This is a genomic window from Arthrobacter sp. K4-10C (assembly GCF_059090085.1).
In genome coordinates this window covers 56,645-114,171 of the sequence record NZ_JBNHFI010000013.1, presented here as the reverse complement: position 1 = coordinate 114,171, position 57,527 = coordinate 56,645, and the positions used below count along the sequence as shown (strand labels likewise).

The window sequence follows — 57,527 nt, the reverse complement described above, 5'->3', positions numbered from 1 at the left end:
GCCGGCGCGGCTCCGGACCTGGTGTTTTCCGCCAGTGATCTGGTTGCCGCCAGCGAATGTGAGTACCGCACGCTCCGGATCCTCGACGAAAAGCTGGACCGAGCCCCCAAAGCCGAATTTCCTCCAGACGAGATGCGCGTCCGGGCCGGTGAACTCGGCGACCGGCACGAGCAGACAGTCCTGGCCAGCCTGATCCGGAAATACGGCCAGTGGGACGCAAGCCGGGGCGCCGGCGTCTATTGCCTGGAACGCGGGCAGAACCTGCGCGGTGAACTTCAGGCCAAGCACGCGGAGACGGAGCTGGCACTCCGGTCGGGGGCCGACGTCGTTTTTCAGGCCACATTCTTCGACGGCGAGTTCCTCGGCTACGCGGACTTCCTGGTGAATGAGGCAGCAGGCACCGGAACCCCTGGCCGCTACGAGGTCTGGGACACCAAGCTCGCCCGGCACGCCAAAGTGGGCGCGTTGTTGCAGCTCGCCGCCTACGGCGACCAGCTTCTGGGCATGGGGCTTGAGCCCTCCCCTGTCGCCACCCTGGTGCTGGGCACCCGGGTGGGTGACGACTGGCTCCGCAGCAGCCATTCCCTTCCTGACCTGCTCCCCGTTTTCCGCGAACGACGACGGCGCTTCCGCCAGCTGACAGCCGGCCACCGGGCCGCCGACGTGCCGGTGGCGTGGGAGCAGCCCGGCATTGTGCACTGCGGCAGGTGCGATTACTGCGCGGAACAGGTGCAGCTTCACCGGGACCTGCTGATGGTTGCCGGGATGTCCGTGGTGCGGCGCCGGAAGCTCCGCGCCCAAGGCATCACCACCATCGACCAGCTGGCGGCGATGCCTGCGGACGAAGCACATGACCCAGTGGTCCGACTCCGGGCGCAGGCCAGGATGCAGCTGGGACTGGACCAGGCAGCCGGGTCGCGGACGTTCACCAGGGACGGACAGCCGCACACGGTTTCCTACACTGTCCTGCCGGACAACACCATCGGTTCTCTTCCCGCGCCCAGCCCGGGCGACATCTTCTTCGACTTTGAAGGTGATCCACTCTGGCAGGACCCGGCCACGGGCGTGTGGGGCATCGAGTACCTCTTCGGCGTGATCGAGGCCCCGGAGCCGGGTGCTGGAGGCGATCCTGTCTTCCGCCCGTTCTGGGCCCATTCACGGTCCGGCGAACGCCGCGCCTTCCTTGATTTCCTTGACTACGTGGAGGAGCGCCGGGCGCGCTACCCCGACATGCACGTCTACCACTACGCTCCGTACGAGAAGACGGCGCTGCGCAACCTGTCCCTTGTGCACCAGGCAGGTGAAGAGACGGTGGACGACTGGCTCCGGCAGGGCCTCCTCGTGGACCTCTATGCCACGGTCCGGCAGTCGCTGCGGATCTCGGAGGCGTCGTACTCCATCAAGAAGCTGGAACCGTTGTACATGGGTAGCAACCTGCGTTCCGGGGAGGTCAAGGACGCCGGCGCCTCCGTCGTCGCCTATGCGGCCTACTGTGCGGCCAGGGACGCGGGCCACCAGCAGGAGGCGGGCAAAATCCTTGCTTCCATCTCCGACTACAACCAGTACGACTGCCTATCCACCCTCCGGCTGCGGGACTGGCTCCTGGACGTCGGGGCGGAAGCCGGGAACAAAGCACAGGCCGGGGCTGAAACAACTGGTGAGCGCCGGCTGGCAGGCGAGCCGGCGGACCGCCCGGCCAGCAGGGAACGTCCGGATTCACCGGACGAGACCCCCGAGGAGTCCGTGCTCCGTGAGTACTTGGCGGTCCTGCCCGATAACCGGCCATGGACAGATGACGAGCGGGCCGTGGCCATGGTGGCAGCCGCCACCGGATACCACCGGCGCGAGCGCAAGCAGTTTTGGTGGCAGCATTTCGACCGGGTGGAAGCGCCCCTTGAACACTGGTCCGACCAGCGGAACGTGTTCGTGGTCCAGTCCGCAGAGGTTTCGTCGGACTGGGCGCTGGCCAAGCCCCGCGAACGGATGCGGACCCGGGTGCTGCGGCTGCGCGGCACCATGACGGAGGGCTCGGATTTCCGGACGGATTCCAACTGGTGCCGGCTGTACGACGCTCCCCCGCCCGAGGGCATGGCGGCGCCGGGTGCCGCCCCCGGGGCCAGGGCCTACACCTTTGGCACCAGGATCAGCGAGCTGTCTCCCGCGCCGGACAACCCGGAGCACACCATCATCACTATCTACGAGCGGGAGTCAAAAAAGGTCGCCGCCTACCCGCACCTGCCGATAGCCCTGACGGAGGACGAACCGTACTACACCGACAGCATTGAGGCCGCGATCGCTGAGATCGCGCGCAGCGTGGGCTCGTCCCTGCCCTCACTGCCCGCCCAGCCGGGGCTGGATATCCTCCGGAAGCAGCCGCCACGGTTCCGCTCCCTGCCCGGCCCGGTTGAGGTCCGGCATGCGCCGGACGGCTCGGCGGACTACGCGTCTGCCATGACGGAGTCGCTCCGGGACCTCGATCACTCTTACCTCGCCGTCCAAGGTCCTCCGGGCACGGGCAAGACCTACGTCGGCGCCCACGTGATCGGCCGGCTTGTGGCCGAGGGCTGGAAAATCGGCGTGGTGGCCCAGTCCCACAACGTGGTGGAGAACCTGCTGTGCCGGGCCATTGAGACCGGCGGGGTGGACCCCGCCGTCGTGGGCAAGAAGCTGGCGGCACCGCACGACGTGCCGTGGGCTGTGACGGGCGACGGCGGCGTGTCACGCCTGCTGTCCTCGTCCGGAGGGTGCCTGGTGGGCGGAACAGCCTGGACCATGACCGGCAAGGAAGTTCCGGCCGGGTCTTTGGATCTGCTGGTGGTCGATGAGGCAGGGCAGTTCTCGCTGGCCAACACGCTTGCCGTGTCCCGTGCCGCAAGCCGGCTGCTCCTTCTGGGCGACCCGCAACAGCTGCCGCAGGTGACGCAGGGCGCGCATCCCGAGCCTGTGGACGAGTCCGCGCTGGGCTGGCTTGCCGCCGGTCATGCCACCCTTCCGGCACAGTTGGGCTACTTCCTGGCGGACAGCTGGCGGATGCACCCGGAGCTGTGCCGGGCGGTGTCGCAGCTCAGCTACGAAGGCAAACTTCAGGCAGCTCCGGCTGCTTCGCTGCGCGAACTCGAGGGCCTTCCGCCCGGCGTGGAAACCGTATTCGTGGACCACACCGGCAACACGACCAGTTCGAAGGAGGAAGCCGCCGAGGTGGTCCGGCAGGCCCGGCGCCACCTGGGCCTGAAGTGGACCCCGGGACCGGACGCCGACGCGGGGCCACTGGACCAGCAGGACCTCCTGGTGGTGGCCGCGTACAACGCCCAGGTCCACTTGATCCGGAAATCCCTGGAAGAAGCTGGCCTGTCCAATGTGCGGGTAGGAACGGTCGACAAGTTCCAGGGCCAGGAGGCGCCGGTGGTGTTTGTCTCGATGGCGTGCAGTGCGGTGGCGGAAGCACCGCGCGGGGCGGAGTTCCTGCTGAACCGGAACCGCATCAACGTTGCAGTGTCCCGGGGGCAGTGGCGGGCGGTCATCATCCGCTCCCCCGAGCTCACCAGTTATATGCCGCATAAGCCGGCGGCGCTGGAAGAGCTCGGCGCTTTCATCGGCCTCAGCCCGCGCGGGGACTAACGGCACCACGAAGGCGGGGGTTCCAATCAGCCCGGGTCAACGTGCCCGGAAGCCGCGGAAGCTTCCCTCGGCTGCAGTGATGGATTCCTCCACCCGTTCCACCCGGCCGGGGGTTCGGTCGGAGTTGAGCCAGTCGAGGAGCTCGCGAACCTGCGGCTCGGGGCCTTCGGCAACCACGGCCACCGAACCGTCGTCGAGATTTTTTACCTCGCCGGTCAGGCCCAGCTCCTCTGCTTTGCCCATCGTCCAGAAGCGGAAGCCCACTCCTTGCACCACGCCGAACACGCGCGCACTCAACCGGACCGCGTCCGAGCCCGACCCAACGTGGCTGGCCATGGTGCTCCTCCTCAGGCACGCGCCCCAACCCAACTAGGCAGCAGTAAACGTCGTTATGAGCGCTCAAAACGACATCTACTGCTACCCAGTTGGGCGGGACCGGGCGTTAGTTGATGGTGATGTCGCGGGTGCGGTGGTCGTAGCGGATGGTCACAGTACCGCCGGCGTGATGCAGCTCGTGGTTAGGACCATCAAATGCGCCGAACGCGCCGTAGTTCTCGTCCCAGGACCGGTTCAGGGCGATCTTGAAGGTGTAGTACCCGGCGGGCAGCTCGGCGCTCTTCTTCCAGAGCTGGTCCAGGAAGTCGAACTCCATCTGCGCTTCGTCGTACTGCGGAGCCCAGTTTTCCGGTGCACCCAGGATGGTGTTGAAGTCGCCGGCAACAGCCACAGCCTCGGGCTGCGGGTGGGTCTCAACGTCCGGGCCCTCAAACGGCTCAGCAGCGGATTCCGCGGCAGCAGCCTTCGCCGGAGCCTTGCCCTTGCGCACGGCCTTCACCACCGGCTCCACGGCGTCTTCAAGCACCTTGGCTGCCTTGCCTACTGCGGCTGCGGCTTTCTTGGCGGGAGTCTTCTTGGCCGCTGCCTTCTTGGCCGGCGCCTCCCCGGCCACAGGCGCAACGGGGGCAGCGCTCACCGTACGGACGAATCCTTCGGGAGCGGTGGGAACCGGGGTGTCGGCCGGAACGGGAGTGCCGGCGTCGAGCGCGGTAGCGAAGGAAACAGGATCGGGGAAGGCCACCGTGGCACGCATGCCCTCTTCGGTGATGGTCCAGCCCGAGCGGCCCTTTACCAGCCAGCCGGCCTTGACCAGCTTGGCGGTGGCCGAGGTGAGGGTCTTGTGGCCGCGGGGGATGCCGCCGCTCAGCAGCTCGGCTTCGTGCTCGTTGAACGGCACGCGCGCAGTTGCCTCAGCGAGGACCTGGCCCGCGTTCAGTGCATCGCCTGACCACACGCCTTCGGTCAGGACATCCAGGACGGTCTTGAGTCGAAGGAAGGTGTTTTCTGCGGTGGACTTGGCCATGATTCCCCTTTTATGAAAGCGATCGGTCATAGGCATCTTGCCAACAGCCCGTAAAATCGCGCGACTTTAATTGGTTAACTCTGCGTGTCGTGACTGACTATGAAGCGGATACGCATCAAAGTGAGGCGAAGGTCTCGGGTAGGGGCTGCTGCATAACCCCCTTGGAACGCTGGCAATGGGTGCCGCCCTGCACTCCCCGGACACGCCTGCGGCACCCAGTTTAGCGGCACAACCAGGCAGCTGTTGTCGGGGACACAGGAGCGTCAGGACGTGGTTTCTCCGCTGTTCAGTTCCGCCAGCAGCTCGGCCTTCCGTTCCTCGGACGCGAAGGACGAGTGGATGGAGTTCGCGGCCAGGCGGGCCTTGTCGAAGTCTGACAGCTCGAAGACGGCCTTCAGCTGGGCAAAGTTGTCGTCAACATAGCCGCCAAAATAAGCGGGATCATCAGAGTTGACCGAGACGTTCAGCCCAGCGGCAAGCATGGCCGGAAGCGGATGGTCGGCCAGGGTGTCCACCGCGCGGAGCCGGACGTTGGACAACGGGCACACCGTCAGCGGGGTCCGCGCATCCACCAGGCGCTCCACGAGGTCCGGATCATCCATGCAGCGGATTCCGTGGTCAATACGTTCCACACCGAGGACATCCAGGGCTTCGGTGATGTACGACGCCGGGCCCTCCTCGCCTGCGTGCGCTGTCAGCCGCAGGCCTGCTTCGCGTGCCTTGGCATAGAGCCGTTCGAACTTGGCAGGAGGGTTGCCAACCTCCGCGGAGTCCAGCCCGATGGCACCGATGGGTGCCTCCATGCCCAGCAAACCGTCCAGGACCTCCAGGGCCGAGTCTTCCGGCAGGTCGCGCAGGAAGGCGGCGATCAGCATGGTGGAGATGCCGAAGTCCTCCTGGGATGTCGCCAGCACCGACGCCACGCCGTTGACGCAGGTTTCCAAAGAGATGCCGCGCGCGAGGTGCGCCTGCGGGTCCATCATGATCTCTGCGTGGCGTACGCCGGCGGCAGCTGCGCGCTCAAGGTAGGCGTGGGTCATGGCGGCGAAATCCTCTTCCGTCTGCAGCACAGCCATGTTGGCGTAGTACAGGTCCAGGAAGGACTGCAGGTCGGTGAACTCGTATTTTTCCCGCAGCTCGTCCAACCCGGAGTACGGCAGGGTGATACCGTTGCGCTCCGCCAGGGCAAAGATCAGCTCCGGCTGCAGGGTTCCCTCGATATGCAAGTGCAGTTCGGCTACGGGGAGGACCCGCACCGGGACGCCGCCCTCGGATTCATCAGTTTCAATTCCGGGCGCGGCGCTGCCGCCGGCAAAGTTATCCATCCGGTCAGGATAATGCCCCGGCGGAATTCCTGCCCGGCAGCCGCCGCCGACCTCGCCACACCAGCAAAGATCTCGATTTGATAACCCCACTGCTATGTCTTAGCGTGAAATGCGTACCCGCCAAAGCGGGGGAATGAATGCCCGGTGCTGCCTCCACCAGAACTGCCCAGCGGCAGCCACCGAAGTTGACCTCTATTCGTCAGGGGCGGGCAGTGGCGCGACGATCTCCGGGGACGGAAGCAGCGCCGGTGGCCTTCAGGAGCATCACCATCATGAAAAACACCACTTTCCGTACTGTCGCGCGCCGTGGAGCCACCGTGGCGGCAATTTCCGCAGCCGGCCTGGCACTCTCCACCACTGCAGCGAACGCGACCACGAGCGCATCCACCTGGGACGCCCTGGCGCAGTGTGAAAGCGGCGGCAACTGGGCCACCGACACCGGCAACGGCTACTCGGGCGGCCTGCAGTTCAGCTCGAGCACCTGGTCCGCGTACGGCGGCACCGGTTCACCGGCGGATGCCAGCCGCGAGCAGCAGATCGCCGTTGCAGAACAGGTCCAGGCTTCGCAGGGCTGGGGAGCGTGGCCGTCCTGTTCCGCCCAGCTCGGCCTGAGCGGCGGCGCCACCGGCACCGCACCTGTCCAGCAGGCACCGGCCCAGCAGGCACCGGTGCAGCAGGTTCCGGTCCAGGCGGGCCCCACCCAGAGTGCGCCCGTCCAGAGCGCACCCGTCCAGAGCGCGCCCGTACAGAGCGCAACGGCAGCGCAGCTTCCCGCGGCCAAGCACGCCACGGGAGTAGCCCTGAGCGGCGAGACTTACACACTCCAGGCCGGCGACACCCTGAGCATTGTTGCTGACAAACTAGGCATTCAGGGCGGCTGGCAGCACCTCGCGGACGCCAACCTGGACACCATCGCTGACCCTGACCTGGTCTTCGAGGGACAGGTCCTCCAGCTTCCCGCCTAGCAACTGCCCGGCAGCTTCACGGAGCTGCTCCTGGCCCTTCGGGGCCCTGCAAACAGGTCGGCGATAGACAAATTCCGTTGACCAAAAAGCGACGCCGGCACGCCCCCACGAGGGGAGTGCCGGCGTCGTACTTTAAGTCGGTAAGCCCGCGGTCAGCCGGCGGGCAGCTCGCGGACGATCCGCACCTTCCAGGCGGAATCATCGCTGGTGTCCAGCAGGGCCACAGTGCCATGGGCCAGGTTCAGCGCGACCCGCTTGACGGCAAGCAGCTCGAGGTAGAGATGCTCATTCATCCGGCTGGGGGTGTCGATCATGTACTTCACGGCGTCGCGGACCTTGCGGTAGTTCGCGCTGCGTTCGCGGTGCATGTGCAATTCCAGGGCGGACTTCTGCTTGAGCCGCGGTTCATGCCGGTTCAGCAGCGTGACGGCGGCATGGACGCCAACCACGAGGGCCAGCGAAACAACGTAGATCCACCAGCCGCTGGACAGCAGGAACAGCGGCAGGTTGCCGATGGCCACAATCGCGATCACCACGCGGAGGGCAGCGATGCGGCGCATGGTCTTGGCGACGGCGGCGATGCCGTCGCGGAAGCGGTGCTGCTCCTTGCGTGCGGCGTGCGGATCGATGGTGAACTCGTCGAGGACCAGGATGCCCTTTGCTTCCGGTCCCAGCATCTGCCCAAAACGGGGCACACTGGGGTAGGAGTTACCGGTGGTCTTTTCAGGTGTTGATGTCATGAGGGAGCTTCCAAAACGCTGGGGTGGTTGCGGAGATCTTAGTGGTTTTAACCTCAGCCCGTATGCATATGTCCACTATTTGGACACCGCAGGTGCTCTCCCTGTGGCCGGAGGCACTGCAATTGGAACATCCGGCAGGTGCCGTCAGACTGAAAGAATGCAAACCTTCCTCCCGTACCCTGACTTCCGGCAGAGCGCCGCAGCATTGGACACCGCGCGGCTCGGCAAACAACGGGTCGAGGCGCTCCAGACGCTCCGCGCCCTGGTGATTCCCGGATACGGCTGGCAGACCCACCCCGCTATCCGGATGTGGATGGGCCACGTGCCTGCCCTGACCATGTACGGGCTGGCGATGGTGGATGAATGGACCAAACGGGGACACCCGGACAACACCCGTGCGAACATCACCGAGTTCGCACCGCAGGCTGCCCATCCCGACTACGCCGAGAAGATTGCCAGGCCCCCGTGGCTCGGTGACCCCGCTGTCCACCTCAGCCACCGCTCCAAGCTGGTCCACAAGGAGCCGAAGTTCTACAGCCCAGTCTTCCCGGATGCGGTACCTGACATGGACTACGTCTGGCCGGAACCCAAGCACGAGTTCCTTCCACGGGAACCCGAAGGCGATATCCTCTGGATCCTCCGCGACCCTCATGACGACGCCGATCCCCAGTCACTCGACACAGTGGCGCTTCCGCCCGTGAACGGCAGCATCGAGGCCGTGTCCGGCGCCGACGGCTACTCCCCTGTCTATCTCGAGGAGACCTCCCGCCGCCCGTCACGGCAGCCGCGGAAGGCCCCGGCGAGGCCGCAGGCCAAGAAGCCCACGCGCAAACGCCTGGCGCAGGAGGAGGCCTTCTCCACCCTTCCTGGTAAGACACCGGTGGCGGTCCCGTTCGAACACGGACAAAAGTTCGCGGTGGGACAGGTGATGGGACGGCCCATCACCCTCGAGGACGGCCGGTTCGGCCGGCACTTCGAGGTGGTGGAGATTATCGACCGGTCCGCGTTCGCGTACCCGGCCCTCCTCCAGGATCCGCGCGTGTTCTTCGCCGTTGAGGCTCCGTAGCCCATGACAATCCTCCTGGCCGGCTGCGGCGACCTCGGAACGGAAGCGGGACTCCGGTTCGCCGCGCTGGGGCATCGGGTAGTCGGTTGGCGCCGCTCCGCGGCGAAACTGCCGCCGGGGATCGAAGGCGTAGCGGCTGACCTGAGCGCTCCCGGCCTGCCGTCCGTGCCGCCGGACACCGCCGCCGTCGTGATTGCTGTCGCTGCGGATTCGGCAACCGAGGACGCCTACCGGGCGGCGTACGTTGCGGGTGTCACCCACGTGCTTGCCGCCTTGGAGCGCGACGGCGTGCGCCCTGGGCGGGTGCTCTTCGTCTCCTCGACGGCGGTCTACGGCGATGCGGGCGGAGGCTGGGTTGACGAGGAGACGGTGCCGGCGCCCGGCGGATTCTCCGGTCGGGTCCTGCTGGAAGCCGAGGAACTGCTGCAGGCCAGGCTGGCCGGTACAGGCGCGGCCGCTGTCTCGTTGCGGCTGGGCGGCATCTATGGGCCGGGAAGGACGCGACTGATCGACCAGGTGCGCACCGGTTCGGCTGTTGTCCCGGCGGACATCCGCTACACCAACCGCATCCACCGTGATGATGCGGCGGCGGCGATCGTCCATCTCACCACGATGTCCGCTGAGCCCTCGCCTTTTTATGTGGGCGTGGACGACGATCCGGCCGACCTTGGCACCGTGTTGCGGTTCCTGGCCGCCGAAATGGAGGTGCCCCAGCCGCAGGTGGGTGACACCGGTCCGGCGCGCGGCGGCAACAAGCGCTGCCGCAACAGCCTGCTGCGGAGCACGGGTTTCAGCTTCACCTTCCCATCGTTCCGCGAGGGCTACCGGGACATCCTCGCCGGCAACGGCGTCCGTCATCCGTAAATGACGGCAGGGCGCGGGCCCGGCCTTTAGGCTGGCTGCTCAGGGATTCGGCGTCGAGCGGAACGGGAAACCATGGATTTTCGGCACATCATTGAGACGGTTGGGGAGTTCGTCGATTTCGCCGGAGTGGCGGTGATGGTCATCGGCGCCCTGCTGTCCATTCCCTTGGCGCTGCGCGGGTACCGACCGCGGAGGCTTCGCGGAGGCAACGAGGAACTAAGCTTTTACCGGCTGTACCGGCAACTGCTCGGAAGATCCATTCTGCTTGGCCTGGAACTGCTGGTGGCTGCCGACATCATTCGGACTGTAGCCGTCACTCCCACCTTCGAAAGCGTGGGCGTGCTGGCCGTCATCGTGCTGATCCGGACCTTCCTCAGTTTCTCGCTGGAACTTGAAATAACGGGCCGCTGGCCGTGGCAGAAGGAGCCGCGCGGGTCCGGCGACCCCGCGCAGGTTCCAGCGGGATAGTCGCCTGGGTAGCGATGTAACGCGGCAACTATCGAGGATGCGAGGACTTAGGCGTCGCGCCAGCCCTGCCCTTCGCTGAAGGTCGCCACCAGCGTGCCGGTTCCGGGCTGCAGGGAGTTGGACGGGTCGAAGTAAAGGGATGCCTCTGACGCACGGCTGTGCGTGATCAGCTGCTCCGCTTCAAACTTGGCTTCGGGCGCGGTTGCCCCAATGATGCCTGTACGGGCCGGCAGTTCGGTGGCGTGCACCACTTCGGCGTCAGTTTGGGTCAAGGGAACGGTGGTGCCGGAGTTGATCTCATCGTGGGGAAATTCAAACTCGGCATCGTCGGACGCGGCAGGAATGGTGTACTCCAGGAAATAGGTCATGAACCCACCTTTGCAGAAAGCCTTCACTGCCGAAAGGCTGCCGTGCACAGGGCAGCCAAAAACGTATTCCCACGTCAACGCCGCGCTCCTATACTTACCGCATGTTGATGTCGCTATGGTTCGGCGTCATAGCATCCAGTGCACTGATCCTGGGTGCCTTTATCGGTGTCCGGTTCCAGCTTCCCAAGCGCCTCCTCGCAATGTTGCTGGCCTTCGCCGCCGGCTCACTAATCACCGCCTTGACCTTCGAACTGTTCGAGGATGCCTACGAACACGGCGGAATCATCCGCGCTGCTATCGGCCTGATGGTCGGAGCCATCGTGTTCACCGTCCTCAGCGCACTGTTGGACCGGTGGGCCCAGGCAGGGGACATGAAGCAGGCCAAAGCAGCTGACGAGGTTGAGGGCAGCGCCAAGCTCGACACCGACGCTGCCGCCAGCGAAAAGCGCGCTACGTCCGCCTCAACGAAAGGGGCCGCCGGGATGGCGCTCCTCGCGGCAGTGACGCTGGACGGCGTGCCCGAAAACCTGGCGCTGGGCATCTCCCTAGGCGAAGGAACAGGCGGTCTGGCGCTGCTTGCGGCAATCTTTGTCTCCAACTTGCCCGAAGCCCTGGTGGGTTCGGCGTCCATGCGGAGCCAAGGCCGGTCGTCCGGCAGCGTCATCGGGCTCTGGCTGGCCTGCGCGGTCCTGCTGGTGGTCGCCGTGGTTATTGGGGCGGGACCGCTTAGCGGAACCGATCCCGAAGCGATCTCCCTGCCGCTCGCCTTCGCCGCCGGGGCCGTGATCGCGTCCCTGGCGGACACACTGATGCCGGAAGCCTACGAACACGGCGGCCCGGCGGTAGCCCTCAGCACGGCGGCCGGGTTCGTCCTCGCCTTCGTGCTGTCGCTCGCCTAAGCGGCAAAGGGCTATGGAAGCACGTCGGGAGGGACGTGCCCTACCAACACCGGGCAGCCTGCGGCTTCCAGAGATATTTGTCGAGGCCAGCCCTATTTACCCAGGCCGGCTTTGCGCAGCGCCTCCGCCATCGCCGTGTTCACGGGCGCCGGCTTCAGGGCCGAGCCGCGCCCGCCGCCAGCGCTGTTCGTGCCTCCTGACTTTTTCGGGTCTTGCCGCCGGGCACGCTCGGAGTCAGGCCGTCCCCCGCGCTCGGAGGGCTGCTGCCGTGCGCCCGAGCTTCCGGGACCGGGCCTGCCACCTCCCGCCCTGTCCGAACCCTGCTTGCCTGCACCGGCACCCCGGGCGCCCTTTCCGCCTGCGGAGGGGTCGTCGTCGAGCCTCAACGTCAGCGAGATCCGCTTACGCTCCGGGTCCGCCTCCAGAACCTTCACGCGGACCACCTGGCCGGACTTTACAACCTCCCGCGGATCGGACACGAACCGGTTGGCCAGAGCAGACACGTGGACCAAGCCGTCCTGATGGACACCGACATCCACGAAGGCACCAAAGGCCGCAACGTTGGTTACGGTCCCCTCCAGCACCATGCCCGGCTTCAGGTCGGAGATCTTTTCAATGCCCTCCGAGAAGGTGGCGGCGGCAAAGGCCGGGCGGGGGTCCCGGCCCGGCTTGTCCAGTTCGGCCAGAATGTCCGTGACGGTGGGCAGGCCGAACGTATCATCCACGAAGTCCTTCGCGTCCAATGAGGAAGCGGGCGCAGACCCAGCTGCAACCAGGATCTTTCGCGCCACTGCGTACGCCTCCGGGTGGACGCTGGAGGCATCCAGCGGCTCCGCTCCCCCGATGATCCGCAGGAAGCCGGCACACTGCTCAAACGCCTTGGCACCCAGACGGGGCACCTTCTTCAGGTCCGACCGGCGGGCGAACGGGCCGTGCTCGTTCCGGTAGGCGACGATGTTTTCGCTCAGCAGGGGCCCGACGCCGGCAACCCGGCTGAGGAGCGCGGGTGAAGCGGTGTTCACGTCCACGCCGACGGCGTTCACGCAATCCTCCACTACGGCATCCAGGCTGCGGTCCAGTTTGGACGCTGTCACGTCGTGCTGATACTGGCCAACGCCGATGGACTTCGGATCAATTTTCACCAATTCAGCGAGCGGATCCTGCAGCCGCCGGGCGATCGACACCGCACCGCGCAGCGAGACATCCATCCCGGGCAGCTCGGCGGCTGCGAGCGCGGACGCCGAGTACACGGACGCGCCGGCTTCGGACACCACGAGCTTCTGTGGCTTCCGGTCCACCTCCGGCAGCAGCTTGATGAGTTCGGCGGCGAGCTTGTCTGTCTCCCGGGACGCGGTGCCGTTGCCGATGGCCACGAGTTCGACGGAATGCTGACGCGCCAGCTTCACCAGCGTCGCCAAAGCTTCGTCCCACTTGCGCGCCGGTGCGTGCGGGTACACGGTGTCGGTTGCCACCACCTTGCCGGTGCCATCCACTACTGCCACCTTGACGCCGGTGCGCAGCCCTGGGTCAAGGCCAAGGGTGGCACGGTTTCCGGCGGGGGCGGCCAGCAGCACGTCACGCAGGTTGGCCGCGAACACACGGACCGCTTCGTCCTCCGCCTCCGCAAACATCCTGCCGCGAAGGTCTGCCGTCAGGCGTGCCAGGACCCGGGACCGCCATGCTACCTGCGCGGTCTGCATCAGCCACGCGTCGGCGGGGCGACCGCGGTCGGCGACCCCCAGGCACCTGGCCACAGCAGACTCGTAACGGGCGCGGGCGGCGGTAAGGGCGTCGTCGTCCGAGGGATCCGCCTCGGTAAGATCCAGTTCGAGGACGCCGTCCTTCTCACCGCGCAGCAGTGCGAGGACGCGGTGCGACGGCATGCCGGCAGGCGCCTGCGCGAACTCGAAATAGTCCGCGAACTTCTGGCCGTACGCTTCCTTGCCTTTCTTTACCCGCGACACCATGCGGCCCTGGGTCCACAGCCGCTCGCGGAGGGTGGCTGCGAGGTCAGGATCTTGCGCTACCCGCTCGACCAGGATGGCGCGCGCGCCGGCGAGCGCGGCGGCCGGGTCACCGATTGCGTGCTCGGTGTTGAGGTACTTTGCGGCTTCGTGTTCCGGGCTGAGGTCCGGCCGCTTGAGGAGGGCATCGGCCAGCGGTTCCAGGCCCGCTTCCCGGGCGATCTGCGCCTTGGTGCGGCGCTTTGATTTGAAGGGCAGATAGATGTCCTCGAGCCGCGACTTGGTGTCCGCCGCGAGGATGGCTTTCTTGAGTTCAGGGGTCAGCTGGCCTTGCGCCTCGACGGCTTCAAGGACCGTACGACGGCGGTCCGAGAGTTCGCGGAGGTAGCGCAGGCGCTCTTCCAAGTCGCGGAGCTGGGTGTCGTCCAGCGTCCCGGTGGCTTCCTTGCGGTACCGGGCGATGAACGGGACTGTGGATCCGCCGTCGAGCAGTTCCACTGCGGCCTTCACCTGCCATGCCTTGACGCCCAGCTCAGTGGCGATTTGGGCGAAGATGGCGTCGTCCGCCATTGGTGCTGCGGGAGTAACGGAAGAGGGTGCGTGCGGCAGTTGAGTCACCAGAACATCTTGCCTTACCTGGTTCCGCCGCTCCACTGCCGCCGGGTTAGCGGCCGGAACCGGGGCACTTTAATGCCTGGCAAGGGTATTCCGATCCCGTCCGCAAAGTGCTGTAGTGGAGGTGCCGTCACTGGCACCAAAGCTCGAGGAAGAGACAGCCATGCGGGAACTGCTGATTGTGTTTGAGGAGGGGTTCGAGGAAGCCAACATCACCGTGACGGTGAACGGTAAACAGGCGCGGCGGGACCTCGGTGTTTCCACCAACCCGATTCTCGGGATAGCGTCCGAGGTTTCTGTGGAATTGCCGGCGAAAGGCGCGCAAGTAGGCGTGGAGGTGACAAACCGGGGTCTTAAGGCGATCACGAAGGTATCCGGCAAGCCGAAAAGTGTGCTCGTTTCCATCGAGGACGGCCGGCTTGTGATGACGGAAGGAACTGGCCGGGAGGCACTTTTGTAGCCCGTGCTACCTGCCCGCCAAGTGGAGCATCCCGGGCCTAGTAAAAGTAAATTCGATGGAGTAGCATCTGATCACCGCCGGTTTCCAGAGGGGTCCGGCGGGCCAATTTGAATCGTCAGCGGGAAGTCGTCGGATGGCTTTCCGCTTCGCTGCCGGGACAGCACACCGCGCAGCCAACGACGGCGGCACCCAAAGCCGGGTGCCGCCGTCGCCGTATTTCCCGGGCTGCTTAGCCCTGGTAGACGGGGTAGTCCGTGTAGCCCTCAGCGCCTTCAGCGTAGAAGGTGGAGGGGTCCGGCTCGTTAAGGGGAAGTGCTTCCTTCCAGCGCCGGGCCAGGTCAGGGTTGGCGATGGCGGGGCGGCCCACCACCACTGCATCCGCATGGCCGTCGGCAATAAGGGTGACTGCTTCGTCCCGGGTGGTGACGACGCCAAAGCCCGTATTGACCAGGAAGGTGCCGCCGAACCGCGCGCGGAGGTCCTGGACCAGCTCGCCAGCCGGTTCGTTGTGCAGGATGCTCAGGTAGGCAAGGTTGAGCGGGGCGATGGTGTCCACCAGGACTTCATACGTGGCGCGCACGTCCCCCGCATCGGTCTCGGCGATGCCCTGCACGTTATGTTCAGGGGAAATCCGGATTCCCACGCGGTTGGCGCCGAGCGATGCCACCACAGCGTTGACCGTCTCGATGACGAAGCGGGCACGGTTTTCCGGAGAGCCGCCGTAGCTGTCGGTGCGGACATTGGAGTTGGGGGCCAGGAACTCATGCAGCAGGTAGCCGTTGGCAGAATGCAGCTCCACGCCGTCGAAGCCGGCTTCGATCGCGTTCAGCGAAGCGCTGACGATCTCCTGGATCAGCAGGGGCAGCTCGTCGGTGGTGAGGGCGCGCGGGACGGGGTAGGGCTGTTTCCCCGAAGGTGTGCGCACTTCCCCGTCAATGGCGACTGCGCTCGGCGCGACAAGCTGGTGGCCTCCGGTGATCTCCGGGTGCGAAACGCGGCCGCCATGCATGATCTGCGCGAACATCCGGCCGCCTTCTGCATGCACGGCGTCGGTGACCTTCTTCCAACCGGCCACCTGCTCCTCCGTGACAATGCCGGGCTGGCCCGGGTAAGAGCGGCCGGCCTGGCTGGGGTAAATGCCTTCGCTGACGATGAGCCCCAGCGAGGCTCGCTGGCGATAATGCTCCACGACGAGCGGACCGGGGACGCCTTCCTCACCCGAACGGAGCCGGGTCAATGGCGCCATGACCAGACGGTTGGGAAGTTCAAGCTCGCCGAGGGTGAGAGGGGAAAACAGCATGCGCAGTTCCTTTCGAAGGCTGAAGACGTACTGCTCGTGCCAACTGGGGCGCTCATGCAACTATTCCGGTTGCGACCGGAATCACGTCCGGGCAGGTACCGGGTTCGGGGCTGTGCTGTCAGCCGACCCGTTTCTTGCTAGTGGGCTGCCGCCGCACCGGGGCAGCCCTGGCCCTGGGGGTTGGTGTTGCAGTCGTCGGCGTAGTTGCGGGTCAGTGAACGCCAGACGCTGATGGTCTGTGGCGGCGCGCTGAACTGTCCCTGGCCGGGGATGGGCAGGGGCGGTCCGGCGTTGACGGAGTAAGTGCCTTGGAAGGACGTGGTCAAGACGACGTGGAAGTCACCGGTTTGGCCGTAGGCATGGCTGGTCCGGGTCTTTTCACCCCAGCGATCCTGCGGCAGCGGGCCTCCCATCGAGGCCTGAGGGCCCAGGACTGTGCCGTCGCCGTAGTTCCAGGTGTATTGCACGGGGGTCGCCACCACATGCACCGCCTGGCCGAACATGGAGATGTCGAACTGCTGCTCGACTGCCTCGGCGTAGAAGTTTGTCTCGGCTCCGCGGAGCGTGTGCGGGCTGGGTTGCGCTCTTACTGTCCCCGCGTTGACCGGCAGGTTCTGGAATTCCCGTTGGATTTCCGCGGCAATGCGGGGCAGCAGGTCCTCGGGCGCCGCCGCGTCGTAGAGGCAGGTTGGGCCGGAGTGGTGCGCCCAGACAGCACCGGGCACACCCCGGGGCCGCGACAGCCACATCACAGGGATGCCATCTTCACCGTCGGGACCATCTTTACATTCCAGCTGTCTGGCCAGGCAGGGAGTATCGAAGTCTCCCCCACCAAGGTGGCACTGAAGCTCGTACTTGTACTCGTTGGGGTCGGTGCTTGCAGAACCAGCTGGAGCGGGAATGACAGTACCGGTCACGGGATCAGATGTGAGGTCGTCAGCGCCCACTTGAACACCTGTGTCTACAAAGCCTGCTCCGATAGGTGGATTTGGTTGCGGACCCTCCAAGCCATAAACAGTCTGAGAGGCAAGTAATAGCGAAATCACGGCCCAAGAAATCGCGATTAGCGCCTTGCAACCTGTACGCATGATTACCGAATCAGACTTAGATCACTGACAGTCCAGCCGGTACCAGCGAAGGTAGCAGTCGCTCGACTTCCAGAGTTCGTGGCTGCCGTGGGCTCCTGATACCTGCTACCGTCCGAATTGTGGATTAGCAATTCCTTCTGCAGCACTTGCACAGTCACATAAGTAGGCCCTCCCGTGGGCACGTCTGCCGTCACTGCGGGGGTTTGAATTTGCCCTCCCGATATCCATTTTTTGTCACTCCAAGCCGCATGGATATTGTCGATAAGTCCTTGGCAGAAAACGCAATCAGGTCCGGATACCAGGGCCACGGGTTCGGTATCACCGGTCTCGTAACCGTAGCTCAGAAGCTCAAACCAGTACTTTGTGAACGCCTCGAGGCCTTCCTTTGTCTCCGTCTTCGCTACTTCGGGCAGGACCGGGACGGGGACATTCTGCGCCGGGCCGGACGCGTCGGCGGGCCTGTACGCCGCGCTCGGCGTCCCCGTGGGAGTCGGAGAGGCGCTGGTGGTGGCCAAATCAGTTGCCGCGGGAGCCGTCGTCCCGCCCTGTCCGGGTGACTCCCCGGAATTGCATCCCGCCAGCGCAACAGAAACAGCAATCACAAAGCCGATGGCACCCGTCCGGATACCACGCGACGTAACAACGTTGTTGACTAATGCCATGGGCCGCTATTCCCCCAGTAGTTTCAAGACGGCGTGTTCCGGACAGTGACTTAAGGGTAGCCCACGTCACAATCCCACGATCAAACTTATCCACAGGCACCTGGCTCCGGTTTTACCACCGGCTGCAACCCAGGAAAAAGTCATAGGGAAAGCCGGTGCCATTGAGGCACCGGCTTTCCCTCATCAAAACGAGCTGTTGATAACAACGGAACAATTACCGCTGGGCTGGAGTACCAACTCCCCGAATTTATCCGTGGACAGGCCGTGCGACGAGACGTATTGCGGCTTGCCGTCGGGCGCGTCATCTGCCGCGCGGACCATATCCGGGCGTTCGAACTCGGTAGCCGACACATGGCAGAGGAGCCTGGCGTGGCTCGGGTCCCATCGGTGTCGAACATGGGCAGGCCAATGCCGTCGTCCCTGCGCCGGAGGTAGTAGCGTCCCCGGGTGTCCTGAACCGGAGCTTCTCCAACCAGGAAACCTGTGGCGCATTTCTACTCCACGTAGAAGAATGGCTCCATGATGTTTGAACACACAGACGGAAACCCGGTCCTGGAACTCGACGATGAGCAGTCCTGGCGCCTCCTGGAGGGCACCCAACACGGCCGGCTGGTGGTCTCGGTGGCTGGGGACCCGGATATCTTCCCCGTGAACTACGTGACCTCGGACCGGAAGGTGTACCTGCGGACAGCGCCGGGCAACAAACTGGCCCAGCTGACCATCAATGACACGGTGCTGTTTGAAGCAGATGGCATACTGTCCGACGAAGCCTGGTCCGTAGTGCTCCGAGGCAAAGCCCGCGTGCTCAGCAACTCGGCCGAACTCGCAGTCGTCGAGGAACTGGGGCTGAAGTCGTGGGTGCCGACCCTGAAGGACTTCTACGTGGAGATCCATCCAGTCTCGGTCAGCGGACGGCACTTCCAGCTGGGTGAGCAGCCGGAACTTTGACCCGGGCCTGAGCTCCTAGACTTAACGAATGGCGGACAAGCTCACTCCCGAGCGACGCAGCTGGAACATGTCCCGCATCCGGGGCAAGAACACCAAGCCCGAACTGCTGGTGCGCAAGCTGCTCCATGCAAAGGGCTACCGCTACCGCCTGCACGGCAGGTCCGGCGCAGCCCGCCTGCCCGGCAACCCTGACCTGGTGTTCGCCGGCCGCCGCAAGGTCATCTTCGTCAACGGCTGCTTCTGGCATTTCCACGATTGCCGGGTAGGCCAGCACGCTCCCAAGGCAAACGCGGAATTCTGGGCAGCAAAGCGTTCAAAGACAAAAGATCGCGACGCCGGCCAGCGCCGCCAGCTCGAAGACGCCGGGTGGGAGGTGCTCACGGTCTGGGAGTGCGAACTAAAGGACGGTTCGGCGCTGGAGGCCCACCTGGTGGACTTCCTGGAGAGCGCCCAAGGCAGCACCGGATCTTGAGCCAATCTTTAGCCTTTGCCTTTCGCCTTCTTGATCCGGGCCCGGGAGGATGAGCGGGTTGTCCCGGTCGGCGGACACCGTCCAATAGTCCGGAGCAGTGTAATCCTTATTGCCAGCCCTACCCCGCAACGGCCAGTGGCGTACCGTGACCTAGCTTCGCATTGGTGGATCCCCACGAGGGAACGGTCGGCGACCACACCCGCTGCACATTGCTGGCTCCGGCGGCGGCCACCACGTTGTGGGCACGTTGCCAGGCCTGGACGTAGTCGCCCGATTGGTTTCCATTCACCCCTCCCATCCCCAGCCGACGGGCGGCCGCAGCCGCGGTGTTTGGATGCGGGATTCACTGGCTTAAGTATTGGCGGTAAAAGCCGCACACTCATCAAGAAACCCACAATTCTCCCCCGAAATCATGCCGCCGTCTGGCAACAGACCTAACCTGAAGACACAACAGGCCCCACCACCCCGCGACGTTCCCGTCAGTGGTGTTTCCCAGCTGGAAGGAGCGTCGTGAGCGCCTCAGATGATGCCCCCCGGCCGCTGGTAGACCAATCCGTACTCGACCGCCTCCGTGAAGAACTTGAGGAGGACGAAGGATACTGCAAGGTGTTCGTGGGAAACTTCATCGAATGCCTCCCACAGCGCATCGGCCGTCTCCGGCTGGCCCTGACCACCGGGGACCTGGAGGGGTCAGTGGACGCTGTCCTCAGCCTGAAGACATCCAGCCAAATGGTGGGGGCCGAACGGCTTGCCAACCTGGCCTTGGACCTGGAAGGCGAAATCCGGACGGAGGCACGCAAGTCCGATGCCGCCGTCGTCCTCCCCCAGTTGGCCGCAGCGTTCCTTCGCCCCATCAAGCATTGCAGTCGGCAAACAACGCACCGGCTGCAGGCTCAGTGCTCCCCGGGTGCCAGGCGGTAACCCACCCCGCGGACCGTCTGCAGCCAGCGGGGCTGCTGCGGCGAATCCCCCAGCTTCTTGCGCAAGTTACCCATGTGAACCTCGACGGACCGTTCGTCAGCCTCGCTGATGTAGCTTCCGACGTCGTAATCCTCGTCCCGCAGCCGGCGCACAAGGTCAGCCTTGGTGCGGACCGTCCGGCCGGCCTCCAGCAAGGCATGGAGGAGTTCGAACTCCGTGCGGGTCAGATTCATTTCCTTGCCATCAACCACCACTGTCCGGGACGCGTAGCTCAGCTCCAGGCCGTTGTGGCTGAAGTTTCCCCGCTCGGAATGCCCGTAGCCGTCACCCGCCGGCTCGACGGTCAGCGCGTCAGTGTCCGTAGAGGCCGCGGCTGAGCGGGGCCGGCGCATCATGGCGGCAATGCGGGCACGCAGCTCGCGCGGGCGGAACGGCTTGGTGAGGTAGTCGTCCGCGCCGGACTCCAGCCCGATGAGGGTGTCCAGTTCCTCCGTGCGTGCCGTGAGCATCACGATGTAGGCGTCCGAGAACTCGCGGATCTGCCGTGACACCTCAAAGCCGTCGATATCCGGCAGGCCGAGGTCCAGGGTGATGACATCGGGGTTCAGGGTTTTCGCGATGAGGACGCCCTCGGCGCCGCTGCTGGCCACCGTTACGTCAAAGCCGGCCTGGGTCAGCACCGTGCGGACCAGTTCCCGGATGTCGTGGTCATCCTCGATGACGAGCCCAACACGTGCATCACTCATAGTGCCCCCTCAGCAGCCAACGTCAGAAGTATATAGCTGGCTGCGGATATCCTGCTGGTATGCCCCTGCACACCCTCGCGCGAAAGTCTCCCCACCATGACTAACCCCGCAGGGTGGTCCTCGGGGCGGCCGTGGTTTTTCCGGCGTCCCTTCCACGAGTACAGCCTGCGGCACCGCGTGGCACTAAGCCAGATGCCGCTTTTCATCACCACGCTGCTGACGGTGTTCCTGGTGTGGTCCTTCTTCCCGGGCACGCTGGAAAACCCGCTGTTTGCCGCATTCGTCATCTCGCAGCTCGCCATCATGGGCCTGTGCTACGCGGTTCCCTGGGAGCGGCTGCCGTATACGAGCTTCCTGGTCCTTCCGCTCCTGGATTTCGTGTCCATCGGCCTGGGACGGGAGGGCGGCCAGGAGAGCCTGACCGGTATCAGCCTGCTGGCGGTGTTTCCGGTGATTTGGCTGTGCGCCTCCGGTTTCTACCCGCGGGCCGCGTTGTGGCTCTCCTTCCTGGCGCCGCTTGCCATCATCTGGGTGCCGCTGCTCCTGAAAGGCAACTTCACCGCCCAAGACCTCACGCGGTCCCTGCTCCTGCCCGTGATGATGCTCGGCATCGGGGTTTCGGTGAGCGTGCTGACCCTGAGCATGATGCGCCAGCAGCGGGAGCTGGAAGAGAAGGACGCCCAGCTGCAGGCCAACTTGCGCACCAGCCAGCGGCAGGAAGCGCTCCTCAATACCGTGTTGGATACTGTGCACCTGGGCGTCCTCGCGGTGGACGCCGACGGGCACGACGTGCTGATGAACCGCAAGCAGCGCCGGAACCATGTCCTGGCGAGCCCGCAGGACATCGCCGACCCGAACGAGTCCCAGCTCCTGGTCTTCGGGTCCGACCGGAAAACACTTGTCCCCGTCGAGGAGCGCCCGGTCCGCCGCGCCGTGCTGGGCGAAACCTTCACCGACTACCTCGTGTGGCTGGGTGAGGGCAAGGACCAGCGCGCCTTCGTGACCACGGCACGGGCCATGAAGGACGCCGACGGCAAGTTCGGCGGTTCGGTCATCGCCTTCAGCGACGTCACGGACCTGGTGAACGCCCTGACCGCCAAGGACGACTTTGTCTCCAGCGTCTCGCACGAGTTCCGGACGCCTTTGACGTCCATCCTGGGATACGTGGAGATCCTGCTGGGCGATGAGCAAAAGGAATCCGACCGGGAGATGCTGGAGATCATCCGCCGGAACTCCGAGCGCCTCCTGACCCTGGTGTCCGACCTGCTCGCAAGCCGCAACGGGCAACTGATCGTCACGGCGCACACTGTTGACGTGGCCGAGCTGGTGCGGACCAGCGTCACCTCCGCCATGCCCAAAGCATCGGCGTCAGGGGTTGAGCTGGCAGCCGACACCCCTGACAAGCTGGAAGCCCATGTAGACGGCGCCCGCATTTCGCAGGTCCTGGACAACCTGGTGTCCAATGCCATCAAGTACTCCCCCGACGGCGGGAACGTCCTCGTCAGCCTGTCCCAGGAGGACGGACACCTGGCCTGCAGCGTCAGTGACACGGGCATGGGCATGACTGCCGAGGACGCATCCAAGGTTTTCGCAAAGTTCTTCCGTACCAGCAGCGTCCGCCGCACCGCCATTCCGGGCGTCGGCCTAGGCCTGCCCATCAGCAAGGCGATTGTTGAAGCGCACGGCGGAACGATCGAGGTGGACAGCGAGCTGGGCAAGGGCACCACGTTCACCTTCCGCCTTCCGGTCTAATCCCCCCACATCACGGGGGTGCCTGCCGGAGCACCTCGCCCCATGACTGCCGTGCCAGCTCCCGGACGGACGCGAGGATGTCCGACGGCGGCCGGGAGAGGTCCAGCGGAAACTCCACGATGTCGATGTCCGTGTTGAGGATGCGGCGGAGCTTCATCTCCCCGGAGCCGGCGTAGACCAGCCAGGCGGTGGGCACGGCCAGCGCGGTGCAGTGGGCCAGCATCTGGTAGTGGTCGGCAGTCAGCGAGGCGCCGGAATCGGACGCGGCCTTGTACTTGGCGTTGTACACCACCACGGGCCGGCCGCCCAGCAAATGCACGGCATCCGGGCGCACCTGCAACCTGTCGGTGTCCCGCACCGCTTCACTTAGCAGCGCGTTGTACCGAAGCCGCAGCTCGCCAGGGTATTTGGCCATCGCGGACCGCAGGGCGGTACCCACGAAATCCTCGAACACCTGGGCCATGTCCACCACGAACGAGGCCGTCTGCTGCCCGCCCTCGCCGGCCTCCGCCGAGGCGTTCCGCAGGATCAGTTCCGCCAGGCGGAGCACCGCATGATAGCGGAGGTTCATCCTGGTGGGCTTCCAGGGCGGCAGCGGAGCCCCGGCGGCAAGGCGCGTGACGCCGTCGAGCTTCCCCTGGAGCTGGCGCAGCCGGCTCAGCACCTCCGGACGCACCCCCGGAACCTGGCCCATCCGTCCAAGCGCCGCGAGCAGGATCCGGTTTTCGGCGATGTCCTCGGTGAACTCATCATAGGAAACCTCCAGGGGGACCAGCATGCCCGGCCGCCGGGAGATCTGATCCGAGATCCTGATCCGCCCCTTGACCGTCCGCAGCGACTCGTCAACGGTGAGGTAGCCCTGGAGCACGCCACGGCCCAGGGCACGTTCAGCCAGCTGGGCCAGCGACTCGGCCAGGGCGCTCCACAGCTCGCTGTCCTCGGCCGCGGCAACGGTCTCGGCCCGGAAGCCTTGCTCCCCCGCGTAGCTGAGCAGGAACAGCAGCCGGCTGAGCCCCAGCCGGTCCTTGGGCCGCACATCCAGTTGCACCGTGGACGTGCGGACCGAACCCACCTTGCCCACCGGCTCGATCCGGTACAGCCCCATGCCCATCGGCGAGGCCTTCGCCAGGCCGCTGGAATTCAGGAAGGAGGCACTGGCAGGATCCAGCCGCTCCACTTGGCCCCGGGACAGTTCGTCCAGGACCAGGTGCCGCACGGAAGAAGCCCGCCTACCCCGCTGCAACGCGTCCCAGCAGCTGTTCCAGCCCGAAGCGTTCTTCAAGCTGCGCCCTGGTGAGCTGGCCGTGGTAGTGCTCCTCGAGGAGCGGCATCAGCTCGTACTTCCAGATCCGCCGCAGCCCGGCGGGGGTCTGCGCGGCCGGCTTCATGAAGTAGGAGGGGCCGATCATCAGATCGCGGTCCCACTCATCGATGGCACTGTTCAGGGCATCCAGCAGCAGCGCCGGAGTGGCGTCCAGCTGCCGGGCCTCCAGGAACCGGAGGAGCGAGCCCTTCACCGGCTCGGTCTGCGGGTGCAGCTCGATGAAGGAGAACCGGCGGCGGATGGCAGCGTCCATCATGGCGATGGAACGGTCCGCTGTGTTCATGGTGCCGATGATGTAGAGGTTGTCCGGCAGCGTGAACGGCTCGTTGGGACTGTACTGCAGGTAGATCCGGTCGTCGCGGTATTCGAGCAGGAAGTACAGCTCACCGAAGACCTTCGCCAGGTTGGCCCGGTTCATCTCGTCGATGATCAGGAAGTACGGCTTCTTCTCGTTCCCGGGCTTCGCGGCTTCCTCAGCGAGGCGCCGCAGCGGCCCGGCCACCAGCTTGAAGGACACCTGCCCGTCGTCGGTCTTGTCCGGCCGGTAGCCCTCGAAGAAGTCCTCGTAGGCGTAGGACGGGTGGAACTGCACCAGCTTGACGCGCTCGTCAGTGGTGTCGTCAGCCAGCTGCGCGGCGAGATGCTTGGCCAGGTAGGTTTTACCCGTACCCGGCGGACCGTAGAGGACCAGCTGCCGGTTCTCCTCCAGCAGGTCCGCAATCTCCTGCAGGGGCTCCAGCTCCATGTGCAGCGAGTCTGCGAACTCACGGGTCAGTGGGCGGAAGCCCTCCTGGACGGGAGGTACGACGGCGGCGCCTTCCGTTTCGCTGTCAGGCTCGGTTTCCGCTTCGGCCGGCAGGAGGGCCTGCAGTGCCTGCGCCACCCGGGTCACGTCCACCACGATGCCTGCGGTGGCGAGCTGCCGCTGCACGTGGCGCGGCAGGCTCGCAGCGGGGTGCCCCTCGTCGAACCAGCGAACCTTCCGGCGGAGCCGCCGGTTGTCGTCGTTGTAGTCGGGTTCGCCCAGCACGCCGCCCAGCCGCACCGTGCCGGCGTGCTGGTACAGGACCAGGTCACCGGGCTTCATGACGGTGAGGAAAGCGAAGACGGCAGTCTTGGTGTCCTCACGCTCCACATAGCCCAGGTGCTTGTAGTCCTCGTCCACGGCGTGCTGTACCACCCCGGCCGTAACCCCAGGGCCCAGGAGCCGGAGGTGCTCGACGTCGAGCGTCACCTTTTCCTCGTCCTGCCAGGCGGCGAGGAGTTCGGTGTTGTCGCCGTGGGTCCGCAGCAGCCAGGCCCGGTGCCCCGGATCGCCCACCTTGCGCCACTGGCTGACCAGCTGCCGGGCGTACCAGTCGATGCGCTGGCCCGCCTGCTCATCCAGGTGCAGGCGGATCCGGTGGATGTCGGCGGTGATGTCCTCTTCGCTGTCCCCTTTCGCCCCGCCCACCAGCGAGGCGAAGGCGTCCCGGATCTCCTGCCGCTCGATATCGGCCACTACGGGTTCAAAGTAGCTGGGCCAGGCGAGGAATTCGATGCTGCGGCGGATGGCGGGCTGGTCGCCAGGGGTCGCCGCGGCAAGGCGGTGGAACTTGAGCGGGTCCTGCAGGGCGCCGGTGATGACCGCCGGCGGCTGCTGGTCCACGTGCTGGACAAAGCGGCACAGCCATTTCAGGTGGTCCCAGATGGTCCAGTTGAACTCGGCCGTCCGGTCGCGGATCACGCCGTGGTCCGTCATGCCCTGGTAGAGCTCTTTGGGCAGCTCCAGCGGAGGCTCCAGCCAGGACGCAGCCTCGGCAACCCGGGCCCGCTTGACCTTCAGGGACTTCACCTCGTGGGCCAGCGGCAGGGACTGCAGGAAGAGCAGTTCAACGGCCAGTTGCTTGGCCTCCCTGGAGGCGCCTTCGAGGTTGTGACGGAGGTTCGTCATCATCGGGGCTTTGGAATCAGGCGCGCCGCGTTCCAGCCGCTCCGCCAGCTCTGCCGCTGCCTCCGACGTCCACGTCAGGGTCCGCCCGTCCAGCGCGGACCGCTTGCCCTGCAAGCCCGGGCCGAGGACAAACCAGGCCGCGTCCTCGATCTCCCGTGAGATACCGAGGGCGCGGGTCATGGCAGCAATGGAGGCGGGGGTCATGGATTCAAATTTACAGGTTGAAGCTGGGCGGCGGCTCAACGGCCGGCTCGGGCAGTCCAGGCGGGCGTCCGGACCGGGGCCAGGGAACTGCCCCGGTTAGAGGACCGCCGTCGGTTCTCAGCCGCCGCCGGCACCGATCGGATGTGTGCCGGATTTGCTTTCTTACTTGGCCGGGACAGCGTTGACCGGGAGCGTCCGCTTCCGGCCGAAGGTGAAGTAGCCAACAGGCCCGATGAAGTTGATGAACGACGCGGCCCGCCACGCGGCCTTCGGTCCGTTGATAAGCTCTGCGGGCCGCCGTGAGATATCCCGCTGCGCGGCCACCAGCAGCGATATCTGGGCGATGCCCACGGCAATGGTGCCTGCCTTGGCGGACGGCGACATCTCCTTCCAGGTCTTCTTCTTCGTGGCGACGCGGGTCTTGTTCTTGGCCATCGGGATTCCTTTCGCTTGTGGTGGTACCAGTCCAGTGCGTCCGGCGGAGTCTTGTCCAGAGGAGTCGTGTCCAGCGGAGTCTGTCCAGCGGTTCAGTGCGTGTAGGGCGCCAGGCGTTCCTTCTGCTCGGGCGTCAGCCGCTGGACGCGTCCGGTTGCTTCATCGACGAACGCGAGGTGGCTGCTGGCCTTCACGCAGTCCTCCCCGGTGACAGGGTCCTGGATGAGGTAGTGGATGTCGAAGCTGGCCCCCTTGACGGCACCGATCCAGACCTGCACCACGGCGGGAACGTTACGGTATTCCAGGGTCCGCAGGTAGCGGATCTTGTGGTCCACCACCAGCGCCAAGGTCCCGTCCGGGACAGCGTTGAACAGCGACACCTGCGGCTCGATGCCCGGCATCCCGGCACCCTTCGGCGGCCCGAATGCGCCGATCCGGGCCTCCTCGAGCATGCGGACGATTTGGACGTTGTTGATGTGCCCGTAGGCATCCATGTCCCCCCACCGCATCGGCACCAGGACCTCGATCCGCTGGTGGCCGTTACTCCCGTTGTCCTGCCCCACGTGGCCTTCCTGCGCGCTCAGCTGCGTACCGCCGTCGAATCATCCACCGGCACCTCACCGGCATCCGCCCCTGCGAACTGTGACATGTACAGCCGGTGGTAGGCGCCTTCGGCAGCGAGGAGAACCTTGTGGTTGCCCTGCTCCACGATCTTGCCGTCTTCCATCACCAGGATGGTATCGGCGTCGCGGATGGTGGAGAGCCGGTGCGCGATCACAAAGCTGGTGCGGTCCGAACGGAGCGCCGCCATGGCCTTCTGGACAAGGAGCTCTGTGCGGGTGTCCACTGAGCTGGTGGCTTCATCAAGGATCAGCAGCGAGGGGTTGGCCACGAAGGCCCTGGCAATGGTGATCAGCTGCTTCTCACCGGCACTGACGTTGTTGCCTTCCTCGTCAATGACGGTGTTGTAGCCCTCCGGCAGCGCACGCACGAAGCGGTCCACGAAGGTGGCCTTGGCTGCCGCCATGACCTGTTCTTCGGTGGCGTCCAGGTTGCCGTAGCGGATGTTGTCGTAGATGGATCCACCGAACAGCCACGCGTCCTGCAGCACCATGCCCACCTTGGACCTCAGTTCGGACCGGCTGAGGTGGGTGATGTCCACGCCGTCCAGGGTGATGGAGCCGGAGTTCAGCTCGTAGAAGCGCATCACCAGGTTCACCAGGGTGGTCTTTCCGGCGCCCGTTGGCCCCACAATTGCCACCGTGTTTCCTGGCTCCGCCGTGAAGGACAGGTTCTCGATAAGCTTCCGGTCCTCGGTGTAGCTGAAGGTGACGTTCTTGAACTCCACGTGCCCGTCGGTCTTGGCCGGCAGGTGCTCGGTGGCCGTCTCCGGATCCTGCTCGTCCGCGTCCAGGAACTCGAACACGCGCTCGGCGGAGGCCACGCCGGACTGGAGCATGTTGGCCATGCCCGCCATCTGGCCCAGTGGCTGGGTGAACTCGCGGGAGTACTGGATGAACGCGGTGGCGTCCCCCAGGGACATCGAGCCGGAGGCCACCCGCAGGCCGCCCACCACTGCGATGCCAACGTAGCTGAGGTAGGAGACAAATTGCATGACGGGGAAGATGATGCCGGAGACGAACTGTGCCCCGAAGCTGGCCTTGTACAGGGCTTCGTTGCGCTCCTCGAACCGCTCCAGCATGTCGTCGTCCCGGCCGAAGACCCGCACCAGGTCGTGACCGGAGAACGATTCTTCGATCTGGCCGTTGAGGGAGCCGGTGTTCTTCCACTGCGCGGCGAAGAGCTTCTGGCTGCGGACGCCGATCACGCCGGCAGCCACGCCGGACAGTGGCAGGGCGATGAGCGCGATCAGGGCAAGCTGCCACGACACGATGAACATCATGATGACGATGCCCACCACGGTGAGGAGGGAGTTGATCAGCTGGGCGAAGGCCTGCTGGAGCGCCTGCTGGATGTTGTCGACGTCGTTGGTCACCCGGGACAGGACGTCGCCGCGCTGGCGGGTGTCGAAGTAGTTCAGCGGCAGGCGGTTGAGCTTCTTTTCCGTGTCGTCGCGGAGCCGGCGGATCACCTTCATGACGATGCGGTTCAGCACGTAGCCCTGCAGCCACAAGAAGATGTTGGCCACGAAGTACATCAGCAGGACGACGGCGATGAGCATGGTCAGCTTATCGAAGTCGATGCCCGTGCCGGGCACCAGCTCCATCCGGGACACCATGTCCGCGAAATTGTCCTGCCCCTGCTGGCGCAGTCCATCCACGAACTGTTCCTTGCCGACGCCGGCCGGAAGCTGTTTCCCCACCACCCCGGCGAAGATAACGTCCATGGCCTGCCCCAGGATCTTGGGGGCAATGACGTTCAGCACGACGGCGACGATCACCATGGCCACCACCACGTAGATGCCCAGCGCCTCGGGCTTCAACAGTCCCATCAGCCGCTTGGCGGACGGCCAGAAATGCTCTGCCTTCTTGGCCGGCATCCCGCCGAACATGTCGCCGTCGGCCTCCGAGGGCTTGTACTCCTCCTCCACGAAGTCGTCGTCTTCCAGGATCCCGGCGTCGGCACCGGCAGATCCGGCCATGGCCGGATCAGGCGTTTCTTCCGTGGACGTGGCGTCCTTCTTGCGGGGGCTCATGCCATTTCCTCCACGGTCAGCTGCGATTCAACGATTTCCTGGTAGGTGGGCGAGGTTTCCAGCAGCTCCTCGTGGGTACCGCGGTCCACGATCCGTCCGTTGTCCAGCACCAGGATCTGGTCAGCCTCGGTGATGGTGGAAACCCGCTGGGCCACGATGATGACGGTGGCGTCAGCGGTGGTCTGCTTCAAGGCAGCGCGCAGGCGTGCGTCGGTGGCGACGTCGAGGGCGGAGAAGGAATCATCGAACAGGTACACCCGAGGCCTGGTCACCAGCGCCCGGGCGATGCAGAGCCGCTGGCGCTGGCCGCCGGAGACGTTGGTCCCGCCCTGGGCGATCCTGGCGTTCAGGCCGTTCTTCTTGTCCCGGACGAACGGTTCACCCTGGGCCACCCGCAGCGCTTCCCACAATTCCTGGTCCGTGGCGTCGGTCTTGCCGAACCGCAGGTTGTGCTCGATGGTGCCGGAAAAGAGGTAGGGCCGCTGTGGTACCAAGGCCACCCGCTTGGTGATCTCGTCCCGGTCCAGCCTGCTGACCGGGACGCCATCCAGGAGCACCTCCCCCTCGGCGGGGTCGTAAAGGCGGGGCAGGAGTGACAGGAGCGAGGTCTTGCCCGCACCCGTGGATCCGATAATGGCGATGGTCTGGCCGGGCCGGGCGGTGAAGCTGATGTTGCTGAGGACCGGTGATTCGGCGCCAGGGTAGGCGAAAGTCACGTTGCGGTATTCCACCACGCCCTTCAGCGAGGCCGGCGCCTGGGGCTGTTCGGGATCGTGGATGGAGGGTTCGACGCCGAGCACCTCGCCGATGCGGTCTGCACAGACCGAGGCGCGCGGGATCATCATGGCCATGAAGGTGCCCATCATGACGGCCACCAGGATCTGGAGCAGATACTGCAGGAAGGCGGTCAGGGCGCCCACCTGCATCTCGCCGGAATCCACGCGCTGGCCGCCGAACCAGAGCACCGCCGCCGTGGACAGGTGCAGGATCATGCCGATGGCAGGGAACATCAGGACAAACAGGGCGCCGATCTTCAGCGAGACGTCGGTGAGCTCCTGGTTGGCCTTCCCGAACCGGTCCGTCTCGTACGGCTCACGGACGAAGGCCCGCACCACCCTGATACCGATGATCTGCTCGCGCAGCACGGCGTTGATGCGGTCGATCTTCTTCTGCATGGACCGGAACAGCGGCATCAGCCGGACCACCAGGTAGCCCACCACCACGGTGAGGAGCGGCACCGAAACCCATACCAGCCAGGACAGGTTGAGGTCCTCGCGCAACGCCATAATGATGCCGCCGATGCACATGATGGGGGTGGCCACCATAAAGTTCAGGGCCATCAGCATCAGCATCTGGACCTGCTGGACGTCGTTGGTGCCGCGGGTGATCAGCGTTGGGGCGCCGAAAGCGTTGACGTCCTTTGCCGAAAAGCTGGTGACCTTGCGGAACACTGCCCGCCGAAGGTCACGGCCGAGGGCCATGGCCGTTTTGGAGCCGAAGTACACGCCGGCGATGGCGGTCCCCACCTGGCCGAACGCCACCAGCAGCATCACCATGCCGGTGCGCCAGATGAAGTCGGTGTCGCCGCGGGACACCCCTTCGTCGATGATTTGTGCGTTGAGGCTGGGAAGGTACAGCGCGGCGATGGTGGAGGCCAGCTGGAAGACGATGACGGCCACGAGATACGGCGTGTACGGCCTGGAAAACCTCCGTATGAGGGTGAGGAGCATGCCCGCGGATCCTTAAGAATGGGTTTTGGTAAGAATGAGTTCGGTAGTAAGGGTCAAGTAGTAGCAGCAGGGGCTGACATCCTTAGCTGTCCCACTCTACGAAAACTCCTCCCCAGCGGGAAACAACCCGGCCAAAAATCATCCGAGGGGAGTACTTCGGCAGGTCACCTGCCCGCCGTGGCAAGCTCCGGCGTCGTGCTTTCCGCGTCAGGGGCAGGCTGGATGTCCACGGTGCGGCGCAGCGGTTTTTCCTTGATGAAGAGCACGGAGACCAGTGCCACGACCGCAACCGCGGCGGAAATCAGGAACACTTCGGCCGTGGCATCGCCGTACGCTGCACGCATGATGTCCCGCACCGGTTCAGGCATGTGGGCCAGGTCGAGGCTGCTTCCAGCGCTGCCGCCCTGGACAGGGATGCCGGCGGCGGCCATGCCCTGGGTGGCGAGGCCGCTGACCCGGTTGGCGAGGACGGCGCCCAGGACGGAGACACCGATGGCACCGCCCACCGAGCGGAAGAATGCCACCGAGGCGCTGGCGCTGCCGATGTCGGAGGCCCGGACGGTATTCTGGACGGCCAGGACGAGGTTCTGCATCAGCATGCCAAGGCCAAGGCCCAGGACGGCCGTGAAGATGCCCGTATGCCAGAGTTCGGTGGTGTGGTCCATGGTGCCGGCCAGTCCCAGCCCGCCGATCAGCAGTACGGACCCGGCGACCAGGTAGCCTTTCCACTTGCCCGTCCGCGTGATCAGGAGCCCCGAGGCCACGGAACCGGCCAGGTTGCCGGCAATCATGGGCAGGGTAAGGAGGCCGGCTTCCGTCGGTGTTGCGCCCCGGGCCACCTGGAAGTATTGGCCCAGGAATGTGGAGGAGCCAAACATTGCGACGCCCACCGCCACGGACGCCAGGATGGACAGCGCGGTGGTGCGTTCCGAGATGATCTTCAAAGGAATGATGGGTTGCTCCACCTTGGACTCCACCAGGACCAGCAGCGCCAGGAGGAGCACGCCGCCGCCCACCATCAGGGCGGACTGCCATGAGATCCAGTCGTAGTAGCCGGGGTTGCCCGCAAAGGAGACCCAGACCAGGAGCAGGCTCACGCCCGTGGTCAGCAGGATGGAGCCCAGCCAGTCGATCTTTGCGGGGCGCCGGACGTGCTGGATCTTGAGTGTGACCTGGAGCAGGATCAGGGCAACGACGGCGAGCGGCACGCAGACGAAGAACGTCCAGCGCCAGCCCAGCGGGCTGTCCACGATGAAGCCGCCCAGGAGCGGCCCGCCGGCAGTGCCGGCCGCCATGACGGCGCCCATGTAACCGGAGTACTTGCCGCGGTTTCGCGGCGGAATCATGGTGCCGATGATGGCCTGCGCCAGTGCCGTGAGCCCGCCCATGGCCACGCCCTGGATCACGCGGGCCACCAGCAGCAGCGGGATGGTTTCGGCGAAGCCGGCCATCACCGAACCGGCCACGAAGATGATGATGCTGAGCTGGACCAGGACCTTCTTGTTGAAGAGGTCCGCGAGCTTGCCCCAGATTGGGGTGGTGGCGGCGTTGGCCAGCAGTGCGGCAGTGATGACCCAGGCGAAGTCGGTCTGCGTACCGTGCAGGTCGGACATGATGGTGGGCAGCGCATTGGCCACGATGGTGCTGCTGAGGATGGCGGTAAAGAATGCCGCCAGCAGCCCGGTGAGGGCTTCCAGGATCTGCCGGTGCGTCATCTCCGGTGCTGCTGCCTGCGCCTGCGTCCGCTGGGCGGACTGCCCGGGCCCGGCGGGGTGGGCGGCCGTGTTGCCTGCCATAGCGATGCTCCTAAAGCGTTGTTGTGATGCCGGCCGCCGTTGCCCGGGCTGATGTCTTGAGTGATTCGGTGAGCTTGTGCAGGGTGTCCGCCGTTTTGCCGGCGTCTTCCTCGCTCCAGTCGCGCAGGTAGTCCTGGAGGATTGCCGCCCGCTGGTCCTCAATTTGCCGGAGCTTGTCCTTTCCGGACGGCGTGAGGGCCACCAGTTGGGCGCGGCCGTCGTCGGGATCCTGCCGCCGCACCACCAGGCCCTGTTCTTCCAGGTCCGCGATGTGCCGGCTGAGGACTGGCGCGCTGACGCCCAGCCGCTCCGCAAGTCTGGTGGCACGCGCCTCCCCCTCCCCCACGAACCGCAGCACACCCTGGAGGGCCACTCCGGTGTCCTGCCCGCGGACACCGGCGGCTGCGATGCACCGCACCGCCCGCTGGAGGTCGAAGATCTGGTACACGAGGTGTGCTGCCGTATCCGGTGCTACTGCCATGACCGCAGACACTCCTTACTTGTTTGCCTGAAGCAACTATAACTCCATTTTAGTTGCTTTGGGAAACCATCGTGAGCTTCCTCTTCACCGACGGCATACGAAAGGACCCCGGCTCCTTTGTCTTGGAGCCGGGGTCCTGTGCCTTGTCTGGTTTTTGTCAGGCCTCCAGGTGGGTGGGCGCGAACATCTTCAGGAGCGTTTCAACCACGACGACGTTCGGCCCGTCGGCGGCGAAACCCGCCCTGAGCGCGTCCCCCACATCTTCAGGGGCCACCCGCGTTGCGGGCACACCGAACGCTTCGGCGAGCTTGACGAAGTCGGGGCGGGCCAGCTCGGTGGCGGTGGCCTTGCCGAAGGCGCCCACCATGTATTCGCGCAGGATGCCGTAGCCGCCATCGTCCACGATCAGCCAGGTGACCGGAACGTTGTGCTGTTTGGCGGTGGCCAGCTCCGAGATGGAGTACATGGACGACCCGTCCCCGGACACGGCAAGCACCCGGCCCGGCTTTCCCAGGGTTTCCAGGCCCACGGCGGCGCCGATGGCTGCCGGGAAGCCGTAGCCCAGGCCGCCGGCACCCTGGGCTGAGTGGAACTGCCCTTCACGCGCATCCCAGCAGGACCAGCCCCAGTACGCGGCGATGGTCATGTCCCAGAACGTCTGCATGTCCGCCGGGACCGCCTCACGGATGTCGGCCATGAACTTCAGCTCCTTGCCGAGGTCCTGGGACTCAAGGCGCGCACGGACCTTCGCCAGCGATTCTTTAACCAGTTCCTCCGGCGATATCCCGTGCCAGTTGGCCCTGCTTTCGCCCGGCACCGCCAGGGCGGCGTCGAGCGCCGCCAGCGCCTGCCCGGCATCGGCGCGGATGCCCAGCCCGGGGCGGTTGGACTCCAGCACCCGGGGTTCGGCGTCGATCTGGACGATCCTCCCGCGCGGCTCGAAGGTGAAGTAGTTGGAGGTCACCTCGCCCAGGGAGGATCCGATGACCACCAGCACGTCGGCATCCTCCAGCAGGTCGGTCATGTAGCGGTCCTCCATCCAGGACTGCAGGGACAGCTCGTGGTTCCATGGGAACGCACCGTTCCCGCCCGGCGTGCAGATCACCGGAGCGCGCAACTTCTCCGCGATGGACAGCAGCGACTTCTGCGCCCGCCCCCGGCGGGTGCCGCCGCCCGCGATGATCGCCGGGCGTTCGGCGGCTTCCAGCCATTTCACGGCCTCGCGGACCAGCTCCACCCGGGGCGGGTTGTCCGCAGCCTCGGCCAACGCGTCTTCCACCGGCGGGACCATGATCGGATCCAGCAGCACGTTCTGCGGAACCTCGATCCAGACCGGGCCCTGCGGGGAGGAAATCGCTTCGGTCCAAGCGTCCTGGATGGCTGACGGGATGCCGGACGCGTGCTGGATCAGCCGCTGGCTCTTAGTCACGTTCGCGGCGGACGCCTTCTGGTCATCGAGCTGGTGCAGCATGCCCTTGCGTCGGGCGCCCAGACCTTCAAGTGGGATCTGGCTGGCGACCACCACCATGGGAACGCCGGTGGCGTACGCTTCCTGCAGTCCCGCCAGGGACGTCAGGGCACCGGGACCTGTGGACAGGAAAAGAACCCCGACCTCACCCGTTGCCCGTGAATATCCGTCCGCTGCGAAAGCGCTGTTGTTTTCCACCCGGGAGGATACAAACTGAAGATTGCCCCGGCCCATGGCGTCAAAAAGACCCAGCGCATGCTGGCCCGGGATACCGAAGACGGTTTTCGCGCCAAGCGCCTCCAGCGTTTCAACGACGAGGTCGCCGCCGTTGCGGGCACCGGCTCCTGCGTTGCTCTCCGCGTGCGCGGCTGTTGTTCCCGGACCGAAATCGATCACGGCCCTACTCCTTGCCGGCAGCCGCGAAGCCCGCCGGCCGGCGGATCTCCTGTCCCAGCGCCTGTGCGGCGTAGCCGGTGGCGGCGCCGAAGCGGTCGCCGGGCACTGCACTGTCCGCCATCAGCGTCACCAGCTCATAGGCGACGTGGCTGGCGGCAACACCGGTGATCTCTGCATGGTCGTAGGCGGGTGCCACCTCCACCACATCTGCCCCCACCAGGTTCATGCCGCGGAAGCCCCGGATGATTTCCAGGAGTTCGCGGCTGGTGATGCCGCCGGCTTCGGGGGTGCCGGTGCCGGGAGCATGGGCGGGGTCCAGGACGTCGATGTCCACGGAGATGTAAAGCGGGCGGCCGCCGATCCGGTCACGCACCTTGGCCACGGTCTCCAGGACGCCCTGGTAGTAGACATCCGCGGAAGTGACGATCCCGAACCCAAAGCGGTGGTCGTCGTCGAGGTCCTTCTTGCCGTAGAGCGGGCCGCGGGTGCCGATGTGGCTGATGGCCTCGGTGTCGAGAATGCCTTCCTCGACAGCGCGGCGGAACGGGGTGCCGTGCGTGTACTCGGCGCCGAAGTACGTGTCCCAGGTGTCCAGGTGGGCGTCGAAGTGCAGCATGGCGATGGGTTCGCCGGCGCGCTCGGCCGCGGCGCGGAGCAGGGGCAGCGCGATGGTGTGGTCGCCGCCAAGGGTCACCAGCTTGCTGCCGGCCGCCGTCAGATCGAGGGCGTTCTGCTGGATGGTCTCGATGGCCTCGTTGATGTTGAAGGGGTTGACCGCCATGTCGCCGGCGTCTGCCACCTGGACGTTCTCGAACGGGCTGACATCCCAGGCCGGGTTGTAGGGGCGGAGCAGGCGGCTTGCCTCCCGGACATGGTTGGCGCCGAAGCGTGCGCCCGGGCGGTATGAGACGCCGGAGTCGAAAGGTACTCCCACCACCGTGACGTCGGCCTTGGCTACCTGGTCCAGCCGAGGGAGGCGGGCGTAGGTTGCAGCGCCGGCGTAGCGGGGAATTCGGGACGAGTCGATGGGGCCAAGGTTGCCGTTGGCTTCGATGCGCAGCTCTTCCATGGGAGGCCTCTCCTTCAAGGAGTTGTATGACTGATGTGACAGCCATCATACACCCTGGTTTTCCTATGAGCACCAACTGTTTACCCAAGCGGGTGGCAGGAACGCACGCAGAATGGGGCAGCTGCTGGAAGCTAATCGGGCAGGAGTGCACGGGGACGTGCGGGCAGGACGGGCTATCGGCTGGCCGCGGGGACCAGCACCCAGAGCACCTCGACCGGTTTGTCCGTGGGGTTCACCCAGGTGTGCGGCTCGCGGCCCGGGAAAGTGACAGTATCCCCGGTTTCAAGGTCATACTTTTCGTTCGTGAGGATCAGCCGGATGCTGCCCTTGATCACGTGAAGCACGTCCACATCGCAGTCCACGGCGTAAAGCTCCGACTCGCCCCGCCCATGCGGCTCTATGCAGGCCTGGATGATCTGGATGCGCCGCTCCGAACGGGCTGTCAGCAGGCGCTCCACGATGCCCTGGCCGCCGAGGGAGATCCGCGGCCCGTCGTTGCGCTTGGTCAAATGCGTTTCCGGGGCGGCGAAAAGGTCTCCGATGGAGATCGACAGGACCTGGCACAGGGTGACCAGGGAGGCCACGGAGGGGGAGGTGAGGTCGCGTTCAACGCGGCTGAGAAACCCCTTGGTAAGCCCCGTCGCATCGGCCACCTGCTCGATGGTGAGCCGCTGGGACTGCCGGGCGGCCCGGATCCGGGACCCGATGGCAACCGGAACGTTGCTCGGCTCAACTGGCAGTGCCTTCATGTACGAACCTTTCACGGCCGGCAGCCCGGCCATCTGGAGCAATACTAATGGCCCGCCCGCACTGTGACGCCCCCATGGCGCCCCACGTCGCTTCAAGAGAGGGCCCTTGACTGTTACTGCCGTCACAGCCTAACCTGTGGGAAACACTTGTTGCCTAGAAGGCAATATCGAGAGCCCTCTCGCGCATCATTCCAGCAGCGGCTCCGGCCATCCCCCCTTTCCCTATACAGCCCCGGGCTGCCGAACAGCTTCAAGGAACCCAACATGGACGTAAGTGTCATCAACATCGCCATCGTGGTGGTGTATCTGCTCGCGATGCTGGCCTTCGGGTGGTGGGGCAAATCCCGCACCAAGAACAACAGCGACTTCCTGGTAGCCGGCCGCCGCCTCGGGCCCTTCCTCTACACCGGCACGATGGCCGCCGTCGTCCTGGGCGGCGCCTCCACCGTGGGCGGCGTGGGGCTGGGCTACAAGTTCGGCATTTCCGGGATGTGGCTGGTGGTGGCCATCGGCGCCGGCGTCCTGCTCCTGAGCCTCCTCTTCGCGGGAACCATCCAGAAGCTGAAAATCTACACGGTCTCACAGATGCTGACCCTGCGCTACGGCAGCCGGGCAACCGAGGCCTCGGGCATCGTCATGCTCGCCTACACCCTGATGCTGTGTGCCACGTCCACGGGCGCCTACGCCACGATCTTCGTTGTGCTGTTCGGTCTGGACCGCGCGCTCGCCATCGCCATCGGCGGCGCCATCGTCCTCGTGTACTCCACGGTGGGCGGCATGTGGTCCATCACCCTGGCGGACCAGGTGCAGTTCGTCATCAAGACCGTCGGCATCTTCTTCCTCATGCTTCCCTTTACGCTCCAGGCCGCCGGCGGCCTGGACGGCATCCGCAGCCGGGTGGATGAGAGCTTCTTCCAGATCGACGGCATCGGCCTCCAGACGATCATCACCTACTTCGTGGTCTACACCCTTGGCCTGCTGATCGGACAGGACATCTGGCAGCGGGTGTTCACCGCCAAGACCCCTGGAGTGGCGCGCTGGGGCGGTGCAACGGCCGGCATCTACTGCATCCTCTACGGCGTTGCCGGTGCCCTGATCGGCATGGCCGCCAGCGTGGCCCTGTCCAACATCGAGATCGCGGCAAAGGATGATGTCTATGCAGAAGTGGCCCAGAACCTGCTGCCCATCGGCATCGGCGGCCTGGTCCTGGCTGCCGCCGTCGCGGCCATGATGTCCACCGCCTCCGGCGCCCTGATCGCGGCCGCCACGGTGGCCCGCGCCGACGTCCTGCCGTTCGTGGCCAGTTGGTTCGGCAAGGACATCAGCACAGAGGACTCGGCCAACCCGGAGCACGACGTCAAGGCCAACCGCATCTGGGTCCTGACCCTGGGCATCATCGCCATCGTCATCGCCATCATCACCAAGGATGTGGTGGCGGCCCTGACCATCGCCTACGACATCCTGGTGGGCGGGCTCCTGGTGGCAATCCTGGGCGGCCTGGTGTGGAAACGCGGCACCGGGCCCGCCGCCGCAGCTTCCATGGCAGTGGGCTCAGTGGTCACTCTGGGCACCATGATCGTCCTGGAAATCAATGCCAAGGCGCCGCTGGACGGCATCTATGCCAACGAACCGATCTATTACGGCCTCATCGCCTCGGCTGTCGTCTACGTTGCCGTCTCCCTCCTCACCCCGCCCACCGACCCCAAGGTCATGCGGGCCTGGCAGCGCAGGGTCGCGGGGCAGGACGCCGAGGAATCTCCTGCGGAAGCGGTAACAGCCCCCTAGCGGCACCACAACGCACGACGGCGGCGCCTCCTTTCGCAACGCAGCGAAGGGAGGCGCCGCCGTCGTAGGTCCTATTCGTCGGTTTCGCGGATCTCGTCAGGATCCAGCGGGACCACGCGGTCCTCGGCGTCGATGACGACGGGCGGCACCTGGACCACAGGTTCCTCCTCGTCCAGGAATTCGTCCTCGGTGTCCCAGTCGTCCTCGTTAACCGGTGCATCCTCGGCGTAGTCGTAGGCGGGATCCGCTTCTACGCTGTCAAGGTGCGGCATGTCCGGGTGCTGTCCGGTGGTGCTCATGATTCAACCTCCGTTTGTTCGCCTGACGTGCTCTTTTGGTGAGGGCGCTGGCTGCGCCACACTTTCATCACAACACTGCGGGGCAGGCGGGTCAATAGTCCCCCGTGGGCCGAGCAGGCATGCAGGGGACCTCCCAATTGAGGCAGGCCGAAACCCTGCAGCGAGGTTTGCCAGCCAAAAAACCCCGGTTTTTCGCAGTATGCTGGGCTCTGCAATGGGGCCGCAACACGCCCTATCCAGCCCAGGAGTTTCCGTGTCACAGCACGCACAGCCGAATCCCTCACAGCCCCCTTCGGCTCCTTCCAGTTCCGCCGCGCCGGGCCATGACGCCGGCCCGGCGGCACCGCCAGCAGCGGAAGTGCACCGTCCCGCACCCACCGCTGGGGACATCAAGCGATGGCGCCAGTACCTCGCGGACGAGCGTGCCGAGGCTGCCGTCTACCGTGACCTGGCGCAGAGCCGCCAGGGCGAAGAACGCGACATCCTGCTGGCTCTGGCCGAGGCAGAAGGCCGGCATGAGGCACACTGGCTCGCCCTGCTGGGCGACCAGGCGGGCAAGGCGCGGCAGGCGTCATTCCGCAGCCGCTTCCTCGGTTTCCTGGCCCGGCACTTCGGCTCCGTCTTCGTGCTGGCATTGGCCCAGCGGGCTGAGGGCCGTTCCCCTTATGCGAAGGATCCCAACGCCACGGACGCCATGGCGGCCGATGAGCAGATCCACGAGGAAGTGGTCCGCGGCCTGGCGACGCGCGGCCGCAACCGGCTGGCGGGAACATTCCGTGCCGCCGTCTTCGGCGCCAACGACGGCCTGGTCAGCAACCTGTCCCTGGTAATGGGCATGGCCGCCTCCGGCGTGGCCAGCAGTGTGGTGCTGCTCAGCGGCATCGCGGGGCTGCTCGCCGGCGCCATGTCCATGGGGGCCGGCGAGTTCATTTCCGTCCGGTCCCAGCGTGAACTCCTGGCGGCCACCCGTCCCACCCAGGTCACCCTGGCCGCCGCCCCGAAGCTGGACATCGAGCACAACGAGCTCCTCCTGGTTTACCTGGCAAGGGGCATGTCCCGCGAAGCGGCGGAGCACCGCGTGGCGGAGCGCATTGGGCTGCTGTCCTGCGACTGCGATCCCAGCCTGTCCCTGCAGCCGGAATTGCCACAAGAGGAGGACCAGCATGAGGCTGTTGGCACCGCGTGGGGCGCTGCACTGTCCAGCTTCTGCTTCTTCGCTTCCGGTGCCATCGTCCCCATCCTGCCGTTCATTTTCGGCCTGACCGGAGTGGCCGCCCTTGTGGTGGCCGGTATCCTGGTTGGCACCGCCCTGCTGGCCACCGGCGGCATCGTGGGACTGCTGTCCGGCACCTCGCCGCTGACCCGTGGCCTGCGGCAGCTGGGTATCGGGCTGGGAGCAGCCGCAGTGACCTACCTGCTGGGGCTGGTCTTCGGCACCGTGGTGGGTTGATGACGGCAGGCAGCGGCGCATTGCCGCGGACCACCTGATGGAGGCCCGGCCGCCGCGCCACTCCGCCAACAAAACCCGCACCGGACTGGGATTCCGGTCTATGCTGACCGGCGCGCTCCTGCTGTCAGCGGTCTTTGGCGGCGCCCTGATGCTGGACGACCCACGCGTCAAGCACCTCCTGGACGTCCGGATCGGCCCCGGCAACACCCAGCCCAAGAAAGGGGAAAACAACACAGAGCCGGGCGACGCCGGCGCGCAACTCCCGGCAGAGACCAGCCTGGACACCCCTCCCGCGGGTTATGAAGAAGCAGATAATCCCTTGGGCGCCCCCGCCCCGCCTGCCGTAGGCAGCGACTCCTACCGCTTCCTGGCGGTCAACGGCGACGGCAGCCCGGTGGGGTATTCGCCCTGCCGCCCCCTCCACTATGTGGTCAACGACGACCTTGCACCGGACGGCTCACAGCAGCTGGTCCCGGACGCCATAGCCACCATCTCGGCAGCAACCGGCATCACCTTCATCTATGACGGCACCACCAGCGAGCAGCCCTCGCCGCAACGGCCGCCCTACCAGCCGGACGCCTACGGCGAGCGCTGGGCGCCGCTGCTCATAGCCTGGACCACACCTGAGGTGGCCCCGCAGCTCAAGGGGAAAGTAATCGGCACCGGGGGCAGCACCCATTTCAGCTATGACGACGGGCCCAAGACATTCGTGACCGGCGGGCTGGACCTGGACGCGCCGCAGATCGCCAACGAACTGCTGAATCCGGACGGCCACCTCTACGCAACCGCGGTGATCCTGCACGAGCTGAGCCACGTGATGGGACTGGACCACGTGGAGGACCCCAGGCAGCTGATGTATCCGGAGATTGGCACGCCGGAGGGGTTGTCCGCGGGTGACCTGAACGGGCTGTACGAGTTGAGCAAGGCGCAGTGCCGGAAGGATCTCTGACCGGCCGGTCGGAACCGGGCTAGCCCTGCAGGACCGCCACGGCCTCGTCCACGGTGTCCACCAGGCAAATCCGCGGCGTGTCCTCCGTTATGCGGTTCGTGGCCGTAAAACCACGTGGGGATCCGCAAGACTCCTTGGCGGGCCTAAAGGTGCCTGCTATTATCGCCATAAAGGTAGTATGTCCTATCAAGCGAACATAGGCTGACATTTCGCAAGGTCCATCCAATACCGGAACCTGCGGCACAAGGGAGCGCTCAATGGCGAATCAACTAAACCTCAGCATCGACCGCTCATCGCCGGTGCCCCTTTACCACCAGGTGGTGCAAGGCATCGAAGCGGCCATCCACACCGGAGTGCTCCCTCCCGGCAGCCGGCTCGACAACGAGATTGACCTTGCCGCCCAGCTCAACCTGTCCCGGCCAACCATGCGCAAAGCCATGGATGAGCTTGTCCGGTCCGGGTTGCTGGTGCGCAAGCGCGGCGTGGGAACCCAAGTGGTCTCCAGCCAGGTCCGCAGGCCGTTGGAACTCTCCAGCCTTTACGACGACCTAAGCAACAACGGCAGCAAACCCACCACCGAAGTCCTCAGCTTCTCCCATGTTGAAGCCGACGCGGCCACGCGTGAAGCCCTCCACCTCCCCGCTGGCGCCAAGGTCTACCACTTCACCCGCCTGCGCAAAGTGGGCGGAAAGCCCTTGGCGCTGATGGAGAACTGGGTGCGGGACGACATCACGTCCATTGACGAGGTCCAGCTCAGCGAGCAGGGCCTTTACGGCATCCTGCGCAAGGGTGGCGTGAACTTCAGGCTCGCTTCACAGCGCATCGGAGCGATGGTGGCCAATGATTACCAGGCACCCCTGCTGGAGACCGAACCCGGCTCGGCGCTGGTGACCATGGAGCGCACCGCCGTGGACGACACCGGGCGCAATGTGGAAACCGGCCACCACGTCTACCGGGGTGATTCCTACAGTTTCGAAATGACCCTGGTGCAGCGCTAAGCGCGAAAACCCCTGACCCGGCGCGAAGCGCCAGGACCATGTGGGCGCCCAATCCCGGCGCCCGTCCCTGAACGAAAGAGCAAACTCTATGGCCAACTGGGTATATCCGCTGGGTTCCGCCGCCGACGGCAGCTGGGACGTCTCCCTTGGAACGGCCGATTCGGCCCTCAGGGTCGACGGCTGGGCCTACACGGGCCTGAAGGTCGCAACGCTCGCGCCGGGCGCCGCCGTCGAACTTCCCGCCTTTGGCGAGGAGCGCATTGTGGTACCGCTGAGCGGTTCCTTCACGGCCGCCGTGGACGGCGAGGACTTGCAGCTGGCCGGCAGGGACAGTGTCTTCAGCGGCCCCAGCGACGTGCTGTACACCGGCACCGGGAAGGCCCTCACCATCCGCTCCGCCGACGGCGGCAGGGTTGCGGTTGCGAGCGCGCCGGCAAAAACGTCCTACCCCACCCGGCTGGTGACCGCTGCGGAAACACCAGTGGAGCTTCGCGGGGCGGGCAACTGCTCCCGCCAGGTGCACAACTTCGGCACGCCGGCCGCACTGGAAGCTGACCGCTTTATCGTCTGCGAAGTCATCACGCCGGCGGGCAACTGGTCCTCCTACCCTCCGCACAAGCACGACGAGGAGAAGGACGGCGAGACCAGCCTTGAGGAAATTTACTACTTCGAGACACGGAAGGCCGCAGGTTCCGCTGCCCCCGCCGAGGCCGACGCCATCGGTTACCAGCGTGTTTACGCCTCCGACGAGCGGCCCATCGACGTGTCCGCGGAGGTCCGCACCGGCGACGTCGTCCTGGTACCGTACGGCTGGCACGGTCCTGCCATGGCGGCGCCCGGCTACGATCTGTACTACCTGAACGTGATGGCCGGCCCCGGCCCGGTCCGCGACTGGCTCATCAGTGATGACCCGCACCACGGCTGGATCCGCCAGACGTGGGAGGGCCAGGACCTAGACCCGCGGCTTCCGTTCTTGGGCTGAGCGCCTGAACACTGATGCCCCGTCCCGCGAAATGCGGGACGGGGCATCAGTTGCTTCGGAACGACCTTTGACTGGTTACTTTCTGGGCCACGCGCACGGGCACCCCGGTTGCCAGGGACTCTTGGGCAGCGTCCGCCACCCGCGATGCCATTACCGCGTCCTCGGGGGTACAGGGATTGTCCCGCAGGCCCAGGATCAGCTCCACGAACGCCGCCATCTCGAAGCGGTAGGCCGCATCAAACCTCTCGGCAAAGGTCTGGTGGGGTTCTCCGGACGGAAACGTTACGCCGGGTTCGGCCGAGGCCAGCGCAGTTGTGTCATCCAGCCCCACCAGCAGCGCTCCGCGGGACCCCTGGATTTCCAGGCGGACGTCGTGCCCGGCCCCGTTGTAACGCGAGGCGGAAACGGTGCCCATCGTGCCGTCGTCGAACGTCACCAGCGCGAGTGCCGTGTCCACATCCCCGGCCGCGCCGATGGCCGGATCCCCATTGTTGGAACCTTTTGCATACACCTCAACGATCTCCCGGCCCGTCAGCCAGCGGAGGATGTCGAAATCGTGCACGGAGCAGTCCCGGAACAAGCCACCCGAACCGGCCAGGAACTCGACCGGCGGCGGCACCATGTCGCATGTGACGGCACGCAGCGAGTGGATCCATCCGAGCTCGCCCGCCTGGTAGGCCCGCCGCGCCTTAAGGTAGCCGGGGTCGAAACGCCTCTGATGACCGATCTGCACAACGCCCTGCCGCTCCCGGACGTACTCAAGGACAGGCAGGGCTTCAGCCACATCCAAAGCCACCGGCTTTTCGCAGAAAACCGGAATGCCGGCGTCCACCCCTGCCTTGATCAGGCTGGCATGGGTGGCTGTGCCGGTGGCTATCACCAGGCCGTCCAGGCCGGACGCGAGCAGTGCCTCCACCGACGGAAGGAACTCGGCCCCCAGGCAATCGGCAACTGTCAGCGCATGCTGTCCGGCGATGTCGGTCAGCCTGAGCCTGACGTTGATGCCTTCGGCACCCAGGGCGCCGTTGAGTTCCGCGATATTGTGTGCGTGCATGGCGCCGATCCGGCCGACGCCCACCAGCCCAAGAGTTACATCGTTCATGGTTTGTCCTGTGCATGGACGGTGAAAGCTGTCCGGAAGGCGTCCAGGGCATCGTTACTTTCATCCTTGGCCCAGGCCTCCATTCCCACCGTGCCCTCATATCCAAGCCTGGTGAGGGCCTCTGCTACGGCCGCATAGTTGATTTCCCCAGTGCCGGGTTCGCACCGGCCGGGGACGTCCGCCACCTGAATCTCGCCGATGTAAGGCAGGGCCGACCGCACCAACTCGATCAGGTTCCCCTCCCCCAGCTGCGCGTGGTACAGGTCCAGCATCAGCCTGGCGTGGGGATGCCCGGCCGCTTCCACCAAGGCAAGTGTGTCCTTGGCCCGTGCCAGCGGGATGCCAGGGTGGTCAAGGATGGTGTTGAGGTTTTCCAGGCAGAACGTCACGCCATGCTTTTCTCCCAGGTCTCCAAGCCGTTCCAGCGTCCGTGCGCCGGTGGCCCACATGCGTCCGCTGGAACGGTACACGGGGTTGGCGGCCTGGCCGTCCACCAGTTCGGCAGGGTGTACCACCATGCGGCTGACGCCCAGTTCCAGGGCAGTGGGGATCAGCGACTCAGCTGTCCGCACCACGTCATCGGCCGAGTCCGGGTCCACCAGGCTGCCAGAGGTGTAGCCCGTCATGGAGGAGAAAACGGCACCAGTGGCCTTCAGTGCCGCGATGTCCCTACCGCGCGAATCCCACAGCTCGACGTCAAAGCCGGCTTCGTGGATCCGGCTCACCCGTTCCACGAACGGAAGGTCCGTGAAGACCATTTCCGCGCAGACTGCCAGGCGCATCAAATGGCTGCCCTCTGCGCGACAGCAACGGGGGTGCCACGCTTGACCGATTCGATACAGGCCAGCGCCGTGGCCAGGGCACGGCGCGCGTCAGCAGCGCCGGGGGTCAGGGTGAAGCCGGACGACGGCGACGGGCTACCGTCAGGCCGCGCACGCACCGCCCCGGCGAAGTCGGCAAGTTCATCCGTGTAGGCCTGGCGGAACAGCTCGACGTTAAGCCGCGGCGTGTCCGCGGAAAGCCCACCAGCGGTGTACCGGCGGGCCGCCGTTTCCGTGGCGCGGCCTGCCTGGACCATGCCACTGGAGCCGAAGACTTCGCCGCGGATGTCGTACCCGTACAACGCGCTGAAGTTGGCCTCGGCCACCGCCAACGCACCATTGCTGTAGCGGATGGTCACCACCGCGGTGTCCAGAAAGCCCTGGTCACGGAGGGAAGGCTCCACGAGCGCATCCGCCACGGCGTAGACCTCCACCGGTTCGGCACCCTCGTTGAACCAGTTGAGGGTATCGAAGTCGTGGATGAGGGTCTCCAGGAAGATGGTCCAGGCCGGCACTTTGGCCGCGTTGGGGATGCTTCCGTTCCCGGGATCGCGGGTCAGTGAGCGCAGGAGCTGCGGTGTGCCCGCAACGCCCGCGGCGAGGTCCTTCTTGGCGGCCTGAAAGTCGGCCGCGTACCGGCGGTTGAAGCCGATCTGAAAGTGCACGCCTGCTTCTTCGACGGCAGCGAGCGCGGCATCGAGTTCCTCCAGGCCCTGGCCGGCCGGCTTCTCGCAAAAGACGTGCTTCCCCGCGGCCGCGGCCTGTGCGATCAGGGACGAGTGGAAGCGCGCGGGGCTGGCGATCACCACGGCGTCGATCTCCGGATCGGCCAGGATGTCCTCTGCGTTGGCCGTCACCTTTGCGGTACCCAGCTTCCCGGCAAGGGTCTGGGCGGATTCGACCTTGGGGTCGGCGATGGCCGCCAGGACAGCGCCGGGGACGCGGCGGGCGATGCTGTCGGCGTGGAACGCGCCCATCCAGCCGGAGCCGATGAGCCCGATCCGTACCGGCGCGGGGCCGGCCGTGGGGTTCTGGGTGATGTAAGCCAAAGGCTCGTCCTTTCAATAGTCAGTACAAGGGTGGTTAAGGCGCGCGGGGCTCGTCCCGTCTCCCCGACGAGCCCCGTCCCGGTCCTGTTACACGTGGCGTGCGCTGCTTTCCCTTGACGTTCCCGTGTTGTGAGCAACGTCAAGGACCTCAGCCTGCACTTCCCTGACGACCTCGCCGTGGCCGCCGAGCTGCTCGAGCTCGTGGGCGAGCTCCGCAAGTTCAGCGCCGCCGGCCATTTGGGCGGTGAGCTCGTCCAGGGTGATGTCCTTTTTGTCGTAGTAGCCGATCGACTTGCCCCGTTTGAGCAGGAGGAACCGGTCACCCACCGGGAAGGCGTGATGCGGATTGTGGGTGATGAAGATGACCCCGAGCCCACGGTCGCGGGCCTGCAGGATGTAGCGCAGGACCACGCCGGACTGCTTCACGCCGAGGGCGGCCGTCGGCTCGTCCAGAATCAGGACCTTGGCGCCGAAGTACACGGCCCGTGCAATTGCGACGCATTGGCGCTCGCCGCCGGAGAGCTGGCCGATGGGCTGTTCCACGTCCCGGAGGTCGATGCCCATCTCGGCAAGTTCCTTGAGCGTAATGGCCTTCATCTTTTCTACGTCCATGCTCTTGAACGGGCCGAAGCCGCTGGTCAGCTCCGAGCCGAGGAAGAAGTTGCGCCAGATGGGCATCAGGGGCACCACGGCTAGGTCCTGATAAACGGTGGCAATGCCGGCGTCCAGGGCGTCACGGGGTGAGGCGAACTTCCGCTCCACGCCCATAATGTTCAGTACGCCTGCATCGTGCTGGTGCAGGCCTGCGATGATCTTGATCAATGTTGACTTGCCCGCACCGTTATCCCCCAGCACGCAGGTAACACGGCCGTTGTCCACGGCCATCGTGACGTCGCTCAGCGCGATGATGTTGCCGTAGTGCTTGCCGACTCCCTCGAGGGAGAGCAGGTGGACGGGGGTGTGCGTGAGGGGGTCGCGTTCATTCTGGAGCAACGTTTGCTGGTCGATCTGTTTGGCGTTCATATCTCCGGCCCCTTACTTCAGTTCCGCGCGGCGTTTGACGATGAGATTGACGATGGTGGCGAGCAGCAGCATCAGGCCCAGGAAGAACTTGAACCAGTCCGGGTTCCACTGGGCGTAAACGATGCCCTTGTTGGCCATGCCAAAGATGAACGCACCGATGGCGCCACCAATCGCCGAGCCGTAGCCGCCGGTCAGCAGGCACCCGCCGATCACCGCCGCGATGATGTAAAGGAACTCGTTGCCCACACCTTCACCGGACTGCACCGTATCGAAGGCGAAGAGGTTGTGCATGCCGAGGATCCAGCCACAGAAGCCAACGCCCATAAACAGCCCGATCTTGGTGGCCCTGACCGGCACACCGACGGCGCGGGCCGCGTTCTCGTCTCCGCCGACGGCGAAGATCCAGTTGCCCACGCGGGTCCGCATCAACACCCACGTTGCCACGGCGACGAGCGCGATCCAGATGAATACTGTGATTTTGACGTCGATGCCGGCAATGTTCACGGAGGATGCGAAGATCCCTCGGGCGGAGTCGAAGCCGTCCATGTTGGAAATGGACGGCGAGGAGACGGAACCGCCGATGAGACGCGTGAGGCCAAGATTCAGGCCGGTCAACATCAAAAAGGTGGCCAGGGTGACGATGAAGCTGGGCAGCTTGGTCTTCACCAGGATCCAGCCGTTGATGTAGCCGATGGCCAGGGACACCACCAAAGCCAGGAGGACACCGACCCAGACGTTCGTGCTGAAGTACCAGCTGAACATCGACGCCGTCAGCGCCGAGGAGATCACGGCGACACCGGTGGAAAGGTCAAACTCCCCGCCGATCATCAGCAAGGACACTCCCACGGCCATGATCCCGATCGTGGAGCTGCCGTAGAGGATGGTCGCGAACGCATTGGGCTGGGTGAAGGTCGGGGAAACCAGCGCGAAGAAAATGAACAGGACGATGGCGCCCACCAGGGCACCGACCTCCGGCCGTCCGAGGAGCTTTTGGAACGGACTGCGCTTAGCGACGCGCTCATCGGGCGCCGGTGACTTTATCTTGGTCTGAGTCATGGTCATGATGATTCTCCTTGCTGCCGGGCCGGCGTTTACCGGCCCGGCAAGCTGGCTGTTAACGGATACCCTGTTCGGCGAACTTCAGGACATCCGCCGCATTGGATTTGTCGATAAGTGCAGGACCGGTCAGGACCGACTGGCCGCCGCCGAGCTTGAATCCGCCGCGCTTGGCCTGCCACAGCGCATCGACCGCCCCGTAGCCCTGCAACCACGGCTGCTGGTCTACCGTGAACAGGACGGTGCCGTCAGAGATTTTCTGCGCCAACTCCGCGTTCAGGTCAAAACTTGCAACCTTGGCAGAACTTCCGGCGTCTGTGACGGACTTGAGCAGAGTCAGTGTGATGGGGGCGCCCAGCCCCACGATGACGTCGGCCTCCTTGGTAGCCTGGAGCTTGGCTGTCGCGGTGGACTGGACAGACGTCATGTCCTTGCCCTCGACGTAAAGGATCTCCGTTCCAGGCACCTTCGCCTTGACGCCGGCACAACGGGCTTCAAGTCCGACGTGGCCCTGCTCCTGGATCACGCAGACAGGGCGCTTGAAGTTCTCCGCGGCGAGTCGCGCGCCGACGGCCTCACCGGCGAGCTTTTCGTTCGAGCCGAAGTGTGTGAAGGCCCCCAGCTGCCCCGAAACACCCTCACCGGCGTTCAGGCTCACAATCGAGATGCCGGCGTCGGCCGCCTTCTTGAGTACTTCGCTGAGGGCTTCCGGCTTGGCGAGTGTAACGGCTATGCCGTCGACCTTTTGATCGATGGCCTGCTGGATGAGCTGGGCTTGGCGCCCGGCTTCGGGATCGGACGTGTATAGAAGCTCAACATTGTCCTTCGCCGATGCCTCCTCGGCACCCTTTCGAACGATGTCCCAGAAGGTGTCACCGGCTGCGGCGTGGGTGATCAGCGCGATCTTCATCCGGTCGGTGGTCGCCACCTGGCCTCCACCGCCGCCTGTGCCGGCCTCGGAAATCCGGCCACCACCACTTGAACATGCACTCAGACCCAGCATCGGTACCATCGCCGCTACCAGTGTCGCTTTACGCCAAGAAAATTTAGCCACGTGCATCTCCTTTGATATCAGCTCCGGGCCGCCACCGTGCAGCCCGGAATGTGCCTATAAACGATCATGGGGATCGGGACAATGCATGTCAATACTTTGTCCTGACATTAATATGTAAATACTTCAATCGTTCGCTTTTCCAGCCCATCGTGGCTGTGAAACTGATGGTGCCCACGCCCAGCACCCAAATACGGAGAAGCTGCTGTAGAGCCCAGTTGCAGCCAGGAGCTGCGGGATCATCCTGCGTCGGCCGTGCCGGCCAGTGGGGGCAAGCCCCAGGTCTTCCTGCACTAGGGCAACGCACCGTTGATGGCACCGTAGCCGAACAGCAGGCCCCGAACGTGGAAATGATGGTCACGGTCCGGAGTGCGCGTTTGTGGTTGCCGGACCGTTTCCCCCGGCGCCGGTTTCGACAGCTACGGTGTTCGCCCGACTCATACGCTGACCTTCTGCACGTACTGTTTCATCGTCTCCAGCTGGAACCGGGAGACGTCCTCCGCATTCTCGTCCTCGGCGAAGACACTGGACACCATGACGGTGTCATCCCGGTCCAGGAAGCCGATCTCCTTCAGGCCGCCGAAGAACTCGTCCCAGTTGACGTCGCCGTCGCCGATCTTCAGGTGCTGGTGGACGCGGACCGGGTTGCCGGGCGGGTTGGTGATGTACCGGAGGCCGTGCGAGGCGTGGTGGTTCATGGTGTCGGCCACGTGGACCAGGCGCAGCTTGTCGCCCGCTGCACGTATGATGTCCAGCGGCTGGTTCTTCATGTGGAAGCTGTGCGAGGCCACATAGACCATGCCCACATTCTTGGAGTTCAGGCCGCGGATCACGCGGATGGCGGCAAGGCCTTCCTCCACGAAATCGTCCGGGTGCGGATCGATCAGCAGGTCGATGCCTTCGCGTTCGATGATCGGAAGCAGCTCCTCCATGGAGCGGTAGAACGCCCGCTCGGACTCCTCCGCCTTCTCCGGGCGGCCGCTGAACTCGGTGTTAATGGTGCTGACGCCGAGGTCTACGGTGATCTGGATGGCGCGCTTCCAGTAACGGACCGCCGCCTCGCGGGCGTCCTCGTCCGGCCCGGACCAGCGGAGGACCGGCAGCACGGAGGCGATCTCGATACCCGCGTCCTTGCAGGCCTGGTTCAGCTGGCCCACCAGTTCATCGTCCGCTTTGGGGTGGTTGTAAAAAGGGATGAAGTCCGCGTGCGGGGTCATCTGCATGTACTTGTAGCCGAGGTCCGCAACCACCCGGGGAAACTCGAGCAGGCTGTGCGAGTGGTGGAACGGCGTGGGGTCAAGAGCGATTTTCACGAGAGAACTCCGTTGTGGATCAGTTGTGGGCGGAACTGCGGAAGGGGACGGATCTTGCCCGTCCCCTTCTCTCGTCCTACTTGTAGAGGTCCGGCTTCGGGGCCAGTTTCACTGCCACCTTCTCGCCGTTCTTCTGCGCTTCCACTCCGGCTTCGCAGCAGGCTGCGGTGGCGTAGCCGTCCCAGGCGGTGGGACCGCCGATCTCACCCTTACGTGCCGCGTCCACCCACGATTGTATTTCTACGTCGTACGCGGCACCGAAGCGTTCCTCGAAGCCGGGGGTCACGTTGCCGCCCCAGCGGCCGGCGCTGCGGGTGTATGGTCCCGTGTCGCCGCCGATGCTGACGATGCCTTCTTCGAAGGAGGCCTGGGTTGCCACCTCATAGCCGAACCTGGCATTCACATAGATTTCGACGTCGGCCAAGACACCGGATTCGGTCTCGATCAGGACATGCTGGGGGTCGTGCTGGCCGGCAGGGGCGTTCTTGGTAGCCTTGCCCAGGCGGACCTGGATGCTGGTGATCTCCTCGCCGGTGAAGAAGCGGATGGCATCAAACTCGTGCACCACCGAGTCGTTGATCAGCATCTCGTTGGTGAAGCCGGCCGGCGTGGTGGGGTTGCGGTGCTGGTGGTGCAGCATGAGCAGCTCGCCCAACTCGTGGTTGCGGATGATCTGGCCGAGGGCGGCGTATTCAGCATCGAAACGGCGCATGAAACCTACCTGGATACGCTTGTGGCCCAGCTCAACCTCTGCCTGCACGATCTTCCAGGAGGATTCAGCGTCGGGCGTCAGGGGTTTTTCACAGAGGATGGGGATGTCCTTCGCGATCGCCTGGAGCAGGATGTCCTGGTGCAGGAAACCAGGGGTGGCGATCAGGACGGCGTTGACGTCACCGTTGTTCAGGGCTTCCTCGGCGTTGGCGAGGGCCACCGCACCCGGGATGCCTTCGACGGCGGCTTGCGCCCGGGCCAGGTCGACGTCCACGACGGCGGCAACTTCTGCGCCGTGGATGCGCGTGTTGAGGCGCTGGATGTGGTCCGCGCCCATGCGTCCGGCGCCGATGACGGCTACGCGGAGGGTTTCAGTCATTGTTCTGTCCTTCGGTAGTTGGAATGGAGGCGGGCGTTTTTGTTGTCAATTGACCGTGGTTCGGGATCCGCAGGACAGCAGGTAGTTGCGGGTGCGCTTGGCAATTGGCATCGGGACATCGAAGGCCACCGGGTACATGTCCTGTTCCACGATGCCGAAGATGGGCCGGTTGAGGCCTTCCACAGCTTCAATGACGGCGCGAAGGTCCGGCAGGCCGTTCGGCGGCTCGGTCATAACGCCGGCCAGGTTGGCCGCGGCCCAGGTCATGTTTTCCTCGTTGACCTTCTTCAGGACCTCGGGGTTGATCTGCTTCAGGTGCAGGTAGCCGATCCGGTCCGGATAGTTCTTGATGAGTTCCAGGCTTGAGGCGCCGCAGTATTCGGCATGACCGGTGTCCAAGCAAAGGTTCAGGTACTGCGGGTCGGTGACCGCGAGGAGGTGCTCGATATCCTCCTGCGCCCCCACATGCGAGTCGGCGTGCGAGTGGAACTGCTGCTTCAGTCCGAAGTCCTCCAGCAGGGTCTTACCCAGGCGGTTGTGGCCTGCGAAGAGGTCGTTCCAGGCCTCCGCGGTGAGTTCGCCGCTCTCCACAGCTTCACCAGTGACATCGTCGCGCCACATGGCCGGGATGACCACGATGTGCTCGCCGCCCAGGGCGGCCGTCAATTCCGCTACCTTGCGCGCGGGTTCCCATGCGGTTTCCCACTGGTCCAGCCCGCGATGGAATGCTGTGAAAACAGTTCCTGCGGTGACCTTCAGGTTGCGCTGTTTGAGTTCTTCAGCGAGTCGCGTCGGGTCATTGGGCAGGTACCCGTAGGGGCCGAGCTCGATCCATGTGTACCCTGATTCGGCCACTTCGTCGAGGAACCGTTCCCAGGGGGTCTGCTTGGGGTCATCCGCGAACCAGACGCCCCAGGAGTCCGGGGCCGTGCCGATGATTAGTTTGTTCTCAGTCATGACGGCGTCGTCTTTCTCGGTTTTCCCGCTGGTGGCGGAATCAGTTGGAGGGGAAGTTGTAGGAGGCGCCGGAGGCTTGGGTGGGTTCGGGCCAGCGGGAGGTGATGACTTTGCCGCGGGTGTAGAAGGAGACGCCTTCGGGGCCGTAGATGTGCTTGTCGCCGAAGAGGGAGGCTTTCCAGCCGCCGAAGGAGTGGTAGGCCACCGGGACGGGCAGCGGCACGTTGATCCCGATCATGCCCACGGTCACGGAGCGCTGGAACTTCCGGGCGGCAGCGCCCGAGGACGTGAAGATCGCGGTGCCGTTGCCGTACGGGTTGGCGTTGATCAGCTTGATGCCGTCCTCCAGGGTATCCACGCGGACCACCACCAGGACGGGCCCGAAGATCTCCTCGGTGTAGGCGCTCATTCCGGTTTTGACGTGGTCGATCACGGTCGGGCCCACCCAGAACCCGTCCTCGTGGCCGGGGACCACCAGGTCGCGGCCGTCCACCACCATGGCCGCGCCCGCTTGCTCGGCTTCGGTGACGATCCGGACGATGCGTTCCTTCGACGCCGGGGTGATCACCGGGCCCATCTCCGCGTCCGGGGCGGTCCCGTTGTTGACCTTCACGGCCAGGGCCCGTTCTTCGACCTTCTTGACCAAAAGGTGCGCGGCATCCCCGACGGCGACGGCGACGGAGATGGCCATGCAGCGTTCCCCGGCGGAACCGAAGGCGGCCGCGGCGAGGTGGTCCGCGGCGTTGTCCAGGTCCGCGTCGGGCATCACGATCGCGTGGTTCTTCGCCCCGCCCAAGGCCTGGACCCGCTTGCCGTGCCTGGTGGCGGTCTCGTGCACGTACCGGGCGATCGGGGTGGACCCGACGAAGGAGATCCCGTCCACGTCCGGGTGGGTCAGCAGCCCGTCCACGGTTTCCTTGTCGCCGTGCAGGACCTGGAACACCCCGTCCGGCAGGCCGGCCTGCTTCCAGAGCTTGGCCAGCAACAGCGACGCTGACGGGTCACGTTCGGAGGGCTTGAGGATGAACGCGTTCCCGGTGGCGATCGCCATCGGCGCCATCCACAACGGCACCATCACCGGGAAGTTGAACGGCGTGATGCCGGCCACCACGCCGAGCGGCTCACGGAAGGAAAACACATCGATGCCGGTGGAGACCTGGTCCGAATAGTCGCCCTTGAGCAGCGTCGGGATGCCGCAGGCGTACTCGATGACCTCCAGGCCACGGCCGATCTCACCCTTGGCATCGGAAAGGACCTTGCCGTGCTCGGCCGTGATCAACGCAGCGAGGTCATCCACGTGGGACGCGACGAGCTCGCGGAACTTGAACAGCACCGCGGTGCGCTTCGCCAGCGAAATGTCACCCCAGCTGTCCGCAGCCTTCCGGGCGGCCGCAACCGTGGCCTCCAGGTCCGCCCGGTTGGCCAGCCGCAGCTCCCCGGTCACCTCCCCGGTAGCCGGGTTGAACACGGACGTGGTGCGGTCTCCCTCGCCGGCGCTTTCGGCGCCGTTGATGAAGTGCTTGATGACGGTGGTCGCAGTGGTGGTGGCAGTCATGGACTCTTCCTTGAGTGATGGAAAGGGGATGTCAGCCGAGCAGTTTGCGCTGGCGGGACTTGTAATCGGAATACGTCTGGTACGCCTGCTTGGTGGAGTCCAGTTCGGAGACCTGGGAGACGGGGACGTCCCACCAGGACTCGGAACTGGGAGCGTCCAGCAGCGGGTCGGACTCGACGTGGATCAGGATGGGCCCGCTCCGCTCCGGTGCGGCCTTGGCGTCGCGGATGGCCTGTTCGAGCTCAGCAATGACCTTCTCGCCCGGCTCGATCCGGATGACCTTCACGCCCAGGGACTCGGCGTTGAGGGCCAGGTCCACCGGCAAAGTTTCGCCTTCATCGAAGCTGTGCTGTTCCTCGTTCAGCGCCCGGTACTTGGTGCCGAACCGCTGGGAACCGAGCATTTCGGAGAGAGAGCCGATGGAGGCGTAGCCGTGGTTCTGGATCAGGACCACGATCAGCTTGATCCGTTCGGCGACGGCGGTGACCAGTTCGGTGTGCATCATCAGGTACGAGCCGTCCCCTACCATCACGACGACGTCGCGGCCGGTTCCGCCGGCAGCCACCTCAGCCAGCGCTGCACGCTTTACGCCCAGCCCGCCGGGGATTCGTAGCCCATGCAGGAGTAGGCGTATTCGACGTGGTAGCCGAATGGGTCGCGGACGCGCCACATCTTGTGCAGGTCACCCGGCAGGGACCCGGCGGCGCAGACCACCACGTCCCGGGCGTCCATGGCCCGGTTGGCGGCGCCGATGATCTCGTTCTGGGCCGGCAGCGGCGTGTAGCGGGTATCGAAGGCCTCGTCCACGGTGGCGTCCCAGCGCTTCTTCCCCGCCGCGATCTTCTGCTCCAGGTCGGCGCCGACGCGGTAGCCGCCCAGGGCCTGGTTCAGCTTCACCAGCGCCTTCCGGGCGTCTGCCACGATCGGCAGCGTGGTGCCGTGCTTGTACGCATCGATCGGGGCGACGTTGACATTTATGAACTTCACGTCCGGGTTCTGGAAGGCCGTCCGGGACGCGGTGGTGAAGTCTTCGTAGCGCGTGCCGATGCCGATGATCAGGTCCGCCTCGGCAGCGATGGCGTTCGCCGCCGTCGTTCCCGTGGAACCGATCGCGCCCAGGCTGAACTTGTGGTCCCAGGGCAGCACGCCGACGCCTGCCTGGGTGTTGCCCACCGGGATCCCGGTCAGCTCGACGAGCTTCGCGAGTTCCTCGTTGGCGTAGGCGTAGAGGACGCCGCCGCCGGCGATGATCAGCGGGCGCTTCGCGGCTCGGATGGCTGCGGCGGCGCGGGCTATGTCGTCATCGTCCGCGTCCGGGCGGCGGATCCGCCACTCCCGCTCGGCCAGGAACTCCTCCGGGACATCAAAGGCCTCGGCCTGGACGTCCTGCGGCAGCGAGATGGTCACCGCGCCGGTCTCCGCCGGGTCCGTCAGGACGCGCAGGCCGTGATGGAACGCGGAGAACAGCTGCTCCGGCCGGGTCACCCGGTCAAAGAACTTCGACAGCGGCCGGAACGAATCATTGACCGTGATGTCGTAGGCGTAAGGTTGCTCCAGCTGCTGCAGCACGGGATCCGCGGCGCGGGTGGCGAACGTGTCGGACGGCAGCAGCAGCACCGGTAGCCGGTTGGTGGTGGCCAGTGCGGCACCGGTCAGCAGGTTCGATGAACCCGGACCGATTGAGGTACTGACCGCGAAGGTCTGCCGGCGGCGGGTGTGCCGGGCGTAGCCCACAGCCTGGTGCACCTGGGCCTGTTCGTTCCGGCCCTGGTAGTACGGCATGATCGACGGATCCAGCTGCTGGTACTGCTTCAGCGCCTGGCCCACTCCGGCCACGTTGCCGTGCCCGAAGATGCCGAACGTGCCCGGGATCAGCCGCTCCCGGTAGTCCTGCGTGCCGATCCGGTCCACCGTGTACTGCTTGGAAAGATATTCGACGACGGCCTGCGCCACCGTCATCCTGCGTGTTCCTGTTGTTGTTCCCACGGGGAGCTACTCCGATACTTCTGCGGTGTGGTGAAGGAGGGAAGCGGCGGCAGCGACGGCGCCTGCCACGTCGCCGTCGGCCGGATACAAAAGGGTGCGGCCCACGGTGAGGCCCTGGACGCCGGGCAATGCCAGCGCTGCCTGCCAGCTCGCGAAAACTTCGTCCTGGGTACCCGCAGGGTCTCCGCCCAGCAGAACGGTGGGCATGGTGGTAGCGGCCATAACGCGTTCCATCTCAGCCACGACAGGCAGCTTCATCCAGGTGTAGGCGCTGGTGGATCCCAGGCCCTCAGCAATGGCGACGGACTTGATCACGGCGTTGGTGGAGAGGTCGTTGCGGACCCGGCCGTTTTCGCGGACTGAGAGGAAGGGCTCCACCATGGCGATCAGCTTGCGCTCGGCGAGGGAGTCGATGGCCTTCGCTGTCGATTCCAGCATGGACACGGTGTCAGGGTCGCCCAGGCAGATGCGGGTGAGCATCTTGCCACCGTCGGCGCCCAGTGCCTTCAGGGCTTCTGCGGTATGTCCGGTGAAGCGGTCATCGATTTCGTTGACCAGCCCGGACAGGCCGCCACGGTTCATCGAACCGAACACCATCTTGCCTTCCAGCGCGCCGAGCAGGAGCAGGTCATCCATGATGTCCGGGGACGCCAATACGCCGTCCACGGCCGGGTTGGCCAGCGCGATTTGGAGCCTGTCCAGCAGTTGGCGGCGGTCCGCCATCGCCACGGGATCGGACCCGACCGCAAGGGCGCCGCGGGCCGGGTGGTCAGCGGCAACAATGAAGTTTTGCTTGCCGTATTTGAGCCCTGGATGGCGGCGGCGCGACTGGGCGGCGCGGGCAACGGCGTCCGGGTCTTCCAGGCGGATAGTGCTCAGGTACTCATAGCGGCGGGGGTTGTCATCCGCTTCGACGGCGAAAGCTGCCGCCGGTTCCTGGGTTGCCTGGCCTGTGTTGGACACGTTGATGGTCACAGTGCGGCTCCTTCCGTGGCTGGCTGCGGAACCCGGCGGCCCCGTTCGGCCAGCAGCGAGGTGACCTCGTCCGGCGTCGGCATAGCGTCTGCGCAGGACAGGCGGGAGGCGACGATGGCGCCGGCAGCGTTGGCAAAGTCCAGGACCTGGGACAGCGGCCAGCCGGACAACAGCCCATGGCAGAACGCACCGCCGAAGGAATCTCCCGCGCCCAGGCCGTTGAGTGTTTCCACGGGGACCGGGG

Annotated in this window: 49 protein-coding genes and 3 pseudogenes (2 of these 52 running past the window's edge); 16 read left to right on the top strand and 36 right to left on the bottom strand. The window is 65.4% G+C overall.

The annotated features are described in order from the left end of the window. Positions 1–3,618: the 3' portion of a TM0106 family RecB-like putative nuclease gene (locus AC5RUU_RS17715; RefSeq protein WP_493976516.1), read on the top strand. It extends 24 nt beyond the left edge of the window; 3,618 of the gene's 3,642 nt are visible here — the last part of the coding sequence; the start codon falls outside the window, past its left edge; the stop codon is at positions 3,616–3,618. A 36-nt stretch (positions 3,619–3,654) separates the two neighbouring features. Here the strand turns inward: AC5RUU_RS17715 and AC5RUU_RS17710 are convergent, their stop codons facing one another. The 3 genes from AC5RUU_RS17710 to AC5RUU_RS17700 form a co-directional block, all read right to left on the bottom strand. Then, the gene (locus AC5RUU_RS17710) at positions 3,655–3,954 is read right to left on the bottom strand and encodes an acylphosphatase (RefSeq protein ID WP_493976515.1); all 300 of its coding nucleotides are present in this window, start codon (positions 3,952–3,954) and stop codon (positions 3,655–3,657) included. Between the two features lie 106 nt (positions 3,955–4,060). Then, positions 4,061–4,978 (bottom strand): pullulanase X25 domain-containing protein, encoded by a 918-nt coding sequence (locus tag AC5RUU_RS17705; RefSeq protein WP_493976514.1) that lies wholly within the window; start codon positions 4,976–4,978, stop codon positions 4,061–4,063. A 263-nt stretch (positions 4,979–5,241) separates the two neighbouring features. Next, positions 5,242–6,303: an adenosine deaminase gene (locus AC5RUU_RS17700; RefSeq protein WP_493976513.1), complete on the bottom strand. Its 1,062-nt coding sequence runs from the start codon at positions 6,301–6,303 to the stop codon at positions 5,242–5,244. A gap of 272 nt (positions 6,304–6,575) precedes the next feature. On the opposite strand from AC5RUU_RS17700, the gene AC5RUU_RS17695 reads away from it, so the two are divergent. After that, the gene (locus AC5RUU_RS17695) at positions 6,576–7,268 is read left to right on the top strand and encodes a transglycosylase family protein (protein ID WP_493976512.1); all 693 of its coding nucleotides are present in this window, start codon (positions 6,576–6,578) and stop codon (positions 7,266–7,268) included. Positions 7,269–7,420: 152 nt separating this feature from the next. Here the strand turns inward: AC5RUU_RS17695 and AC5RUU_RS17690 are convergent, their stop codons facing one another. Beyond that, positions 7,421–8,008, bottom strand: coding sequence for a hypothetical protein (locus AC5RUU_RS17690; RefSeq protein ID WP_493976511.1), 588 nt, complete (start codon positions 8,006–8,008; stop codon positions 7,421–7,423). A gap of 157 nt (positions 8,009–8,165) precedes the next feature. Here AC5RUU_RS17690 and AC5RUU_RS17685 point away from each other — a divergent pair, with 157 nt between their 5' ends. The 3 genes from AC5RUU_RS17685 (at position 8,166) to AC5RUU_RS17675 (ending at position 10,406) form a co-directional block, all read left to right on the top strand. Then, positions 8,166–9,074, top strand: coding sequence for an MSMEG_6728 family protein (locus tag AC5RUU_RS17685; RefSeq protein ID WP_493976510.1), 909 nt, complete (start codon positions 8,166–8,168; stop codon positions 9,072–9,074). A 3-nt stretch (positions 9,075–9,077) separates the two neighbouring features. Then, entirely contained in the window at positions 9,078–9,938 is an 861-nt protein-coding gene (locus tag AC5RUU_RS17680) for an SDR family oxidoreductase (RefSeq protein ID WP_493976509.1), read from the top strand. A 72-nt stretch (positions 9,939–10,010) separates the two neighbouring features. Then, the gene (locus AC5RUU_RS17675; protein WP_493976508.1) at positions 10,011–10,406 is read left to right on the top strand and encodes a DUF1622 domain-containing protein; all 396 of its coding nucleotides are present in this window, start codon (positions 10,011–10,013) and stop codon (positions 10,404–10,406) included. A 47-nt stretch (positions 10,407–10,453) separates the two neighbouring features. Here AC5RUU_RS17675 and AC5RUU_RS17670 read toward each other — a convergent pair whose 3' ends face one another. After that, a complete protein-coding gene (locus AC5RUU_RS17670) occupies positions 10,454–10,774 on the bottom strand; it encodes a hypothetical protein (RefSeq protein WP_493976507.1) in 321 nt (106 codons plus the stop codon). Positions 10,775–10,875: 101 nt separating this feature from the next. Between AC5RUU_RS17670 and AC5RUU_RS17665 the strand changes: the two genes are divergently transcribed. Beyond that, positions 10,876–11,673, top strand: coding sequence for a ZIP family metal transporter (locus tag AC5RUU_RS17665; protein WP_493976506.1), 798 nt, complete (start codon positions 10,876–10,878; stop codon positions 11,671–11,673). A 92-nt stretch (positions 11,674–11,765) separates the two neighbouring features. Here the strand turns inward: AC5RUU_RS17665 and AC5RUU_RS17660 are convergent, their stop codons facing one another. Further along, a complete protein-coding gene (locus AC5RUU_RS17660) occupies positions 11,766–14,255 on the bottom strand; it encodes a Tex family protein (RefSeq protein WP_493976505.1) in 2,490 nt (829 codons plus the stop codon). A gap of 160 nt (positions 14,256–14,415) precedes the next feature. Between AC5RUU_RS17660 and AC5RUU_RS17655 the strand changes: the two genes are divergently transcribed. After that, entirely contained in the window at positions 14,416–14,712 is a 297-nt protein-coding gene (locus AC5RUU_RS17655; RefSeq protein WP_493976504.1) for a hypothetical protein, read from the top strand. A 229-nt stretch (positions 14,713–14,941) separates the two neighbouring features. Here the strand turns inward: AC5RUU_RS17655 and AC5RUU_RS17650 are convergent, their stop codons facing one another. The 4 genes and pseudogenes from AC5RUU_RS17650 to AC5RUU_RS17635 all read right to left on the bottom strand — a co-directional run. Beyond that, a complete protein-coding gene (locus tag AC5RUU_RS17650; RefSeq protein ID WP_493976503.1) occupies positions 14,942–16,012 on the bottom strand; it encodes an alkene reductase in 1,071 nt (356 codons plus the stop codon). A 137-nt stretch (positions 16,013–16,149) separates the two neighbouring features. Further along, a complete protein-coding gene (locus tag AC5RUU_RS17645; protein WP_493976502.1) occupies positions 16,150–16,959 on the bottom strand; it encodes a hypothetical protein in 810 nt (269 codons plus the stop codon). A 143-nt stretch (positions 16,960–17,102) separates the two neighbouring features. After that, positions 17,103–17,762, bottom strand: coding sequence for a DUF6318 family protein (locus AC5RUU_RS17640; protein WP_493976501.1), 660 nt, complete (start codon positions 17,760–17,762; stop codon positions 17,103–17,105). Between the two features lie 183 nt (positions 17,763–17,945). Next, positions 17,946–18,211, bottom strand: a pseudogene (locus AC5RUU_RS17635) (hypothetical protein); the annotation flags it as partial. 70 nt (positions 18,212–18,281) lie between these two features. Between AC5RUU_RS17635 and AC5RUU_RS17630 the strand changes: the two are divergent. The 3 genes from AC5RUU_RS17630 to AC5RUU_RS17620 all read left to right on the top strand — a co-directional run bounded on the left by AC5RUU_RS17630 (position 18,282) and on the right by AC5RUU_RS17620 (position 20,103). After that, complete coding sequence (locus tag AC5RUU_RS17630) at positions 18,282–18,710, top strand: pyridoxamine 5'-phosphate oxidase family protein (protein WP_493976500.1); 429 nt, start codon at positions 18,282–18,284, stop codon at positions 18,708–18,710. A gap of 28 nt (positions 18,711–18,738) precedes the next feature. After that, on the top strand, positions 18,739–19,182 hold the full coding sequence (locus AC5RUU_RS17625) for a very short patch repair endonuclease (protein ID WP_493976499.1): 444 nt from the start codon (positions 18,739–18,741) through the stop codon (positions 19,180–19,182). A gap of 510 nt (positions 19,183–19,692) precedes the next feature. Next, entirely contained in the window at positions 19,693–20,103 is a 411-nt protein-coding gene (locus AC5RUU_RS17620) for an Hpt domain-containing protein (RefSeq protein ID WP_493976498.1), read from the top strand. Here the strand turns inward: AC5RUU_RS17620 and AC5RUU_RS17615 are convergent. Beyond that, positions 20,076–20,849, bottom strand: coding sequence for a response regulator transcription factor (locus AC5RUU_RS17615; protein WP_493976497.1), 774 nt, complete (start codon positions 20,847–20,849; stop codon positions 20,076–20,078). The genes AC5RUU_RS17620 and AC5RUU_RS17615 overlap by 28 nt on opposite strands. 96 nt (positions 20,850–20,945) lie before the next feature. Here AC5RUU_RS17615 and AC5RUU_RS17610 point away from each other — a divergent pair, with 96 nt between their 5' ends. After that, complete coding sequence (locus AC5RUU_RS17610; protein WP_493976496.1) at positions 20,946–22,601, top strand: sensor histidine kinase; 1,656 nt, start codon at positions 20,946–20,948, stop codon at positions 22,599–22,601. Between the two features lie 10 nt (positions 22,602–22,611). Here the strand turns inward: AC5RUU_RS17610 and AC5RUU_RS17605 are convergent, their stop codons facing one another. From AC5RUU_RS17605 to AC5RUU_RS17555, 11 genes and pseudogenes are all read right to left on the bottom strand, one after another. Then, entirely contained in the window at positions 22,612–23,802 is a 1,191-nt protein-coding gene (locus AC5RUU_RS17605; RefSeq protein WP_493976546.1) for a 5-methylcytosine restriction system specificity protein McrC, read from the bottom strand. A 28-nt stretch (positions 23,803–23,830) separates the two neighbouring features. Beyond that, positions 23,831–26,062, bottom strand: a complete 2,232-nt coding sequence (locus AC5RUU_RS17600; RefSeq protein WP_493976495.1) for an McrB family protein — start codon at positions 26,060–26,062, stop codon at positions 23,831–23,833. Between the two features lie 162 nt (positions 26,063–26,224). Beyond that, positions 26,225–26,497, bottom strand: a complete 273-nt coding sequence (locus AC5RUU_RS17595) for a PLDc N-terminal domain-containing protein (RefSeq protein WP_493976494.1) — start codon at positions 26,495–26,497, stop codon at positions 26,225–26,227. A 92-nt stretch (positions 26,498–26,589) separates the two neighbouring features. Further along, a complete protein-coding gene (locus AC5RUU_RS17590; protein WP_493976545.1) occupies positions 26,590–27,006 on the bottom strand; it encodes an acyl-CoA thioesterase in 417 nt (138 codons plus the stop codon). A gap of 71 nt (positions 27,007–27,077) precedes the next feature. Further along, positions 27,078–29,153 (bottom strand): ABC transporter ATP-binding protein, encoded by a 2,076-nt coding sequence (locus AC5RUU_RS17585; RefSeq protein ID WP_493976493.1) that lies wholly within the window; start codon positions 29,151–29,153, stop codon positions 27,078–27,080. After that, complete coding sequence (locus tag AC5RUU_RS17580) at positions 29,150–30,883, bottom strand: ABC transporter ATP-binding protein (RefSeq protein ID WP_493976492.1); 1,734 nt, start codon at positions 30,881–30,883, stop codon at positions 29,150–29,152. Before AC5RUU_RS17580 ends, AC5RUU_RS17585 begins: the two co-directional genes overlap by 4 nt. A 194-nt stretch (positions 30,884–31,077) precedes the next feature. Then, positions 31,078–32,598: pseudogene (locus AC5RUU_RS17575) on the bottom strand (MFS transporter); the annotation flags it as partial. Positions 32,599–32,689: 91 nt separating this feature from the next. Beyond that, complete coding sequence (locus tag AC5RUU_RS17570; RefSeq protein ID WP_493976491.1) at positions 32,690–33,160, bottom strand: MarR family winged helix-turn-helix transcriptional regulator; 471 nt, start codon at positions 33,158–33,160, stop codon at positions 32,690–32,692. A 157-nt stretch (positions 33,161–33,317) separates the two neighbouring features. Further along, on the bottom strand, positions 33,318–35,024 hold the full coding sequence (locus tag AC5RUU_RS17565; protein WP_493976490.1) for a thiamine pyrophosphate-binding protein: 1,707 nt from the start codon (positions 35,022–35,024) through the stop codon (positions 33,318–33,320). Positions 35,025–35,028: 4 nt separating this feature from the next. Further along, the gene (gene speB / locus AC5RUU_RS17560) at positions 35,029–36,093 is read right to left on the bottom strand and encodes an agmatinase (protein ID WP_493976489.1); all 1,065 of its coding nucleotides are present in this window, start codon (positions 36,091–36,093) and stop codon (positions 35,029–35,031) included. Between the two features lie 173 nt (positions 36,094–36,266). Further along, the gene (locus AC5RUU_RS17555) at positions 36,267–36,842 is read right to left on the bottom strand and encodes a helix-turn-helix domain-containing protein (protein WP_493976488.1); all 576 of its coding nucleotides are present in this window, start codon (positions 36,840–36,842) and stop codon (positions 36,267–36,269) included. 264 nt (positions 36,843–37,106) lie between these two features. Here AC5RUU_RS17555 and AC5RUU_RS17550 point away from each other — a divergent pair, with 264 nt between their 5' ends. Then, on the top strand, positions 37,107–38,627 hold the full coding sequence (locus AC5RUU_RS17550; RefSeq protein WP_493976487.1) for a sodium:solute symporter family protein: 1,521 nt from the start codon (positions 37,107–37,109) through the stop codon (positions 38,625–38,627). A gap of 71 nt (positions 38,628–38,698) precedes the next feature. Here AC5RUU_RS17550 and AC5RUU_RS17545 read toward each other — a convergent pair whose 3' ends face one another. Further along, entirely contained in the window at positions 38,699–38,926 is a 228-nt protein-coding gene (locus AC5RUU_RS17545; RefSeq protein ID WP_493976486.1) for a hypothetical protein, read from the bottom strand. A gap of 253 nt (positions 38,927–39,179) precedes the next feature. On the opposite strand from AC5RUU_RS17545, the gene AC5RUU_RS17540 reads away from it, so the two are divergent. From AC5RUU_RS17540 to iolB, 4 genes are all read left to right on the top strand, one after another. Continuing rightward, a complete protein-coding gene (locus AC5RUU_RS17540) occupies positions 39,180–40,376 on the top strand; it encodes a VIT1/CCC1 transporter family protein (RefSeq protein ID WP_493976485.1) in 1,197 nt (398 codons plus the stop codon). A gap of 37 nt (positions 40,377–40,413) precedes the next feature. Then, positions 40,414–41,325 (top strand): matrixin family metalloprotease, encoded by a 912-nt coding sequence (locus AC5RUU_RS17535; protein ID WP_493976484.1) that lies wholly within the window; start codon positions 40,414–40,416, stop codon positions 41,323–41,325. 257 nt (positions 41,326–41,582) lie between these two features. Further along, positions 41,583–42,323 (top strand): GntR family transcriptional regulator, encoded by a 741-nt coding sequence (locus AC5RUU_RS17530; protein ID WP_493976483.1) that lies wholly within the window; start codon positions 41,583–41,585, stop codon positions 42,321–42,323. 88 nt (positions 42,324–42,411) lie between these two features. Beyond that, positions 42,412–43,305 carry a 5-deoxy-glucuronate isomerase gene (gene iolB / locus AC5RUU_RS17525; RefSeq protein WP_493976482.1) on the top strand — a complete coding sequence of 298 codons (894 nt, stop codon included), beginning with the start codon at positions 42,412–42,414 and terminating at the stop codon, positions 43,303–43,305. 46 nt (positions 43,306–43,351) lie between these two features. Here iolB and AC5RUU_RS17520 read toward each other — a convergent pair whose 3' ends face one another. The 13 genes and pseudogenes from AC5RUU_RS17520 to iolC all read right to left on the bottom strand — a co-directional run. Next, positions 43,352–44,407 carry a Gfo/Idh/MocA family protein gene (locus tag AC5RUU_RS17520; RefSeq protein ID WP_493976481.1) on the bottom strand — a complete coding sequence of 352 codons (1,056 nt, stop codon included), beginning with the start codon at positions 44,405–44,407 and terminating at the stop codon, positions 43,352–43,354. Continuing rightward, a complete protein-coding gene (locus AC5RUU_RS17515; protein ID WP_493976480.1) occupies positions 44,404–45,189 on the bottom strand; it encodes a TIM barrel protein in 786 nt (261 codons plus the stop codon). The genes AC5RUU_RS17520 and AC5RUU_RS17515 overlap by 4 nt, the downstream gene beginning before the upstream one ends. Continuing rightward, complete coding sequence (locus AC5RUU_RS17510) at positions 45,189–46,277, bottom strand: Gfo/Idh/MocA family oxidoreductase (protein ID WP_493976479.1); 1,089 nt, start codon at positions 46,275–46,277, stop codon at positions 45,189–45,191. Before AC5RUU_RS17510 ends, AC5RUU_RS17515 begins: the two co-directional genes overlap by 1 nt. 87 nt (positions 46,278–46,364) lie before the next feature. Next, positions 46,365–47,300 (bottom strand): ATP-binding cassette domain-containing protein, encoded by a 936-nt coding sequence (locus AC5RUU_RS17505; protein ID WP_493976478.1) that lies wholly within the window; start codon positions 47,298–47,300, stop codon positions 46,365–46,367. Positions 47,301–47,312: 12 nt separating this feature from the next. After that, positions 47,313–48,362, bottom strand: a complete 1,050-nt coding sequence (locus tag AC5RUU_RS17500; RefSeq protein ID WP_493976477.1) for an ABC transporter permease — start codon at positions 48,360–48,362, stop codon at positions 47,313–47,315. Positions 48,363–48,414: 52 nt separating this feature from the next. Next, positions 48,415–49,410 (bottom strand): substrate-binding domain-containing protein, encoded by a 996-nt coding sequence (locus AC5RUU_RS17495; protein WP_493976476.1) that lies wholly within the window; start codon positions 49,408–49,410, stop codon positions 48,415–48,417. A 434-nt stretch (positions 49,411–49,844) separates the two neighbouring features. Next, positions 49,845–50,720, bottom strand: coding sequence for a sugar phosphate isomerase/epimerase family protein (locus AC5RUU_RS17490; RefSeq protein WP_493976475.1), 876 nt, complete (start codon positions 50,718–50,720; stop codon positions 49,845–49,847). 76 nt (positions 50,721–50,796) lie between these two features. After that, positions 50,797–51,810 (bottom strand): Gfo/Idh/MocA family protein, encoded by a 1,014-nt coding sequence (locus tag AC5RUU_RS17485; protein WP_493976474.1) that lies wholly within the window; start codon positions 51,808–51,810, stop codon positions 50,797–50,799. 45 nt (positions 51,811–51,855) lie between these two features. After that, positions 51,856–52,767, bottom strand: a complete 912-nt coding sequence (locus AC5RUU_RS17480; RefSeq protein WP_493976473.1) for a sugar phosphate isomerase/epimerase family protein — start codon at positions 52,765–52,767, stop codon at positions 51,856–51,858. A 40-nt stretch (positions 52,768–52,807) separates the two neighbouring features. Beyond that, a complete protein-coding gene (locus AC5RUU_RS17475; protein ID WP_493976472.1) occupies positions 52,808–54,322 on the bottom strand; it encodes a CoA-acylating methylmalonate-semialdehyde dehydrogenase in 1,515 nt (504 codons plus the stop codon). Between the two features lie 31 nt (positions 54,323–54,353). After that, positions 54,354–56,281, bottom strand: a pseudogene (gene iolD / locus AC5RUU_RS17470) (3D-(3,5/4)-trihydroxycyclohexane-1,2-dione acylhydrolase (decyclizing)). Positions 56,282–56,314: 33 nt separating this feature from the next. Further along, complete coding sequence (locus tag AC5RUU_RS17465; RefSeq protein WP_493976544.1) at positions 56,315–57,271, bottom strand: Cgl0159 family (beta/alpha)8-fold protein; 957 nt, start codon at positions 57,269–57,271, stop codon at positions 56,315–56,317. An 8-nt stretch (positions 57,272–57,279) separates the two neighbouring features. After that, a protein-coding gene (gene iolC / locus AC5RUU_RS17460) for a 5-dehydro-2-deoxygluconokinase (protein ID WP_493976471.1) crosses the window boundary here: on the bottom strand, positions 57,280–57,527 show its 3' portion. 751 nt of this gene lie beyond the right edge of the window; 248 of the gene's 999 nt are visible here — the last part of the coding sequence; its start codon lies off the right edge, out of view; the stop codon is at positions 57,280–57,282.

Coding starts and splice junctions, on each gene's coding strand:
- AC5RUU_RS17585 (WP_493976493.1), bottom strand. CDS start 29,153: ATGAGCCCCCGCAAGAAGGACGCCACGTCCACGGAAGAAACGCCTGAT.
- AC5RUU_RS17480 (WP_493976473.1), bottom strand. CDS start 52,767: ATGACTGAGAACAAACTAATCATCGGCACGGCCCCGGACTCCTGGGGC.
- AC5RUU_RS17650 (WP_493976503.1), bottom strand. CDS start 16,012: ATGCTGTTTTCCCCTCTCACCCTCGGCGAGCTTGAACTTCCCAACCGT.
- AC5RUU_RS17505 (WP_493976478.1), bottom strand. CDS start 47,300: ATGAACGCCAAACAGATCGACCAGCAAACGTTGCTCCAGAATGAACGC.
- AC5RUU_RS17695 (WP_493976512.1), top strand. CDS start 6,576: ATGAAAAACACCACTTTCCGTACTGTCGCGCGCCGTGGAGCCACCGTG.
- AC5RUU_RS17595 (WP_493976494.1), bottom strand. CDS start 26,497: ATGGCCAAGAACAAGACCCGCGTCGCCACGAAGAAGAAGACCTGGAAG.
- AC5RUU_RS17515 (WP_493976480.1), bottom strand. CDS start 45,189: ATGCGCCTGGCAGTCTGCGCGGAAATGGTCTTCACGGACCTTCCGTTC.
- AC5RUU_RS17520 (WP_493976481.1), bottom strand. CDS start 44,407: ATGAACGATGTAACTCTTGGGCTGGTGGGCGTCGGCCGGATCGGCGCC.
- AC5RUU_RS17630 (WP_493976500.1), top strand. CDS start 18,282: ATGATGTTTGAACACACAGACGGAAACCCGGTCCTGGAACTCGACGAT.
- AC5RUU_RS17555 (WP_493976488.1), bottom strand. CDS start 36,842: ATGAAGGCACTGCCAGTTGAGCCGAGCAACGTTCCGGTTGCCATCGGG.
- AC5RUU_RS17655 (WP_493976504.1), top strand. CDS start 14,416: ATGCGGGAACTGCTGATTGTGTTTGAGGAGGGGTTCGAGGAAGCCAAC.
- AC5RUU_RS17610 (WP_493976496.1), top strand. CDS start 20,946: ATGACTAACCCCGCAGGGTGGTCCTCGGGGCGGCCGTGGTTTTTCCGG.
- AC5RUU_RS17500 (WP_493976477.1), bottom strand. CDS start 48,362: ATGACCATGACTCAGACCAAGATAAAGTCACCGGCGCCCGATGAGCGC.
- AC5RUU_RS17530 (WP_493976483.1), top strand. CDS start 41,583: ATGGCGAATCAACTAAACCTCAGCATCGACCGCTCATCGCCGGTGCCC.
- AC5RUU_RS17615 (WP_493976497.1), bottom strand. CDS start 20,849: ATGAGTGATGCACGTGTTGGGCTCGTCATCGAGGATGACCACGACATC.
- AC5RUU_RS17570 (WP_493976491.1), bottom strand. CDS start 33,160: ATGGCAGTAGCACCGGATACGGCAGCACACCTCGTGTACCAGATCTTC.
- AC5RUU_RS17590 (WP_493976545.1), bottom strand. CDS start 27,006: ATGCGGTGGGGGGACATGGATGCCTACGGGCACATCAACAACGTCCAA.
- AC5RUU_RS17640 (WP_493976501.1), bottom strand. CDS start 17,762: ATGGCATTAGTCAACAACGTTGTTACGTCGCGTGGTATCCGGACGGGT.
- AC5RUU_RS17580 (WP_493976492.1), bottom strand. CDS start 30,883: ATGCTCCTCACCCTCATACGGAGGTTTTCCAGGCCGTACACGCCGTAT.
- AC5RUU_RS17710 (WP_493976515.1), bottom strand. CDS start 3,954: ATGGCCAGCCACGTTGGGTCGGGCTCGGACGCGGTCCGGTTGAGTGCG.
- AC5RUU_RS17680 (WP_493976509.1), top strand. CDS start 9,078: ATGACAATCCTCCTGGCCGGCTGCGGCGACCTCGGAACGGAAGCGGGA.
- AC5RUU_RS17545 (WP_493976486.1), bottom strand. CDS start 38,926: ATGAGCACCACCGGACAGCACCCGGACATGCCGCACCTTGACAGCGTA.
- AC5RUU_RS17690 (WP_493976511.1), bottom strand. CDS start 8,008: ATGACATCAACACCTGAAAAGACCACCGGTAACTCCTACCCCAGTGTG.
- AC5RUU_RS17705 (WP_493976514.1), bottom strand. CDS start 4,978: ATGGCCAAGTCCACCGCAGAAAACACCTTCCTTCGACTCAAGACCGTC.
- AC5RUU_RS17475 (WP_493976472.1), bottom strand. CDS start 54,322: ATGACTGCCACCACCACTGCGACCACCGTCATCAAGCACTTCATCAAC.
- AC5RUU_RS17700 (WP_493976513.1), bottom strand. CDS start 6,303: ATGGATAACTTTGCCGGCGGCAGCGCCGCGCCCGGAATTGAAACTGAT.
- speB (WP_493976489.1), bottom strand. CDS start 36,093: ATGGAAGAGCTGCGCATCGAAGCCAACGGCAACCTTGGCCCCATCGAC.
- AC5RUU_RS17665 (WP_493976506.1), top strand. CDS start 10,876: ATGTTGATGTCGCTATGGTTCGGCGTCATAGCATCCAGTGCACTGATC.
- AC5RUU_RS17625 (WP_493976499.1), top strand. CDS start 18,739: ATGGCGGACAAGCTCACTCCCGAGCGACGCAGCTGGAACATGTCCCGC.
- AC5RUU_RS17685 (WP_493976510.1), top strand. CDS start 8,166: ATGCAAACCTTCCTCCCGTACCCTGACTTCCGGCAGAGCGCCGCAGCA.
- AC5RUU_RS17675 (WP_493976508.1), top strand. CDS start 10,011: ATGGATTTTCGGCACATCATTGAGACGGTTGGGGAGTTCGTCGATTTC.
- AC5RUU_RS17535 (WP_493976484.1), top strand. CDS start 40,414: ATGGAGGCCCGGCCGCCGCGCCACTCCGCCAACAAAACCCGCACCGGA.
- iolB (WP_493976482.1), top strand. CDS start 42,412: ATGGCCAACTGGGTATATCCGCTGGGTTCCGCCGCCGACGGCAGCTGG.
- AC5RUU_RS17550 (WP_493976487.1), top strand. CDS start 37,107: ATGGACGTAAGTGTCATCAACATCGCCATCGTGGTGGTGTATCTGCTC.
- AC5RUU_RS17485 (WP_493976474.1), bottom strand. CDS start 51,810: ATGACTGAAACCCTCCGCGTAGCCGTCATCGGCGCCGGACGCATGGGC.
- AC5RUU_RS17600 (WP_493976495.1), bottom strand. CDS start 26,062: ATGACCCCCGCCTCCATTGCTGCCATGACCCGCGCCCTCGGTATCTCA.
- AC5RUU_RS17670 (WP_493976507.1), bottom strand. CDS start 10,774: ATGACCTATTTCCTGGAGTACACCATTCCTGCCGCGTCCGACGATGCC.